The organism is Microcoleus sp. T3_B1, from assembly GCF_036700445.1.
Lineage (GTDB): Bacteria > Cyanobacteriota > Cyanobacteriia > Cyanobacteriales > Microcoleaceae > Microcoleus.
In genome coordinates this window covers 56,674-99,950 of sequence record NZ_JAUBOX010000021.1, presented here as the reverse complement: position 1 = coordinate 99,950, position 43,277 = coordinate 56,674, and the positions used below count along the sequence as shown (strand labels likewise).

Here is a 43,277-nt window from a genome sequence, read left to right as displayed (position 1 = left end):
AGTTTTTATCAGCTATTACTCGTTACCAGGATCTGCCTGGTAACGCAGATCCGGAGGCTCCGCCTCCAATTTGCCCCAGCAAGAGACGGGCGGAAATAGTCGAGCGTTAGTTTTTATCAGCTATTACTCGTTACCAGGATCTGCCTGGTAACGCAGATCCGGAGGCTCCGCCTCCAATTTGCCCCCGCAAGAATCGAGGCTCTTCCTCTGGGTATTGGCTCGCAGGCAGATCCTGGAAGTTAATCGGGTGTGTTTACTATTGACAAATTATTCAGTTTGTGTATTGCCGTTGTTCGATCGCAAATTCGGCTTTTCCGGCTTCCCTCTGCGTCCATCCAAAGAAACCACATCAGCCTCAGAACTCTCTCTAGCCACCCGAATCAGCAACCCTGACAACAACAAACTTGCCAACATCGAAGAACCCCCGTAACTAAAAAACGGCAGCGGCAAACCCGTAGTCGGCAAAACCCCCGTCGCCACCCCAATATTCAGCAGCGACTGTCCCACCATCACCACCATCACCCCAATCGCCACCAACTGACTCTCAATATTCCGGGCCCGCGTCGCCACCCTCAAAGCCACAGTAGAGTAAGCCGCCAACATCAGCAACAGCGAGAAACCTCCCACCAAACCAAACTCCTCAGCAAACACAGCAAAAATAAAATCGCTGTACTGAATCGGCAAATAAAATAACTTTTGCTGCGACATCCCCAAACCCACACCCCAAATGCCCCCTGAACCGACAGCCAGCAGACTTTGAATCAACTGATAGCCGTCTTGCATCGGGTCAGCCCAAGGATTGAGAAAAGACATAATCCGGCGGCGCTGATATTCCCTCAAACTAATACTTAAAACCGCTAAAAGCATTCCCCCCATAGCCGTTGCGCCCAACTGCAAGTAAGGCAAGCCCGCAGCCAAAGCCACCAACCACAAAGTCATCCCGCACAAAGCCGTGGTACTTAAATTCGGCTGCAACAAAATTCCCAAAAGCATTGCACCGAAAATTAACAGCCAAGTTAAGCGAACTTTATTCGTCAACCGGGACCAGTTGCCGAAAATGCGGGCGCTTTGGAGAACAAAAAACGGCTTGATCAACTCAGAAGGTTGAATAATCGGAACCGGGCCCAAAGATATCCAGCGAGTCGCCCCGTTTATAGTGGTTCCCACCCCCGGAACTAAGGTCAGCCACAGCAATCCCAGCAGCAACAAAACGCCTAACTGAGCTGTTTTCAGCAGGTACCGCAGGGGGGAGTATACCATCAAGTTAAAACCTGCCAGCCCGATCGCCACTGCGATTAGCTGTCGTTTAAAATAATAAAGGCCGTCTCCAAATTCATAATTTGCAATGGGATAGGAAGCCGAAAACAATGCTGTCAGCCCGACAAACAGCCACAGAAAAGTCAGCCACCTCAGCCACCGAGCCTCAGCGGCCCATTGAGAGGCGCTGGGGTCAAAAAAGGGAATCAAGCGTCGAATGTCATTAGCCATAGGATTTTAGAATGCTCTCAATAAACTCTAACAAAGATGGCTAAAGTACCAGATTGGTTAATTTACGCATTAATCTGTTCGCTATTATATGGTTTGTGGGGATTTTTTGGCAATTTAGCGACTAAATATATTGACTACAAAACAGCTTTTGTTTATGAAGCAATTGGCGCTATCTTAACTACTTTATTTATTATTATCAAAACTAATAATTTTAGTTTTGAGGGAGATGTTAGGGGAATTTTGTTTGCCATGTTAGTTGGCGTTTGTGGCACTGTGGCCTCATTAGTATTTTTTATAGCCCTTGGCAAAGGTGAAGTTGCCAATGTAGTGAGTGTTACGTCTATCTACCCGCTGATTACTATATTATTATCGTCTTTATTCTTGAAAGAGGCTATTACGTTACCACAAATGCTTGCTGTTTTGTTAGCGATAATCGCAGTTATACTGTCTTCTTATTGAAATATTTGTCAATGATGAGATTAACAACGCTGGACATTCTTCCTTCTACTAGAGGAATCCTAAATGATTCAGATAAATTTGTAGGGGTAGTGCTAAGAGTGCCTACCCCCTATCTATCGGGCAACCACGGGGGATTGCCCCTACAATAATTATGCAAATGATGCGAGGATTGCTATATAACAACAAAAAAGAGGTCATCGCGACCTCTTACCCCTCTACTAATCCAGCTTCGGCTCTTAAAGTAAACCTGTATTAGCTCCGGGCTTACCGGTAGCCAGTTGCACTTTAATAATTCTGCCGCCCATTTTCATAATTCTTTGCTGTTCCCGGAACCAGTTGTCGTAAGGAACGAGCTTAGTAAAATAGGTATTTTGCAATTCGCGCTGAGTGCGGATGCGAGTTTGACTTGGGACGCAAGCAGTCACCTTAAACATTCTCATGGGAAACTAACTCCTGAGTAGGTTTACAGATTATTAGATGGATTTTTTAAAGATTGAAGGCAGGGAGTTAGGAGTCAAAACTAGCTCGTTAAAACTCGTCGGGCTTTCTCGACAAGCCTTTGACGGTCTAGCAATCACTCTCAACTTCCCTGACCTCTTTTCAAAGTCAAAGGTAAAAAGTCCAAAGTAAAAAGTAAAAAGTTAAAAGAGGCAAGAAATAAATCTTCTTCCTTCTTCCGACTTCCATCGGACTGAAATCTGTTACATCCGTTACATCCGTTACATCCGTTACAGAATCCGTTGCCGAACTTCCTTCTTCCTTCTTCCTTCTTCCTGAGTCTTAGCTCAAGCCAGAGCAGATGTAGTCGAAATAGACGCCCATTTCTTTACCAGCGTCAGAACCGACCAAACCGGCGGTGACTTCTTTCATTGCTTGGATTGCTTGTACGGTAGAACCGATGGGCACGCCCAAGGAGTTGTAGGTTTCTTTCAAACCGTTGAGCACGCGCTCATCGAGGATGGAAGGGTCGCCAGCCAACATAGCGTAGGTGGCATAGCGCAGGTAGTAGTCCAAGTCGCGGATGCAAGCTGCATAACGACGAGTGGTGTACATATTGCCGCCGGGACGAGTTACATCAGAGTACAACAGAGACTTAGCAACTGCTTCTTTGACGATTGTGGCTGCATTAGCGCTGATGGCGGTAGCGGCGCGGACGCGCAGTTCGCCAGAAGCAAAGTAGTTCTTGAGCTTGTCTAGAGCGCTGATGTCGAGGTACTTACCTTGAACGTCAGAGGAATTGATAACGGCGGTAATTGCGTCTTGCATGGTTGTCTTGTTTCCTAGAAAGTGGCTGAGTCAGTCCAATTTTGGAGCGAGAATTTGGGATTTGGGATTTGGGATTTGAGATTTTTAAGTAGACGCTTATCTGCAAAAGCTTGTAGCTTGTTACCAGTAACGCCCAATTTTTCAATCTAAAATCGAAAACCTAAAATCGAAATTCCTTACTGCATCGCACCGATAACGTAGTCGAAGTAGGAGGAAGCTTCGGAAGCATCTTCTCCAGACAGCAGCGAGCTTGCTGCATTTTTCATAGCGCGAACGCCTTCGGCGACGGCTTCAATCGGGGTGCCGAGAGATTTGTACATTTCGCGGACGCCGACAATACCGATTTCTTCGATCGGAGTAATGTCGCCAGCTACGATTCCGTAGGTAATCAAACGCAGGTAGTAGTCCATGTCGCGCAAGCAAGTTGCGGTCATTTCTTCGCCGTAAGCGTTGCCGCCGGGAGAAACAATATCAGGGCGTTTTTGGAAAAGTTGGTCGCCTGCTTGTTTGACGATGCGTTCGCGGGATTCGCTCAAAATTTGGGCGATGCGGACGCGGCGTTCACCAGAGGTGACGAAGCTTTTGATCCGATCTAATTCACCTGGGCTCAAGTAGCGAGCTTCGGCGTCTGCGTTGACGATTGATTTGGTGACGATACTCATCTTGTGTGTACCCGCTGGATATTTTGCAATTGCGAACTGCTCCGCGCTGAGCTAGCGACGGCGGGCGCTTGCATCCCTTACCTTTCATGCTCAGGCAGGAGCTTTGACTCCGAAGGTCGGACTTTCCACAGCCAGCAACTGTTGAAGTTGTTGGGGGGCGGCTGCCTTCGGTGTTTGACGGCGCTTGTTCTTCACACCGGTGCGCTTGTGAGTGCCCGCACTAAGCCTGTCGCTTACAATACCATAAATGACTGATGCGATCTTTAATTTATGATAAAGATTGCAGCAGGCCACTTAGTGGCGATCGAGTGACTGTCGGACAGTTAGTAAGGATATTGCTCCTCGGACGCAACTACCTCTCGCAAGTATTTTGAGGCATTATGTTCACATTCTGAGTGTTACTGTAATAGTTTGTAACATTCCTTTTCATATTTGGGCCCTCGCTTGGGTCGGAAAAGTTAAAATTTCCCCGTTAAAAAATTGCTAAAATTATCTTGCAGCAATGGTTACAGGCGATATAGGCCTCGCGAGGGAGTTGTGACGGGCGAGGGCGCGAGGTTCAAAGGCTTGGCCCTGAGATGGAGGGAAGCGGGAGATGGGGGGAGACAGCGCGGAGACAGGGGCCAGATGTGCGATCGTCTCACATCTTGCACCATTCTCAATCAGTCTTGGACGGGCGGGATCTCTTGCCCAAGGCGTGTCAACTTAAGGTAAAACCGATAGTCCGTCAGGGGTTGAAACCCCTGCCTCAAAGCGAAAGTCCTCGCTTCCGAGGACTAATGAATGATTCAGTCCTCTTTTAGAGGACTTTCGCTATTAGACAGGGAATTCATTCCCTGGCGGACTGCCGGGTGAGCGGGAGGACTGGCGGACTAAAAGCTTAAGTTGACACCAATGTTTCCTACCCAACCCCTACTCCCCGCAAGAACACTCACTCTTTGTGTTTGTGGAACAGGCATCTTGCCTGTTCTCGATCGCGATGCCAGATATAAAATTATCGGAAATCATAACTTTCGAGCTTGTAGCTAGATTTGACTCTCACTTTAAATCTGGTGCGCCGTGAAAAGAAATCTATCAGCCCTTAAAAAAGCTTTACAGTTTGGCATTAGCGGTGCAGTCGGCGGTTTCGTCGGCAATCTAATCACCGAACCTTTCATGCAGCGACTCCCTGGTTCGGAATCTTTTTTTGACAGTGCTTTTTTTGACAGTGCTTTTTTTGACAGTGTATTGTCCACAGGTCGCTGGTTTGGGCTCGTAGGCGGTGGTATTGCTACGGCTATCATGTTCGGCTATTATTTCTATATCAAAGGCAAGCCTCAAATTAAACAAGCTTTAAAAAATGGCGGATTGTTTGGTTTAATTGCAGGAGCCATTTCTGGGGCGATCGCCGAAGGTATTTACAGCGGAATTGGCGACGGAAACAACGAATTATTGCGAGTCATTTGCTGGGGAATAGCTGGCAGTTTGTTAGGACTTGGACTTGCACAGCGGATTCCTAATTTGGGGGCGCTTCGCGGCATGGGAGGCGGCGGTGTTGGGGGCGTGTTGGGCGGCTGTTTGTTTATTCTGTTTGCTTACAATTTATCCGGTACCGCGGGTCGTTTAGCTGGCTGTGCTGCGATCGGTTTTTGGATTGGCATCATGTTGGTTGTAGCTGAAACTTTGTTCAACAAAGCTTGGCTGGTAATTAGTTACGATACCGGAGCAAATCGCACTCTCACTCTGGGCTCGGAACCCGTGACTTTTGGCAGTGATGAAAATTTGTCTATTATCTGCATTCCTAATGTTTCGCCCTTGGCGATGCGGTTTGAATTGGAAGCAGGTCAAATTGTTTGCGAGAATGTTGATAGCGGGGCGGTGAGTTATTTGCGATCGGGCGACCAAAAGAAAATCGGCAACTGTACAATTACAGTAGGAAACTCTGACTTGCCAGCCCCAACACCGACAAATCTTCCGCCTACCTTTATATCAGATCAGCCCGCAGTAAATTCTTTTACCAGCGGTCAATTTTCCCTGAAATTAGGAAGTCGAGTTATTCCTCTGACTGCGGGAACTCAACTATTCACCTCTGACATACCGAGTTTAACAGCCGCAGCATCTAACGGTCTTGTAGCTATAGTGACTTCTCGATCGAGAAACGAGCTTTCGTTAGGATTGACCAATTTGTCCGATCGCGCTTGGTGGGCTACAGACATTCAAGGCGATATAAAAATGGTAGAACCTGAAAGTACCCTAACTTTGGCGTTGGGAACTCAAATCGAATTCGGTGAAATTGACGGCGAGATTGTGTAAGTAAGTGAGTACAAACTCATCGAATAAAATCATTTACAATCAGCCTTTCCTGGGCGGGCTCTCCGGCCCAACCCCTACTCCCCACAAGAAAATTTAGTCGGTGTGGAACGGGCATCTTGCCCGTTCTTAACGGGAGCTCCGGCCCAACCCCTACTCCCCACAAGAAAATTTCCTCTTTGTGGAACGGGCATCTTGCCCGTTCTTAACAGGATATCCGGCCCACCGCACAAGAAAATTTCCTCTTTGTGGAACGGGCATCTTGCCCGTTCTTAACAACAATTCAAGCAGAACTTCCGCTAACTCCATTAATTACCGCCGCACCAATCAAATGAGCCAAACGCAAAGCTTCAGGAACTTTACCAGTGTCTGTCAAACGCTGGAGCACCCTCGCTATTACTTCGGGTTGTTCGCCGCACACTTGAAAAAAGAAAGGTTCAAAAGCGTGAATTTTACCAGCGCGGCGCAACAATTCTAAACGGTATTCCGAGTCGGGTAAATGGCGGAGAGCTTTTTCAACAGCAGCTAAATCTGGTTGGCGGCGCATGACAGCAACGCAAGGAATTTGCAGCCGCGATGCTAACTCGGGAAGGTCAATAACATTGAAGCCGCCGAAAGCAATTCCGTCGAGCAAAACCAGATGCAATTGCGGCAGAAATTTGCCTCCGAGCAGTAGCCCAGAAATAGCATCCGTGGCATCTAATCCGTCTGGGAGGACTTGTCCCCACACCATTCCTTCAAATCGAGTTCCCCCGCAGACTATGCCCGCGATCGACACCAGACTGCCGTTTGTACGAGAAAACGGAGCGTCGTCAAAGCCAATAACCTTAATTGTGCGATCGAGCCTCAGCAAATCTGCCAGTTTCAACTTGTGGAGTTCCCTAAGCTAAAGTTTGTGACATTAATTTGACTTCTAGATATAGTATCATATCCCTTAAAGACCTCATTACTAAAAATATTTTAGACAAGTGACCAAAAAATACGTAGCAGCGATCGACCAAGGAACCACCAGCACCAGATTTATCGTATTCGATCGCCAGGGACAGATAATTTGCAGCAACCAACAAGAACACCAGCAAATCTATCCGCAACCAGGATGGGTTGAACACAATCCCGATGAAATTTGGCAGCGCACCCAAAGCGTGATTAAAAATGCCCTCGAAATCGGCAATATCGACCCGAAAGATATTGCTGCACTCGGTATTACCAACCAGCGCGAAACTACAATTATTTGGGACAAAAAAACTGGCAAACCTTACGGTAATGCCATTGTTTGGCAAGATACCCGCACTCGCTTTATTTGCGAGCAATTAGCTGAAGTTGAGGGCAAAGATCGATTTCAAAAACGATGCGGTTTGCCGCTGACAACTTATTTCAGCGGGCCGAAAATTAAGTGGATGCTGGACAATATTCCCGGATTGCGGGAAGCTGCAAATCGAGGGGATGCGATTTTTGGCAATGTCGATACTTTTCTGATTTGGCACCTGACTGGCGGCGCGCACATTACCGATGTTACCAACGCCAGCCGCACGATGCTGATGGATTTGCAAACCCTCGATTGGGATGCCGAAACTTTGGAAATAATGGCAATTCCCCGGCAGATGCTACCAGAAATTCGCCCTTCGAGTCAAGTTTTTGGAACTGCAAAAGGATTGCTTGCAGGTGTTCCGATTGCTGCTGCTTTGGGCGATCAGCAAGCCGCCCTCGTCGGGCAAACTTGTTTCAGTCCGGGGGAGGCGAAAAATACTTACGGTACGGGCTGTTTTATGCTGCTGAATACCGGTGAGGCGATCGTCCCTTCAAAGCAAGGGTTACTAACAACAGTCGCCTACAAGATGGGAGAATCGCCCGCTGTGTATGCTTTAGAAGGCAGTATTGCGCTCGCCGGAGCTTTAGTGCAGTGGCTGCGGGACAATTTGGGTATCATCAACACATCTGCAGAAGTAGAAACATTAGCAAATACAGTCGAAGATAGCGGCGGAGTTTACGTTGTCCCGGCATTTTCTGGACTCTACGCACCCTATTGGAAAGACAGCGCGCGGGGAGTAATTGCAGGTTTAACTCGCTACGTGACTAAGGCACACATTGCCCGCGCAGTATTGGAAGCTACAGCGTGGCAAACGCGAGAAGTATTGGAGGCGATGAATCAGGATTCTGGTGTGCAGCTTTTGTCTTTAAAAGTAGACGGAGGTATGGTGGTAAATCACACGCTGATGCAGTTTCAGAGCGATGTTTTGGGAGTGCCTGTGATGCGGCCTGTGGTAGCAGAAACTACTGCACTCGGTGTGGCTTATGCGGCCGGTTTGGCGGTGGGTTTTTGGAGTCAGCTAGCCGAATTGCGGGACAATTGGGCGGTGGATTGTACTTGGGAGCCGAAAATGCCGATCGCACTTCGCGAGCAAAAATATCGCTTTTGGAAAAAAGCAGTTTCCCGCACATTCGACTGGGAAGAATGAATCGCTGAGTTAACCCCAAAATGCCTATTTAGTGATATCATTAAATCCAGCACTATTTTTCAAATTGCAAATAGATGATTTCGCTAAATAACTTAAAAAAAATTCTCACCGCCTTTCTATTGATACTGACACTGGCATTTGTAGAAATCGCCACTAATTCCCAAATCGCCCTCGCAGATACAGCTACAAATCCCACAACCGCAGCCGAAGTCTTCACCACCAACTGTGCAGGCTGTCACATCAACGGCAGCAACATTATCAGGCGCGGCAAAAACTTGAAACAAAAAGCATTAAAAAAATACGGCATGGATTCCATCGCCAACATTTCCAACTTAGTAACCAACGGCAAAGGTATTATGCCCGCTTACAAAGATCGTTTGTCGGAACAACAAATTATCGATGTTTCAGCTTACGTGCTATCCCAAGCCGAAACCGATTGGAAATAGAACCTCGGTAGATTATTTATAGCTCAATACGCTTGGGTTAAAACTGTTTACTCCGAGGAGATCCCCCTAAATCCCCCTTAAAAAGGGGAGTAGGGGTTGACTTTGAGCAACTTCTTGTCCCCCCCTTTTTAAGGGGGGCTAGGGGGGATCTGGCTTAACTGAACGGTATTAATTTATAGCTTAGGCAATCTTGCCACAGACATCAGATATTTCTTTACCGCAGGTTGAAGCGCGAACAGAGTTTCACTTTCGGCTTGGACTGTTTCAATTAGCGATCGTCTTAAAAGCGATTCCAGCGCCTTCAGCAATTCTGAATCCCGATCTTGCTGAATATCGGAGTACAATTTTTCACAACCAACAGGCTTGACTTCTTTCGCCATGCAGTGTAATAGCTGGATTTCTAATCCTGATAAGCGATTAAACTGCCGAGATAACGTATCGCTATAATCTCCCAGAAACAGCCCATTTCTTAAAAACTTAGCAATGCTGTCCCCAAACATATCATGAATAGTTGTCGTTACTATTTTTAACGCTAAAGGATTGCCGCTGTATGCCTCTATCAATTCTGAGTATTGACCTTCTTCAGACAAACCCTTGTTTTTAAGGATTTCCACAGCCGCTTCTCCCAAGCTACCCAATTTCAATGACCGTACAGATTGATTTTGACCTTCTAACGCCGCAATTTCTTTAGGTTTTTCGCAGCTAGTCAACAGCAAGCAACTTTGATGCTGCGATTTTCCTACTTGTTTCAGAAATTCCCCATACACTTGATATCCTTCTCGATAATTTCCTGTTAACTCCTCAGTGCAGAAAACAGCTTCCCACTCATCTAAGATTATCAAACATCGACGCTTTTGTAAACACTGAATCAGGCGCTGGATACCATCAGCGATGATTGTCGGTTCTATTGCATTTGTCGAAGCAATTAGACTATCCAGGGAAAACTCAATCTGCGATCTCGCAGATTGAAAAAAAATTTTATCCTGAGTAATTAACTGCAATTTATCTAAATCGCTTTGCGGTTTATCAGATAAAAATTCGATTAAATTTACCAGAGTATCTGCCAACACAGGTGCGTGACTGAGGTTGACCCAAATTAAGGACTCAAACTGCTGTTTAATCAGATTTGTTAGCTTAGATGTTAAAGCAGTTTTGCCAATGCCACCCATACCCAATACAGCAACTAAGCGGCAGTCTTCTTGTAAAATCCATTGTTCTAAGTTAGCAAGTTCTGTTGTGCGCCCGTAGAAGATAGACGTATCCACCGCCAGCCCCCATTCAGTTCGATTTTCGATGGGAGTTTGGGTAGTTTGAGTATAATTTCTCAATGTAGGAAGCAATGTTTCGCCACTACCCTTTTGTTGATAACCACGTATTTCTAGCATACTTGGGATTTCTTTCCAGTCTTTCGGTTGTTGCAGCGTCAAAACTTGAATGTAGCGATACAGCCCTCTCGATAAGTCTACTCTAATACCGGCACATTCGCGGTGGAGTGCGGCGGCGATTTCCACCGGACTATAATTGCAAAGCAATCCTCGCAGGTAAGTTTTTTCTAAAGGAGTGAGTCGCTGCTTTCTACTGCAAGTGTAATCTTGCTTGGCCGCTGTCAAGTCTGCATATAACTGTTCGAGATTCCAGCAAGCCGCAGCCTCTATAAACTTTTGTGCTGGTATTTGTAAAGGTTTATTTTGGTAGGTCATTTATACTCACAAGCAGAAGCACAGTCATAATTATTGATAATTTTACCAGCTTAAGAGTCTAACTTTCTGCCTATTTTTACGGGTGTGTGAGGAAAATTTAGGTACAACCTTTTAAATATTACAAGACTTACCAGAAAGAATTAGTTTAAAGCCCCAAGCCCGATCGGGAGAAATTAAAAGAAGACTCTTCATTACTCCAATCCTCTTCCTTCCAGGTAGAGGTCGCTGTCCCAGGTCAACTGTCAACTGTCAACTGAATAATGAAGCGCTCAGACTCCTGGAAGCCGCGTTTTTTACTGAATCTATGGGCCCGCTTGAAGTATTTTCTTAAAAAACCCCGTTTCCGAGCCCCCAGGCGTAAGTCCTATATTAAAAAGATAATTTTTAACCTAGTGTACTCACAAAAATACCTAATAAAAATACTAAGAGCTCTTAGGTAACTTATCGGTATTGAGTGTTTTATAAATGTAGAAGACAGGATTTTATAACACCTGCTATCAGAAAAGTTAAGAGGACAGTTTAAATGGCATCAGTTCAAGTGACAAGTCAGTTAACTACAACTGACAAGGAGATCCAGACTCCTAATCCTAACGATGGTTCTGCAAGAACTCGCGCTAAAGATTACATCTTAGAGGTAGAGTTAGTTAATGAGACTATATTCATTGATCTCTTTAAAGATCGAACCAGTACCTACGACCCTTTCGTGCAACTCTTTCAGATACCCAAAGGCAGCAGGGGTGCGAATGTCGCTGATGGGGCTCTTCTTCTTGCTCAGGATAATAATGGCGGCCTAGCAGAAGACTCAAAAATACCGAATTTTACTACTAACCAATACTTCAATGGTGCTCCCTTCCCGCTTAAAAGTGCGCCTGGTGTGGACTATGTAGTCCGCGTGACTAGCCGTGATACATTAACACAACTTCCTCAGCCTTTCACATTACAGGTTGCAACTGACCGTGGCAGTGTCGCCTTGAAAGACGCTATAACAGGTGCGCTTGTAGATCCAGCAGGCAGTAGTGGCATTCCCGTCGCGCGTTTCTTTGACAAGACGGCAGGAGGGCATTTTTATACTACAGACCAGATAGAGAAAAGTGACCGACTAACCAACTTTGCTCGTTTCCAGAGTGAAGGCGATGAATTTAAGGCTCCAGGCGACGGTAACGCAAAGGTTCAACGCTTCTTAAATACGGCATCAGGAACCTATTTCTTTACTAATAAACCTGGTGAGATACAGTTTGTTCGCACCTTACCCCAGTTCCGCGATCAGGGGGAGGTTTTCAATTCATATAGCACGGCTGTTCCGGGTGCAATACCCGTCTATCGTTTTACCAACCTGGCGAGGGAACGGGAAAATCCGCTAAATATTACACACTTTTTCACAACAAAGGCAGAGGACCGGCGGGCGGTACAGGCGAGGTCAGATTTCCGGGATGAGGGGGTTGCTTTTTATGCTCTTCCCGTCTAAGCAGGCAGTTGGATTCATCTAGGTTTAAAATGAGTAGTAGGGTGCGTGCGACGTACCCTACTTTTTTATCTATTAAACTTTTGGGTAACAAGCGATATTTTGGTCATCCTATGAACAATCTCAGTACAAAACCTTCCCTCTTCAAGGCTTTAACTTTAATTATCTTGTGTTTGTCTCTAATCTTAGCTGTCAACCCGCCCGCTTTCGCCTCGATTCACAAATACCCAGAAACTGCTGAGACAGTAATGTTCCGATCCGTACAAAGCCTGCGTGATACAGACGATAAAGCATGGCAAGTTGTTTTGTACAAGCGAGTCAAGTCGGGAGTAGTAAAGTCTTTAAATCTGAGATTAGTAGGATTTCCCGGAACAGAATTGCAGCATCCTGTTCCGCTGAAAGTTGCGGCGGGCAAGCGGGAAATGGGCAATGCTAATGATATTTGGAACGAGTCGGGTTTGCCAATTAATGTCGGAGAATACGATTTCAAATCAATAATTACACAATTGGAAAGTAATCGACCTTTGCTGTTGAGTTTGCCTGTGAAAAATCTAAAAGAAACAGAATTGCTGGTTCCTCCTTTTGCTGTCAGAGAATGGCGGCTGTTGTTAGAAAGAAACTAAATATATAGCGGTTCTCAAGCATGGTGAGGTATGCCCTATGCCCACGGAGGCCTATGCCCTATGCACGTCGGGTATCTCATGTTACTGAGAAAGGCTATACAAATTTAATCGCACTCTACATTTAAAATCGATACAATTTCCAATGTCACAAATCGTTATGTTTAAATTATGCCTTAAGGTAGATTTAACGTAGTTGAATAATAATGTGGTCGGGAAAAAACTAAATAGATCAATTTAATCGTACTCTACATTTCAAATCGCTAAAGTTTGATGGATGTATTAAAAATAACTTTATTTACTTAGACCTTAAGGTAGATTTAACCTATTTTAAGGGTAATTATGAAACAAACTCAAAGCTGACTTAGTCGGGTGACAAAACTTCAGTGTTTTAACGTAGGTGTATTCAGGGTGAAGCTACTATGACTTTAATCAGTAAAATTGTCCGAAAAGCTTTGGCAACAGGTTACTTAACGGTTGAGGCCGAAGAACAGTTGCGACAGCAGTTGCAGATGACCAAGTATGGTTTAGAAGATTTTGACGCTTTTATTAATTTGCAGAAAGAGGTGATGGAGGGTAGGGTGAAACAGCAAGCTTTGGAATTGTTACGATCGCGCAAATGTTCTGCGACGGCTTGAATCCAGTTCGATCGACCTTTTGGATCAATGGGATAAAAAATTTACAGCATCTTCTATTTTTATCCCTAACAGGGCTTACCCATTAAGACCGAAGAAACCGGGTTTTTTACCTAATCTCTGGCTGAAAACGAAGAATTTTCGTAAAAAACCCGGTTTCTGACCACCCGTGCCTAAGTTTTACCTAATTAGAACTTTCCAGCGCGATCGAACTTGACAAAAATACCAAAATCCGCAATAATAGTAGATTGTCTGTCTAAATCCGGCTCGGATCAGGTTAAGACATTCCAAAAGCTGGAGAGCAGTCAGCAGTCAAAAGTCCACAACGACCAATGACCAAAGACTCATCAGCTACCTGTACGGCAATCTCAACAACCATCCCATGACTTACGCAATCATTGAAACCGGCGGCAAACAATTTCGGGTAGAACCAGGCCGCTTCTACGACATCGAACTGCTTCACGTTGAAGCTGAATCCAAAGTCACCATAGACAAAGTATTTCTGATCCAGCACGAAGGCGAGGTTCATATCGGCCAGCCTTTACTAGAAAATGCCACTGTAGAAGGAACGGTTCTACGGCATTTCCGGGGCCGCAAAGTCCTCGTCTACAAGATGAAGCCGAAAAAGAAAACTCGGAAGAAAAAAGGGCACCGTCAAGAAACAACTCGCTTTATGATTGACTCCATCAGCGTCAACGGTACAGTCTTGGCCGCCAGAGACTTAACTCAAGCAGTTGTTGAAACTCCCCAAACCGCCGAAACTGATTCAGAATAAAAAATAGTAAATACAGTTGAGGATATTATGGCCCACAAGAAAGGTACAGGCAGTACACGTAACGGACGCGACTCTAATTCTCAGCGTCTGGGTGTCAAAAAGTACGGCGGTCAAGTTGTCAAAGCTGGCAACATTTTGATCCGTCAACGCGGCACTAAAGTTCACCCTGGTAATAATGTTGGTATCGGCAGAGATGATACTCTGTTTGCCATGATTGACGGTGTGGTGACTTTTGAGAGAAAAGGCAAAACTCGCAAGAAAGTCAGCATTTATCCTGTTGTAGCAGCACCTGTGGCTGAGCCCGTGGCTGAAGCTGTCGCAGTTTAATTCCTTGTTCCTAGGCTATGCCTGGGAACGCATATCTAGAGGCTATGCCTCCTGATTTTCTATCTCAATATACCCAGATACCCGACTTCTTTAAGAAGTCGGGTATCTAAGGTTTGGTAGACAAGTTTTGTGAGAAATAACCGATGATAAACAGCCTTGAACTCAAGAACTTTGGACCTATCCATCAGTTCAAGTGCGAGAACTTAGGTCACATTAATTTGATTATCGGCGGCAATGGAACAGGTAAAACCATTCTGCTCAAAGCGCTTTACAGTGCTATGCGAACCCTAGAAGAGTATAAACGGGGCAACGAACCACGCAATGCTTCCGAAATACTCGCAGACAAACTGTATTGGACTTTTGAGATAGAGAAAATCGGCGACCTTGTGAGCAAAGGAGCAGATGAACCACTATCTTTCAAGCTCAATTGTGATGGTCAAGATTTTTATTATAGATTTGGTAAAGACACCACGAAAAATATCCAAACTCTAGAAAATCATGTTCCACCTCGAAGTAGTAATTCTATTTTTTTACCTACAAAAGAAGTTCTCTCCCTGCATCATATCATTCTACAATCCCGCGAACAGAGCAAGACCTTCGGTTTCGATGATACCTATCTCGATTTAGCACGAGCACTGCGCCAACCTCCTACAGGTGGCCGAAATTACCAGCAGTTTGCTATGTCCAGAAAGAACCTAAGCGAGATTCTAGAGGGAAAGGTTGAGTATGATGAAAATTTGGGGCGTTGGCAGTTCAAGAAGGGGAATCAAAAGTTCCCTATTGGCGTAACGGCAGAAGGTATTAAGAAGATTTCCATTCTTGACACCTTACTAGGGAACCGTTATCTTGACCAAAAATCGGTAATCTTCATCGATGAGCCAGAATCAGCACTACATCCAGCCGCAATTTCAAAGTTTCTCGATATTATTGCCATGTTAGCTGAGTGTGGAATCCAGTTTTTCATGGCGAGTCACTCCTATTTTGTCATCAAAAAACTGTTTCTCATTGCACAGAAAAAGGATAGACTCTCAATTCCAATAATTTCTGTGAAAGATAATCGTTGGGAGCTCGCAAATCTCAGGGAAGGGTTGCCAGACAACCCAATTATCGACGAATCAATCCATCTCTACAAAGAAGAGGTGGAGCTGGCATTGCAATGACGACTGAGCCAATTAGTGAGTCTGGCATGACATTCGGCCCTTACCCAGAAGGAGATTGCTTCTACATTGAGAAAAGCGAAACTTATCAAAAAATCAACGAAGGCGTGAAGATAGCGGAGTTCTTACTGCTCCATTCCCAAGATGACTCTATAGTATGGATTGTGGAGGCAAAGCAGAGTTCCCCACGTCCTGAAACTCAGCCGAATTTCGATGAATTTCTCCTCGAAATTCAAGAGAAGTTGACCAACGCGCTCACTTTAAGTGTGGCAACTTGCCTAAAGCGCCATTCTACCTATGAAGAATTGCCTAACTCCTTTCAAACCCTTGATCTGAAAAAAGCCAGTTTTCGCTTAATACTGGTGATCAAGGGACATCAAGAGGCATGGCTACCACCCCTACAGGATGCGCTCAAAAAAGCACTCAACCCTACAATCAAAACTTGGAATTTATCTGCGACTTCTGTGGTGGTGCTGAATGACACAATGGCTAGATTACAAGGATTGATTAGCTAATTTGTGGCTAGCCTCCTCCGACAATTGTGACAACTTCTAAGATGTCGCCTTCTTGCATCTGTGTAGTTTCCCAAAATTGTTTGTGCAGAATTTCCCCGTTGTACTCCACAGCCACCAAACGCGGGTTTAATCCCAATTGTTTTAGTAATTTTGGTAACGGTGTGTCGATCGCACAATTGCGGGTTTCTCCGTTAACTTGCAGCGCAATTTTATTTATCATAAGTTATTAGTTATTAGTTATTAGTTATTAGTTATTTGTTATTTGTTAGGTTCCCGACTTTTTCAATAACAGTCCTGGATGCACTTTTACCAGAGAAACCGGGTTTTTACCGAATTTGCGGGCTGTAACGTGTCTTCTCGCAAAAAAACCCGGTTTCTGACTACCGATGTGTAAGTCCTAGCTTACTGAAACCTAGCTTTTTCCGTGCAAAGCTTTCTGAGCTTTTAGATTCTGCATCCGAATCAACTGCGAGATGAAAAACTGCGTGACTAAAGTAGGCTGTTCTGCTTCCATAATCGCGCGTACTATGGCAACCCTTTGAGCTCCGGCATTCAATACTTCATCGAGGTTGTTGATATCAATTCCGCCGATCGCAAACCACGGAATCGGTGACTTAGTAGCAGCATACCGCACATAGTCCAAACCTGCGGCCTGTTTATCAGGTTTAGTAGGAGTGGAGTAGACCGGCCCAACTCCAATATAATCTGCTCCCGCGTCAACCGCTCGCTGCATTTCCTCGCCATTCGTAGTCGAACAACCGATGATCCGTCCCGGGCCGAGCAACTTGCGCGCTTCCGCCACAGGCAAATCTTGCTGTCCTAAGTGTACGCCGTCGGCATCCGCTGCGATCGCAAAATCCACGCGATCGTTCACAATCAGCAAAGCATCATAGCGGTGACAAAGTTCGCAAAGCTTACGCGCGTTGGCCAGCTTTGCGCCGTCGTCTGAGGTTTTGTCGCGGTACTGCACCAAAGTCAGTCCCCCTTGCAAAGCAGCTTCCACGACTCCCAACAAGTTGTCTCTCGGCGAAGTTACAAGGTATAACTGCGATCGAAGTAACTGCTGGTAGCGCCGGTAAGCCAGCAAATCGCTTTCGAGAGTATAAACCCGATAGCGCATCTGCTTAAAAGCCGCGCCCATATTCCGATCGTAAATTTTGCCATACTCTTCGAGTACCCGCAAAGCTTCTTCCACCCGACAGAAATTCGCCTCCAGTAGCTGCTGAATGCTCGAACGCTGCTCTTCCTGCGGGTGAGTCAACTCCGTACCCGGATCGGCCGGCGTATCCCTAGAACTGCGAAGTTCTGCGACGTGCCAAGCCGCCAATTCTTGACGCAGTTCCTTGCACTCGCCAGCTAAATCGGCGCTGTTGAGACCAAACCTGCACCATTCTTCAATAATTCTCAACCCTTCGCGCGATCGATCTAAATTTGCATCTAAAATCCGGCAGAGGGCTGGCTGTGCCGGTAAAGTTCTGTTTTGTTTGTCGGTCATTCAGAACCACCCTAATTATAATTAATCCTACCAGTCAAACCGCTACATTGTCCCACGCCGTCATTCGATTTTAGATTTTAGATTTTGGATTTTGGATTGACTTGCGCGAGATAAATTCGGGGGCTTGAGGATTTTAGATTTGAGATGCTTTCGATTGATTCCACGGAGCGAGACGGGGGCTTGTACCACCTTTGAAATTCTTGGTCAAGATCGTAGCAAAGTGATCGGCCTAATTTTTACCTCCACCGATTTAATTTAGACAAATTTTTAAGTTTTATTGAATTTGAGAAAAACGAAGCATAATAGATCAAACTTGATGAGAGTGAAATCGTTAAGCTGCATACCACACTTGGGAGGAGAGCCGTGAGGTTAGCAGAACAACACAAAAGATTAAGGGAGAACAACCCAAGCAGGCGGGCGTCTTTAAACTTCGATCGCGAAAACCCGACACGAAACACCGGAGGCGAAACTCGGATCACAGATAAGTTGCGTTTTTTTATGCTGATTTACTTACAACAGACCTGGTGCAAAGAAAAGCGATCGCAAAAATCTTATTTGAGTTCTTGCCTTCTACTCGTTTTTGCCACCACCGCCCTTTGCAACCATCAACCGTCAGTTATCGCTGCCGGGATACCGGGAGTGCAGCTACTTTCTCAGACGCTGCAGAGCGAGATTAACATACTGTACGTCAGCTCGATCGGCGGCAGCGACACAGGAGGCAACGGCAGCGATCGAGCTCCGTTTAAAACCCTTACCTACGCATTAAGCGTGGCCCCGCCCAAAACAGCGATTTTGCTAGCGCCCGGTACTTACAGCGAGCAAACCGGCGAAAAATTTCCATTAATGCTCAGGCCCAGCGTGACAGTTCAGGGAAATCCCAACACTCGCGGTCAGAATATTGTCATCAAAGGCGGAGGATACTTTATCAGTCCGACTTCGGCGGGTCAAAATATTGCGATTTTAGGCGCAGATGGGGCGGGACTCAGCGGGGTGACGGTGACGAATACCAACTATCGGGGTTACGCTTTGTGGATCGAATCGAGTTCTCCGACGGTTGTTAACAATACTTTTTCTGGCAGCACTCACGACGGCATTTCGGTAGTGGGTACTTCCAGGCCTACGATTGGCGGGAATGTTTTCTCGAAAAATGGAGCTAACGGCATCACGATTTTTGGCACTTCCCAGCCGGAAGTTCGAGATAATGTGTTTGAAAACACGGGATTTGGGGTGAATGTAGCGCAGAACGCTTCGCCTCTGCTGATTGGCAACAAAATTACTCGCAATAAGGATGGCGTGGTGGTGCAAGCTAATGCTAGACCCGTGCTGCGTAACAATTATATCGAGAGTAATCGGCGGGACGGAATTGTGGCGATATCGAGCTCTCTGCCGGATTTGGGAACTGCTGCCGAACCGGGGGGCAATGTCATTCGCAACAACGGTCAGTACGATGTCAACAATGCGGCCAAAGGTCAAGTAATCCCAGCTTACGGGAATCAATTGTCGAGCAGCCGGACGACGGGATCGGTTGACGTGGCGGGAACTTTTACCCCTGGGCCAATGGGGGGAAGTGCTTTGCAGCGTATAGCCGATCGACCTCCCAACATCGGTGGCCCCGACACTTCTCTCCCTGCTTACACCCCCGGACGGCTAAGCCCCAGAGTTGAAAGAGCGCCACTTCCCCCGCCTGCGCCCGTTTCCAGGCGACCAGTGCAAAATCTATCGGCACCGCCAAGCGCTCAGTTGCAGCAAGAGCTTTCTGGGAGGAATGTCGGTGCTTCATCGGTAGTCCCAGGGACGATCGCAATTCCTGTGCCCGATCCGAATTATCGATCAGTTTCGGAAAGTTCGGTACAGCAACCAATGATTCCTCCCAATTTTGATAGTTCGAGTTCGGTTGCTTCCGAAGGTAGATTGCCGGTTCCGGGCCGCAACATTCCGATCGGAAGGGGCGGCTATGTACCTGCTGCTTTAGGGGGGAATTCTTGGCCCGATGCCGCGGATAATTCGCCGTCGTTCGATCGACCGTCTGCTTTGGGTTTGCGCTATCGAGTTGTGGTGGATGCCAACAGTTGGGGCGATCGACAAAAAATGCAATCCCTCGTTCCCGGTGCTTTTCGCAGTTTTGCCAGCGGGCGACCCGTGATGCAAGCCGGTGCTTTTCGGGAACGCGAAAAAGCTGAGGAATTGCTACAAATGCTCAGCGCTAACGGTTTGAATGCTCGAATTGAAGAAATTAAATGAAATGGTCATTAGTCAGTAGTCATTAGTCAGTAGTCAGTAGTCATTAGACCTCTTTCAAAAATAACTAGGACGGGCAAGATGCCCGTTCCAAAATTTTATTAAAAGGACTTTTGCCAGAGGTCTATCAACTGTCAACTATCAACTGTCAACTATCAACTGTCAACTATCAACTGTCAACTGTCAACTGTCAACTGTCAACTGTCAACTGTCAACTGTCAACTATCAACTGTCAACTGTCAACTGTCAACGATCAAAACTTTTAGGGCCTAGCATATCGGATGCCAGACCCTAAAAAGTTTGTAAATTCAGTTGATTCAAGTGGGTTTTTAGCTCTGCTGAGTTTCAGCCAACTACAACTAAGGTGGACTTTTTTGCTTGCAACTACTCTGCATACGAGCTAGCTATCAGCGGAGTCTATTCAGACTTCTGTGTTTGACTGTTCTGCGATCGCAACTTTTGATTAATCCAATAGCCTCAAGCTATCTAACCAATACGAATCGCAATATCAACCTTTCTGTGCTAATAAGCTACACGGTTCAGGCGTTGCCTGCGAACTAGAGCCGATCGGGACAAATACTCTAATTCCAAATTTTTTATCCAAGTTTTTTGTGCTTCTTGGTTTTGCCCCTCATGTTTTTAAGTTAACACCAACTGCGCGCCTAAAAACACTTTGTTTACCAAACTTGACACTTTTTGATGTGACGAAATACTTCCAAAAGCGATTATTAACAATTTGTACGATCGCCCGATACCGCAACGTGCATAGCCGGCACTATTTGCTTGGTGTCAACGCAGCAGAGCTTCCCAAGTTGCGCGGCCGACAATGCCGTCTGCTGGCAGTTGATATTGTCGCTGAGCCGCCTTGACAGCAGCTTGAGTTTCCGGGCCAAACACGCCGTCAGCACTCACGCGCAAAAATCCCTTGGCCCGCAGCCGTTCTTGCAAATCTCTGACTGCCGGCCCGCGCATTCGTCTTCTTAAAACGGGAAAATTGGTGGGCTGCGCTTCGGGGCTAATCTCTGAGTTGTCGGCAGTTGGGGGAATGTTGGCTGTGGGGTTTTCGACCATCGCGCTCCGATTCGCAGGAAACAGCCGGTTCCAAGTATCTTGACCGACTATGGCGTCGGGAGGCAGGCCTGCTGCTTCCTGGAACTGAGACACAGCTCTAGCGGTGCTTTGTGAGAAAATCCCGTCTACAGTGCCAGTATAAAAGCCCAACAATTGAAGAGCAGCTTGGAGTTCGATGACTTCCGAGCCGCGGCTGCCCAATTTGAGCGTGGGGCGGACGATCGCACCTGTTTGAGCGATCGGGCTATTGCTGTTACTCTGTTCGGAGGTAGGTAGCTGTGCGACAGCAGGAGTAGGGGCGATCGAGCTCATTGCCAATAAACCGCACAAACTCCAGCCGAAGAGCAAACTGGGAACCTCGCGGGCGTCATTCCAGCTTGCTGTCAAGTTTTGGGACATTGGGAATTCGACCTCTGCAAAACTGGTAGCGATCGTACATCAAATCTGGAAAAAATTTACGCATCGGCCAAACAGGGCATGGGGCATGGGGCATGGGGCATGGGGCATTGGGCATTTCTGATTCCCCTCCCTTCCCTTTCCTAAAAATAATTTATCCCCTGAAATAGCTGCAATTGGCAAAAAAACTGCTAGATTGCCCTACAGAAAACATTGAACCGCGTTCATTGGGCCCCAGCAACACCATGTCCGAATCCATAACCGCCAGCCAAATAGACATCGGCAACGTCAACATCGGGAACTTCCAAGTCGGCAGCATCAGCGGCACCAAATACAACGACCTCAACGCCAACGGCCGCCCAGATCCTGGAGAATTCCCCATTCCCAACTGGCAAATCTACCTCGACCTCAACAACAACGGCCAGCCTGAGTTTAACGAACCTTCCACCCTCACAAACCCGCAAGGCAACTACATCTTCGCCAACCTGCCGCCGGGAACTTACCAAGTTAGGGAAGTCCAGCAGCCGAACTTTCGCCAAACTACCCCAAATCCCGCACCCATCACGATTACCAGCGGCACAAATGCTGGCAATATCAATTTTGGCAACAACTTTAACGCAGGGACGATCGCAGGGACAAAATTCAACGACATCAACAACAACAGCAGCCGAGATCCTGGGGAACAAGGGCTAGCTAACTGGCAAATTTACCTCGACCTCAACCGCAACAACAGGCTCGACGGTGGCGAACCGGTTACTTTGACAAACGCTCAGGGCAATTACGCTTTTGTCAATATTCCCGCAGGTACATATTTGGTCAGAGAAGTCCAGCAACCGGGTTTTCGCCAAACCACGCCTGACCCCGGCCCGGTTAACGTTACTTCCAACGCGACTGTCAACAACATCAATTTTGGCAATGTCTTTTTTGTCGGCAGCATCAGCGGTCTCAAATACAACGACCTCAATGCCAACAGCGTCAGAGATGCGACAGACCCGCCTCTGGCTAACTGGCCAATTTACATCGACCTCAACGGCAACGGCAGCTTTGAGCCCGGCGAACCCAACACCATCACAAACCCCCAAGGCAACTACACTTTTGCCAATGTTTCTCCCGGCCGGTATTTGGTGAGGGAAGTCCAGCAACCGGGATGGGTACAGACTACGCCAAATCCAGGCCCGATCGACATAACTGGCAATACCAATGTTGTCGGCGTCAATTTCGGCAACAATTTTCCTACCGGCAGCATCAGCGGCTTCAAGTTCAACGACCTCAACGGTAACGGTATCAACGAACCGACGGAACCGAGAGTTGCCAACTGGCCGATTTACCTTGATTTCAACAACAACGGCGGCCGAGACCCCAACGAACCTTCGACTTTAACAAACCCCCAAGGTAATTTCTCTTTTATCAATTTGCCTCCAGGGACTTATGTGGTGAGGGAAGTCCCGCAGCCCGGTTTTCGACAAACCACGCCTAATCCGACTCCCATTACCGTGGGTAACGGCACAAATGCCACTAATCTCAGCTTTGGTAACGTGTTGGTGACTGGCACGATCAGCGGTGTGAAATTTAACGATTTTAACGCTAACGGCCGCCTAGATCCGGGGGAACCGCCGATCGCCAACACTCAGATTTACATCGACCTCAACAACAACAGCAGTTTAGATCCGGGCGAAGCGAGTACCTTAAGCGACGTTCAGGGCAATTACAGTTTCCGTAACGTTCCTGTAGGTAGTTATGTTGTCCGCGAAGTTCCGCCGCCCGGTTTCATTCCAACGACTCCACCTGCGGTGGTTGTTGTCTCCGCAGATATTCGGGCTAGCAGCATCGATTTGGTGATGCCAGATGCTGAGGGTTGGTCGGCTAAATCCTTGAAGGGCGACCTGCTGACGGATGCCAGCAACTATACCTGGCCCGAAACTGCGGGTAATATGGGGGCGGATAGCTTGCTTTTGAGCGAGGCTCGTGATAGTTATCGAATTAGTGATTTTTTGGTCGATCGACCTGTTGCCAATTTAGGCAATATTCCTAACATTGGGCCACAGAATGTCGGTCTGGATACTTATGCACAAGTCGGTGAATTTGTCAATAAAAATGAATTAATTAAAGGGGCGATCGCTCACTCGTTTGTGCCGATGGGCGCGAGAGATTTCGGGGTTATGTAGGGTGACACATTCGCTCGATCGCCCGGAATCCCAAACCGCAGATAAAAATCAGGAAGAGGTTAAAGGGCGATCGCGTGATACCCTATTGTTGGCAACCTCCAACACTCAAGCCTAAGTTCCGGCAACTCCGAAGCTGGCTTGTATATTGGGTGCAATATTCAGAGGCAGTAGCATCTCTGTCAGTGAGAAACTATCAGGTAATTCCCCCAAACCCGATCGGCGTATTTCCAGGCAAAGCAAGTCATATCAAGTCCGGTAGATCGATCGATGCTGGGATATCTGTCATTGGCAATCCCAGAGGAGGCGATCGCCTAGGACAGCGAACCAGGACGAACAAGAACAATGCAGCCGGACTTGATATCAGGGGGGAGAAGTCAGTCTTAGGCTTTTTAAAGCTCGAAACAGCAAGTATGTACGGACAGAGAAGGCGTGCAAATCCTGAAGATGTTGCCCTCAAATTGCCAGGGTTCTTCAAAACCTGATATACTTGCCAGCGACAAAGCTTGAGGCATTGTTGTGTGAGATGGGAACATTACCTCAAGTGCAGACGTATGTAAAATCGAGTAGCGGTTGTCAGCTATTAGTAAAAACTACTCAGCAAGTTACAACCCATACAGTAGTCTGTAATTTACGTGGATTTAGGTGTGAAGGAGAGAAATCATGACAGAAACTAAGGAAGAGCGGATTGCCCAGCAATTACAGCCAGTTGTGGTTGGGAATGCTGGCCCGGCAATTTTAGGCATCAAGTTCTTTGACCAGAACCGGGATGGCATCAGACAGGCAAATGAACCAGGTCTGGCGAATGTCCCCATTCTCATCCAAACAGCAACAGCAACAGGTAGCACAACAGTATCACCCGGAGTAAATGCCGGGCTACGAACCACGACGGACGCTAACGGCGCGTTCTCATTCATAAATCTTGTCCCCGGCAATTACGTACTCACGGAAACGGCAATACCTCCTGGTTTAACCCCTACTACTCCCAACCCCCTAGCTGTCACCCTTGGCAACAGAAATGTCAACGTTTTCTTTGGCAACGGCCCAGTCGATGTAGGCAGCCGAATCGTTGGATGCAAATATTTAGACATAGATGCCGACGGCTTCCGAGATGGGAATGAACCGGGGATTAAAAATGTCAGGATATATATTGATTCAAATGGCAACGGTCAACGCGATGCAGGGGAACAGAACACCTTAACAGACAAAAATGGTGCATGGTCGTTCAACGTAGCACCCGGAACCTACAAGATTCGGGAAGAACGGATCAGACGACAGATTAGTTCTGTTACCGGACTAGAAGTTAACGATAACCCTCCAAACGCCGAACCCTTAGAAACAAACGATTTTCCCCAAAGCACTCCCCCCGGCAACGTTCCCGTACTGGACGTGACAGTAGCAGCAGGTCAAACATTTGCCTGCGCTCAAGTTGGCGATACTCCGCTCTATCAAATTGAAGTTAACAAGTTTCGAGACCAAGACCGCAACGGCTTGCGAAATCTTGTTAATGGACTCTTGGAACCCCCCATTGCCCGAGTACCGTTTATTTTAGATGTGAACGGGAACGGTCGCTGGGATGGAGCAGGCTCCGAACCGATAGCCATCACAGATGCGAACGGAGTCGTTACCTTCAAGGATTTGCGAGCTGGCAATTACAGAGTCTTGGAAATTTTTCCAGGTGTACTGCCTGCAGAAGTAGGTGGCGGTGCCCCAGGAAACCTCAATGCTCCAGTAGCAACCACTCCAAACCCCGCTCTGGTTTCGGCACCAGGGCCGCAGGCGCGATTCCAGGGTACCATCAGCAAAGAGCAACCGCTCCTAGTAGCAGACTCAACCTACACGCTGAAACCCAACGACCCTAAATTCGTAGACACCAACCGCGACGGCGTTCAACAAGCCGGTGAAAGAGCGATCGCCACCACTGGTGAGCGGCCGATTTTTGCTGCGCCAGTTACAACTTTACCAGCCCCCAACCCCTCACCATCACTTACCTTTTCTCCGGTTGGAGCTACTGAGGGTATTGGCAATAATGCAGGTGTGGGCAACACTCTACCACTCATCAATGTCTTCAAATACAACGACTTGAATGCCAACGGTCGCTACGAACCAAATCAGGGTGAAGCGCCAATTAGGGGTATCAGTGTCTTCCTGGACACCAACAATAACGGCACTCCTGACACTGGAGAACAGCAACTGAGCACAAATGAGCAGGGAAGAGCTGCCTTTACCAACTTGTCACCGGGCAACTATGTCGTCCGAGAAGTGGTACCGCCGAATTTCTCGCCTTCTACTCCCGATCGCGTTGATGTTACCCTGAACACTCAGGACGCCAACGTTACCTTTGCCAACACACGCAACAGCAATATCACCGGGTGCAAGTTTGAGGACTTCAACCTAAACGGTTATCGAGATGGCAATGAACCAGCTATTGCTGGTGTCACCATTGCTATCGATACCAATGGTGACGGTGTGTTGCAAGCAACAGAGCCCACTTCTATTACCGATCAGTTTGGTACCTTTGCATTCACCAATTTGCGCCCTGGCAATTACAGCGTTCGGGAAGTATTACCTTCGGGCTTCTTCAAAACGACTCAACCGCTGGATATTGTTCTCGGTGCGAATCAAACCTTTACTTGTGCTTTGGTGGGTAACTCTCGTCGCTATGACCTCTTGGTTCCTAAATTCCGAGATGACGACCGCAACGGTATACGCAACGGAAACGAACCGCCCCTGGCCGATGTGCCCTTCACTTTGGATTTCAACGGCAACGGTCGCTACGATGCTGCAACAGAACCGCTGGTGAGAACTGATGCTGCTGGTATTGCTCGGTTTAATAATTTGTCTCCAGCCAGCTACTCGGTTTTGGAAGTTTTTAATACTGCGGGCGTTACCAACAATTTCCCCATCCCAACTGGGCCCAACCCGGTTAGCTTTGACGTGCCGGGCCCTAACACAGTGCCTACGACATCTGTGACGACCCCAGACCCATCGGGAATAGTAAGACTAAGTAGCATCCAGGATATGGATAATACCGATCCGGTGACTGGTGAATCTCCGAACCGGGCAACTGGTACCGATCCTCTGCTCGACGGCGGCTCGGTTGCTCCATCTGGTCCCTCTGTTAACAACTCGATCGTACTTGATAATGCTGGTGCGGCTAATGTTGTTAATGGCAAGAAGTGGGAAGAGGGGGCACAGGCTGCGATCCTACCGTTTTTAGAAGCTCAGAAGCGTGATGAATCATTGTTCGTCGTTCCTCCTAAGCCTACTACGAATTCGCTGCTTTAATCTTAAGTTAGGTCTCTAGTTTGAGACTCAGCAATTAGCAACTAGCTTGTTTAAACTGCACGTCAAATCATGTTTTGGCGTGCTTTTTGCTGTTTTGACAATAATTAGAGGCTCGCGGGGCGGGTTTATCGATTTCTTTAATTACCGGAAATATTTTTCGTGAAACCCGCCTCTACAACACATATATCCCGATGCTCCTAGGGGCGGGTTTTACCGACAATCTTTGAGGAAAACTCACAATTTATATAAACCAGCCCGCCACAATCATGAGTTCGGAAGGGGGGTTTATTTATCTCTTTAATTACTGTCTTTAGTGGTAGAGCGCGATCGGCAAAAAGAGCGATTCCCTAGTTACAGAAAACCTTTATTTATAGAGGTAGAAGTTAGAGGAATTTTTTATGCCAACCGAACAGAAGATTAATCCGGCTCAACATCAAGAACAGCAACCCGGTATTGAATCCGAGATGACCCCGCAACCTCAATCCTTCGCGGAGGGATATCGCGGTAGCGACAAATTGCGGGACAAAGTAGCCTTAATTACTGGCGGAGACAGCGGTATCGGGCGTGCAGTGGCGATCGCCTTTGCCAAGGAAGGCGCTAACGTAGTCATCAGCTATCTTAACGAAGATGATGATGCCAAAAAGACCAAAGAGGCGATCGAACAACAAGGCCGACGCTGTATTGCGATCGCCGGCGACATCGGCGATGAAAGCGTCTGTCAAAACCTTGTAGAACAAACAGTGAAAGAATTCGGCCGCCTCGACATCCTCGTCAACAACGCCGCCGAACAACATCCCCAAGAAAGCATTGAAGACATCACCGCCGAACAATTAGAGCGCACCTTCCGTACCAACATTTTCTCAATGTTTTACCTCACAAAAGCCGCTCTCAAACACCTCCAAGAAGGAAGTGCAATTATCAACACTACCTCAGTCACCGCCTACAAAGGCAATCAACAATTGCTAGATTACTCCTCCACAAAAGGAGCAATTGTTGCCTTTACTCGCTCTTTGTCTCAAAGTTTAGCTGAGAAAGGAATTCGCGTCAACGGAGTCGCCCCCGGCCCGATTTGGACGCCTCTAATTCCTGCAACTTTCCCTGAAGAAAAAGTGGAGAAATTTGGTGCAGACACAGCCTTGGGACGCGCCGGTCAACCCGATGAAGTGGCCCCCAGTTACGTGTTTTTAGCTTCCAAAGATTCGTCTTACATGACGGGTCAAATTTTGCATCCCAACGGAGGATCTGTGATTAACGGCTAAAATCTTCTTGCTTCCAATGCTCGTAGGGGCGGGTTTTACCGAAAATCTTTGATGTAATTCATAATCTAAATAAACCCGCCCTCTACAAATCGGGGGGCGGGTTTATTTATATTATGAATTTCCCAAAATACAGCATATTCGGTGGTTCATGAAGTACAGTATCCGCCTTAATTGTTGGTACATTGTTATGTAGGGTGCGTCGCTGCTCATGTTTAATGAAACTTGCAGATTGACTGGTGGCGACGCACCTTACTTACGACAAGATTGTGTGTACCGCATATACATGGAATATGCTGTATCTTTCGTGAAACCCGCCCCTACAAATAAATAATATATTTATTTTTTAAAATTGTCTTTCAAAAAAACAGTAATCCCGCTACGTGGGTAGCGGGATTGATAGGTTGCAGTTTAGCTAGTTTTGAGCTCAGCTAGAGCTACAATTAGCTTGCTGCTGAATTAGCTCAGGTTAGCCATTTCTTGCTGGATAGTGCTTTTGGCTGCTTTGAATTGAGTAGCCATTTGTTCCATTTGTGCTTCGCTCAAGTTGCGGCGAATGTGAGGGAACATATCGTTTTCTTCTTGTCGAATGTGATCTTTAACCGCTGTTTGGAGCTGTTTGATTTGGTCTTTGAAATCAGAAGAACTAGGGTTGAGAGCCTTAATTTGGGCAAGCATCTGCTTCATTTCTGCTTGCTCGCTGTACAGTTCTTGAGTATTGCCGTAGTAGCTGCGAACTGCGGGATAAACAACTTGTTCTTCTGCTTCTGCGTGAACGCTGAGGTCTTTGTAAAGTTGACCGAAGAATTCTTGCAGTTTTTGAGGATCGTCGGTGCTTGCGATTTCCATAAATAGGGTATCGGTTTTGCGGTGATCCATTGAGATGATTTCGGTGATGTTCATCTCATCTTTGCTGCGGGTAACTGCACCGCCGATGATGCCTGTCATGGCTGCCATTGCATCTTGCACGCGAGCCCAAACGCCTTGGTCGGGGTCTTTGCCGGTTAGTTCGCGCACGCCTAAAATTTCGAGAACTCCTTTGAGTTGTTCTTGGTGAGCGCGGTTCTCAAAGTTAACTGTGTTGAGCGGGGTAATGGCAGCTTCGATGTCGGCGCCGACTACTTGAGCAGCTTTGTGAATTAACAAACCGGCCATTGTTTGTTTGTGTTTGAGCAGTTCGTGCTGGGTGACTTTTTCAAACAATGTGAGTTCAGAACCTTGCATGAGTTTCTGAACTTCTTCAATCATTTTGGCGCTGGTTTCTTTGGGCTCGGTTTGAATTCCGTATTGAACGATTACGGTTTCTAATACGCCCAAGTTTTTGCGATCGTCCTCGAGCATATCCCGGAAGCGCTGGGCTAGTTCGGAGTCGTTGCAGGAATTGATGAACAATTGCTCGTTGGCGATCAACAGATTTTGCAGCGCTTTCATGTCTGCTAATTTCATCGCGATCGCTTGGCGCTTGGTATCTTCTAAGGTAGCTACCATCAGTCGTTTCTCCTCTTAAGGTCTTTAGTGTTCTTACATCTCTTAATTTATTGATATATTCTGATAACATCCTCTTTCTCCCGACTGATTCATTAATATCCCGTGCAACCTATTGACTTTTGAGCAAAAAAATGGTAATAAATTAAGGCTCAAGGTTGTTTGAAAAAAAGCAAAAATTACTTCCTGACCACTGCCCACTGCCCACTGCCCACTGCCCACAGTCAACAGTCAACAGTCAACAGTCAACAGTCAACAGTCAACAGTCAACAGTCAACAGTCAACAGTCAACAGACTTTTGTATCAATTAATCCCGATCGCAGAGCTGTAAAGCGCTACCATAGTTGCAGCCGAAGTTAACTAAAGTTTAAGAATAACTAGCTTGTCTCAACTGCTCACTGCTTTAGAGTTCCCAGCAAATGTCTGGAAGCTCAACAACGGGTTAACGGTCATTCACCAGCGGATTTCGGCCACACCGGTGGTCGCGCTAGACGTGTGGGTGAGGGCTGGCGCTACGCTGGAGCCGGATTCTTGGTCGGGAATGGCTCATTTTCTAGAACACATGATATTTAAAGGGACGGATTCGATCGCCCCTGGAGAATTTGACCAAGTAATCGAAAATCGTGGCGGTGTCGCCAACGCAGCTACAAGTCACGACTACGCCCATTTTTTCGTCAACGCTGCGGCGGATTATTTAGCAGAAACAGCGCAGCCACTGGCAGAATTGCTGCTGCGGGCTTCGATTCCGGATCGGGAATTCGATCGCGAGCGAGATGTGGTGCTCGAAGAAATCCGTCAAGCTCAAGACAATCCCGATTGGCTGGGTTTCCAAGCCATGATGGAAACAGTTTACCAGCGACATCCCTACAGGCGATCGGTATTGGGCACGGAAGAACTGCTGATGTCGCGAACTCCCTACGAAATGCGCTGTTTCCACCGATCCCACTATCAGCCGGAAAATATGACTGTGGTGGTAGTCGGGGGAATTGATGAACAACAGGCCAGAGATATTACGGGAAAAGCTTTTGAGCAGTTTTCGGACAGGTGGGATTGTCCCAAATTAACCGCAGAGGCGGAACCGCCACTGATAGAAATTCGCCGTCAGGAACTCTGTCTCCCCCGATTGGAACAAGCGCGCCTGATGATGGCCTGGACGGGCCCGGGAGTTGAACATTTGCAAAGTGCTTGCGGCTTGGATTTGCTGTCGGTGTTGCTCGCAGATGGGCGGACTTCGCGTTTAGTCAGGGAACTGCGGGAAGAATTACAATTAGTAGAGGCGATCGACAGCACTTTCTCGCTGCAACGGGAATCGAGTTTATTTACTATCAGTGCAGTCTTGGACGCGAAGGATGTCGAAGAGGTGGAATCTCGGATTTGCGATCGACTTTGGCAATTGCAGTCTGAGCCTGTTTCCGAGGTAGAATTGCTGCGCTGTAAGCGTTTGCTGTGCAACGATTTTGCTTTCTCGCTCGAAACGCCGGGACAGCTAGCCGGTCTTTACGGATATTACAATACGATCGCCAGTGCCGAATTAGCGCTCAGCTATCCCACCAGGATTAAAGCGTTTGGGCCATTAGACCTCCAGCGCCTAGCTCAACAATATCTCTCTCCTCGACGCTATACAGCCGTGGTACTCAAACCAATCTAATAATAGTTGACTGTTCACTGTTCACTGTTGACTGTTCACTGTTAACAGCAACTAGGTTGGGTTTGAAGCTGTAACGTAATTCCTGGACAGAGTTACCCATTGATGGAATTTTTGGGTAACTCTCTAGCGAGTCTCTCGATAACGTCACTAAGACTGCTTGCGGTAAGCTGAACTCGTTTTTCCTCTAGCCACTTAGTAGCAGTTTCGGTCAGACTTAGGTTGACCTTACGCTTAGGCTCGCTGTAAATCTTTTTTCTAGGCATTTTCTTATTCCGCATTAATTCCGTATACAATAACCGTAAGGCAAAAATGAGGTAAAAGCAAATGTTGCTCAGCTTCAAGACGGAACTAAAACCTAACAATCGGCAGGTAACTAAATTCCGCCAACATTGCGGAGTAGCAAGACACGCTTACAACTGGGCGAATTCAATCATCCTTGAAACTTTGACCGCCAGAGAAACTGACAAGACGGTTAAAATTCCTTCTGCGATTGATCTGCACAAACGCTTAGTAGCCGAGGTCAAACCCCTGCACCCCTGGTATTACGAATCTTCCAAGGCAAGTCCGCAGCAGGCTCTAGCTGAACTGAGGACAGCTTGGGATAGATGCTTTAAAAAAGTATCTAAACAGCCTAGATTCAAGAAAAAAGGTGTGTCCGGTGACTCTTTTTACTTGGAACAAGGAACCAAAGCAAAGCCAGGAATCAATAACGACGGCAAGCGCATCAAGTTACCTAAGATTGGTTGGATTAGGCTGCACGAACCATTGCCCATTACGGCGTTCCACAACTGCGTAATCAGTCGAAAAGCCGACAGATGGTTCATTGCTTTTAAGTACGAAATTGAGCAGCCCGCAACTTCACCTGACCGTCCCATTGTTGGTGTTGATATCGGCATCAAAGAATTAGCTGTTGATTCTAACGGTCAAACCTTTGCCAACCCCAAAGCTTATCGTCGGATGAGCCGTAAAATGAAACGCCTGCAACGGCGTGTCAGTAAACGAGTCAAAGGTTCCAATAACCGCAAGAAAGCAGTCTCAAAACTGGCTAAGCTGCACCTAAAAGTATCACATATCCGAAAAGATGCTATTCACAAGCTAACAACTTATCTCGCCAAAAACCACAGCGAGATCAAGATTGAAGACTTACAGGTTAAAGCATTTTTGAAAAATCACAAATTAGCTGGTGCAATCTCCGACTGTGGAATGTACGAATTTAAGCGTCAACTTGAATATAAAACCCAAAAGTTCAGCTCAAAATTGACCGTTGTAGATCGATTCTTTCCTAGCAGTCAAATCTGCTCAAGCTGCTGCAATCATCGGCATAAGATGCCATTGAAAGTTCGAGTCTTTGAATGTCCTAACTGTGGAAATATTCAAGACCGTGATTTAAACGCCGCGAGAAACATAGAACGTTGGTTTGAAGGAATATTTATCCCTGAACGTTCAGAATTGGCGGTGAGTTCCACCGTGTCAGCCTGCGGAGTAGACAAACCCGATAGCAGCCATGCTATCGCTACTGTGAAACAGGAAGTTAACACCAAAATCACTCATGTCCAGCTAAGTCTAGATTTGGGTAGCTATGGGTAAGTTTTTCCGAACGGTTGAGACATGAAACCCAAGTCTATTAATTGGAAATTTGAGATTTGTCCCTCAATCTAAAATCTCAAATCGCCAATCTCAAATCGGATGATCGGTAACGCTCACGCTCTACCCATCCTACGAATAATCATGACTAACAGCCAACAGTCAACAGCCAACAGTCAACAGTCAACAGTCAACAGTTAACAAAGAATTCAATGAAAAATGAAATCCAGCGCACGGTTTTAGACAACGGTATTGTTGTCTTAGCAGCAGAAAATCCAGCAGCAGATATTATTGCAGCTAGGATATTCCTGCGGGCCGGCAGTCGCTACGTGCAGCCGGAACAAGCAGGATTGTGTCACTTGCTGTCGGCGGTAATGACTAAGGGAACCGATCGGCTGTCTTCGCTGGAAATTGCCGAGCGTGTAGAATCGGTGGGAGCGAGGTTGAGTGCCGACTCTACTACAGACTATTTTTTAGTGAGTTTGAAGACGGTTTCTGCAGATTTTGAGGAGATTTTGGAGTTGGCGGCGCAATTGACCCGATCGCCGAATTTCCCGGAAGCTGAAGTCGAGCTCGAACGCCGCATTGCCATATCGGCAATTCGATCCCAACAAGAACAGCCATTTGCGATCGCCTTCGAGCAATTGCGGCACGCGATGTACCAGGAACATCCCTATGCTTTCTCTCCCTTGGGCACGGAAGCTACTATGTCAAAGCTCACCAGAAACGAGCTCGAACAGTTCCACAAAACCTATTTCCGTCCCGATAATGTAGTTATTTCTGTAGCCGGCAGAATCTCGACTGAAGATGCGATCGCCCTGATTGATCGAACTTTTGGGGACTGGAAAGCGCCTTTAACACCCCTGCCCACTTTAACCGTACCCCCCCTATCACCTTCCCCTCAATCGGTCGTTAAGGCGCAAGATACGCAGCAATCAGTGATTATGCTGGGCTACCTCGCACCCTCTGTCAAAAATCCCGACTATGCAGCGATTAAGTTGCTGAATACTTATTTGGGTAACGGTTTGTCGAGCCGATTGTTTGTGGAATTGCGGGAAAAGCGGGGCTTGGCTTACGACGTTTCCGCGCTCTACGCGACGCGCTTGGACACGGCTCAGTTTGTCGTGTACATGGGTACGGCGCCGGAAAATACAACGACTGCTTTTGAAGGATTGCGTACAGAAGTCGATCGACTCACCAGCATCCAACTAAGCGAGGAAGAATTGCAAGCTTGCAAGAATAAAATGCTCGGTCAATATGCTTTAGGAAAACAAACTAATTCGCAAATTGCCCAAGTTTTAGGCTGGTACGAAATTTTGGGATTGGGAATTAAATTTGACCAGCAATTTCAAGAAGAAATTGCACAGGTGACAGCTTCACAAGCGCGGGATGCTGCTAAGAAATACTTCATCGAACCGTATATTTCTTTGGTGGGCCCGGAGGCGGCGATTACAGAGTTGGGAGTGGCGGCTGTTTGTTAAGTAGGCAATGGGCGATCGAACTTTTCACAAGTTCGATCGATGCGATCTGATATGCGATCGCCCGAACATCATATAAGCTCCAGCAGAATATTTCAATTCGTAGCTGTGGCTATAAATCTCGACAATATTGCCCAATGGGTCTTCGCAATACACCATACAATTGACGATATTAACCTTTTGGTAAATAGGGTATGGTTCCTGCGACATCAGTATCATCGATTACATGGAGCCGGCTGATACTACCAGCCTGCCGAGCTTGACGATATTTTGCATAGGCTGGATCGTTACAAAACCCTTGCACTGCCTCCATAGAAGGAAATTCCACCAAGGCAACCAGCGTTGTTTCTAGTTCCTCGCCTTCAATAGTCGTAATATTGCCACTGCGGGAAAGGTATTTCCCCCCATGATTATGTACGATATCGTGAACATTTGCTGCGTAGTCAGGAATCCAGGCATCATCGGTAACTTTAACGTCTGCGATTAAATATACAGCCATGAGGTTTCTCCTGTAGCTAATTGATTAGTTGACTATATTTGCTGAGAATTCTTTCAATACAATAACTCTAGCAACAAAAGTAATAGATTTCACTTGTTATTAATAACTTTTGTTGCACCTATTTTTTCGGTTTACGGAGCTAAATTCTGATTAGGCGGAAACTTACTGTGATGTCCAGACTACTACCGCTATTCCAGAACCGAGAAAACCGATTCCAAACCAGCGATATTCGCCATAATCAAAACGATCGGAAGAGCTCAATCAGCATTTCACCATCAAACATCGCGGGAACATCGGCAAAATCAATCTGATGTTTACGGATGTTTTCAAGGTTTTTCTCTCTAAAAAAACGAAAAATCAAGATTTAATATCAAATCCGTTAGCATCGGAATAGTAAATTCGAGTTCACTGTTGACGGTTGACGGTTGACTGTTGACGCCGTGAACAGTCAACAGTCAACCGTCAACATCATGTATGAGTGTAACCGGAAATGATATAACGAGAGATCCAAAAACTGAAAATCGCGCTTTGTAGCGGTTTGACAACTGCGCTCAAACCGCTACAAACCCATCATGTTAATGGTTTGGGATTTCTCGGAGATGTCTAAGCTGTGGAGCATTTAAACCAGTAACGAGGCTAGTAGGGTGCGTCATTCGCGAACCCTTACGCTGAAACGGAAAACCTTAGATGCTGACGCACCTTACGCAAGTCCTTTAAATGCCGAACAGCTTATTAGACTTAACCTGTTATGATTCTCCTGGTCAAGTATCTATTTTTGGAAACGACTCAAGAGCCGGTTGACTGTCGCGACGGGGTGTCTGAGCCTCCATACTTGAAAGTGATCTAAGATGGGATGAGTGCCTGAGAGCTTGACCCAATCATCGCATAGAATATCTTCAACCGGGTTTGGCACCCCTGGGCGGCACCAATCTGTCGGGGCTACTACTATCTTCTCTGGGTGTCCGTTCAACCAAGCGCCCCACCAGGAAAACGTTGAATTAGTAATAGCATTAGCTCGACATCGGGTCATTAAATAAAGCTGCTGAGGACCATTCAGGTTATCTACAAAGATAAATTCCTGCCCTTGAAGATCACGAAGAAATTCTCTGGCTAAATCGGGACGATCGGAGAAGACAAGAATGGGACCTTGGGGGTCGATCGCACTTAAGGACTTCTTGTAAAAAGAAAGCGGGTAAAGCGGGAAATATTCTCGGGTATTGCCATAGTCGGTATCGAGGCGGAGCGAAAAGCTGACACAATCCCTTTGCAAAATGTCGCCGTAGAGTTTTTCGACCTCCGTGACAATCTCGTTATTGAACGTGTACCACTCACGTACAAGTCGCTTGTCTGAGTAATATTTTTCAGATTGAAAGAACCCTTGAATTTCAGTGTGGTCTCCGATGGAAAGTGCTTCGGATGTAAAGCCAGCTTGAGGATGGGGGTCGAAATAATGAATAATCCCGGAGGGTTCGCTAGCACGCTCACCTTCGTCATTAAGGTTGAAGATATCATCTCCATCCCACTTAGGGCAAAAAAATTGGGTTCCCAAACGCCGTGCTGTTATTCTAAGGAATGCGTATTGAAATAATTGATTACCGAGTCTTCCGTAGTTCCCGAGCTTAGAGAAAGAAATCATTATAATTTAACTCCTATGGTTTAAGACAGCTTCCAACAGACCTAAATCATTGTTTGATCCGGGAAAGGAAGCAAAGAGCGTGTTATATCCATGCCAAACAAAGTTACAGTTAACGTTGATACTCCCCAGCCCGCTCAGGGACGGGGATTCTTGAAGAGTCCAAATACGAACTTTCAAAGGCGAAATCAAAGCGCATCTACTGACTCTTTTAAGGCATAACCCTAAAGTTGTCGCTACTTTTCGCAAAATATTTCCAGCAGCATTACAATCTGAGTTAATTTTGCTTCCGTCTTTTGAGCGATACAGTCCGCGATTTATGCGCTTTCCTGATTCTTTCCACCCTTCAGTTTTTTCACGCCCACTTAGGTAGTTCATCCGAATCTAAAAAACTCGCCTTACTTGTATAGCTCTCTTCAGTTTCAATGAACTGGATACCATATTGTTCACAAAGCTGGGAAATCCTGTCCTTCAATCGAGCGGTAGGAATTTGCACAAAATTTTGATTGGTTTTGTTACCAAGACTTATTTCTTGGCGCATTCCCTTGTTCCAGCCAAAAACAATTGTACCTATTTGGTTTTCTAGGCAATGATTCAATACTAATCTAGCAGAAGTGTTAACAGCATCTCTCGTTTGTCTGTTTCGTTTTTCCGTGATTTTTGCCAATCGCTTAGACCAAAAGCCTTGATATCTATGCTCTTTGATCGACGCAACCCGCTTGTTATACCATTGGTTTAATGATTTTAGATGCCGTCCATCTACGATAAAACTTGTTCCTACATTGGAAACGCAAGTTAACCAATTATTCAATCCTGGATCGATACCCAGAGCCTTACTAACATCCAGCTCAACTGCTGTTGACTGAAGTTGGTAGACAAACTCGACATAAAATTGTTTATTTCTTGGTAAAATGCGAATCTCTCTAATTGCCTTGTAGTCTAGGTTAGATGGCATTGGCAAATAAAATTCACCAATTCCAAACCAGAGTTTGACCTTACTTCCCAACGGGAATCTCAATTGTCCATTCTTTAGCTTTACGTCTGCCTTTGGGAAGGTTACAAGTTTTAAGCTGTTTTTGCGGTATTTTGGTAGTTTAGGATGTTGCGTTACCGTACCACCCTTGATTCCTTTTAACAGCCCAATGTACGACTTAAAAGATTCCGCAACGCTGGTCAACGTTTGTTGAGCAACATGGGAATATAGTGCTTTAAAGTGAAGATTATCCTTGAACAACTTGTGTAAGTCATACTTGCTAGGAATTCTCCCGGTTTTAAAATATAACTCCAGAGAATAGTAAGTCCCGCAGTTAGCTAACTTGTTCGACTCTTCGCATACAAATTCCAGTACGCTTCTTAGCTCTCGACTTGGACTGATTAGATTTTGCTGGCATCCATAACTAGACATTTTTCTGATTCTCAATGTACTGCTTAATTACTGAAATTGGCGCACCGCCAACAGTTGCAATAAAGTAGCTATTCGTCCATAGAGTTGGCAATCGACTTTTTAGCCAAGGAAATTCTTGGCGAAGATATCGAGAAGAACGCCCCTTCATGTACCGAATCAGCTTGGCAATCCCAAACTGAGGATCGCACTCGATCAAAAGGTGAACGTGATCTGGCATTACTTCCATCTCGATTAATTCACTGTTAAACTCGGTCGCCACCTCTAACAGTATTTCCTTTAATCGGGTATCGACACCCTCAATTAAAACCTTTCGGCGATATTTCGGACACCACACAATATGGTATTTACACGAGTAAACAACATTTTTGTTGGATTTGTAATTAACGCTCATATTATAGTTATACAGCACGAACCTGCATACTACACTAATTTTGCATTAAGATTTGTTAAATGCTGGAGGCGGTTGAAACCGCTGCCGACTTATCCCCGTGTCTAAAGCCAGGGGCCCGGCGGGCTCGTTCTTCGGTCAAGCGATTTTAGATGATTTTAGATGATTTTAGATTTTAGATTAAAGAATTGAAGCATTGACTTGCGCGAGATTAATACGTTCGGCAAGTTTCATCGGATACAGGTTTTTTATTTCTGGACGGATGAATCACGTGGCGGGTATCCTGGATGCTTTCGGTCATGAGACTTTAACAGAGCAGTTTTTTGGGGTCTTAGTCCTGACCGTGTTAGCTGGATGGCTGCTACGGATGATTCTACACTGCAGCGTCAACCTATGGCAAGTAATCCGATATTGACGGCCGGGAAAGTACGATATTTCACACCGACACTTTTTTGCTAACAAATGCTAACAAACATATAAGTTGAGAGAATCTCTCAAAAAAGGCGTGTCAACCAATGCCCGCAGAAAAATCCCGCGAGCACCATTTAGATCCCTATCCATCTTCAATCCGGTGGCTCCGGACTTAATAGTTCTAGCTCCACCTAAATTCTTGACAATTTCACCCGTCCACGACACCGTTTTAGAAGTGTAAGCTTCGTTGCAGTCAATCACGAGTTTTGAATTTTCCCAAGCTTTCCACTTGAGAAAATTTTTAAATTCGTAATGGCTGAGAGTCAACATTTGTCTCACCGTTTTGTTTCTCAACTTACGGCGCGACTTGGACACCATTTGAGAAGTCTCGAACCTAGGCAGCAAGATTACATCAAAATGATCAACTAAAAACTTAGCTACTTTGTGATGCAACTCTCTGACCAAATTCTTAATTTTGCAACGAAGCCTGCTGGCTGCTTTTTTGAATCTTCTTTTTTGCCGACTGGGGGCTTTAGATATTTTCGATACCAACTTGTCTAACCGAAAACACAATTTCTGGATGTACAAATTAGAATCATTGCCGAGCCAGCCATAGGAATCTTCAGAGAAAAACGTCATGAACGTGCGGACACCGGGGTCTAAGGCAACTAGCCGACCTTGTTTATCGGTCTTGGTTTGTTGCACTTCTTCAGAAACAACTAGGTAGTATTCCCCGTAAGCGAGAGTCAACCTTCCATCACTAAAATTTTCAGGCAAAGATTCTGTTAACTGACACTTACCTAAAATGGAATGGTAGACACCGCAGTCTTTTATAGATGCTTTTGGCACATAGATAGACTGTTTTGTGTCTTTTCTACTGCGAAATTTGCATTTGCGGAGTTGGCCATCTTTTTTGAAACCCTGCTTAGCCGCCTTAACTGCTGAGCAAGCATCTTTGATGGCAATCGATTTGATCTGGAAAGGTACAGGTTTTGCCCATTCTGGCAAACTGTTAAGTATTCCAGTTTTGAGCGTCATCCAGTTAGCTTTTGTGCCTGGTTCTTGGAGGTATTTGATGGTCGTGTTGTAGACAAAACGACTCACTCCAAACCACTGCTTGATTAAAGCTTTTTGTTCAGGATTTAGGAATAGACGGATCTTCCTTGATCTTCTTGCTGTAACTTCGCCGGGAGTGCATTCTGCAACTGAAGACGTGAAGGATGGCGAGAATATCGCTTGTGAGTTCGGTTTCCGGGCAGTGAACAGTTCGGTCAAGAACCACGATTTGTCCACCGTTTTGCCCGGCCATGAACTCGAATAGTTCAAATCCGAACCTGCACAATCTGTCGTGACAGGCAACAACAATCGTGAGCTGTTCGCCGCGCATAAATCTGACCAGTAAGGCTTGCAGTCCTTTTCGCTTAAAGTTGAGTCCCGACCCGATATCTTGGATGATTTCGGCGTCGGGGTATTGCTGTCGCAGGTCGTCAACTTGTCGAGCGAGGTCGTCTCGCTGCTTGGGTGAACTGACGCGACATTCGCAAACAACGGTAGTTCTAGCTGCACCGCGCTGGTAGGACTCGACATCGTAGAGTCTTTGCCCTGCTTCATTTTTGATGCTTTTGATTTTCCCGGAGTCTGCATATCTTCTTAGGGTGTGTGGATGCAAGCCCAGAAATTCGACTGATGAGTCTGAGTGGTACATAAGCCCTGTAGCCAATAGTAGCATACATTAGCAAAAGTAACCAAATACTTTACTGTGCCTCAACCGATACTTTTTTGCTAACATTTGCTAACAAATACATAAGTTGAGATCAGATATCAACCAAGGCGTATCAACCGATGCCCGTAGAATTTTCTACAAGCACTTATATTCTTGCCTTCAGCTTGGTTATCGCTTACAGCCCCACGCCAATCTGATTATTTGCTTTGATAATGTAGAGGCAACTTATTTATATAGCGGTTGCGTACTACCAAGGTTTTTCACCTACATCTGAGTGGCTAAATTCATTCTATATGACATGAAGACCAGAAGGCAAATGTAAGTGATTGTTAGCAAATGTCAGAAAAAGTCTTACTGTTAATCAACCTTCTTGAACCAGTAGTGCAGCCTCATTAATGGTAGCTGATGTACTTAATTCTTCAAAATTATCCGAAGATACCTGCGCTACAACCGAAAAAACATAATCAGACTTCAATTGAACCTTTTGTGTTCCCGATCGGTCTAAATTCAAGACAGACCCATCAGGTCTAATTGATATGTACTTCGTAAAGCACTTTCAGATTAAAAAAGAGCTGACTCCGTGGGTTAGCGGACTCCTCGCCGCTTCCCTGCTGGCAGGAGTAGGCTACACAGCTTACAGCCAACTCACAGTCAAATCCAGCCGCGAAACCAGGCGCAAGGAAAAAACCGTTGCTGTAGAAAGGGTGAACCTGCCGATTACAATTTCGGCAAACGGCACAATTGTGCCCGAACGTTCCGTTAACGTCAGCCCCAAAACTTCAGGAATGCTCAAAAGTTTGCTTGTCAAGGAAGGAGATAAAGTTGAAAAAGGGCAGATTCTCGCCTACATGGACGACTCCAACCTCCAAGGGCAACTTACCCAAACTCGCGGACAACTCGCAGCCGCGGAAGCAAACCTGCAAAAATTGCTCAACGGCACTCGATCGCAGGACATTGCTGTGGCTAAGGCAGTGTTAGCAGAACAACAGGCAAGTCTGGAAAAATTGCTCAACGGCAATCGAACCCAAGACATTGCGGTAGCTGAGGCACAACTAGCAGAACAACAGGCAACTTTGCAAAAATTGCTCAACGGCAATCGAAGGCAGGATATTGCCGTAGCCGAGGCACAACTAGCTGAACAACAGGCTAATTTACAAAAATTGCTAAAGGGCAATCGGGCTGAAGACATCGCCCAAGCGATCGCCAAACTCAGAGATGCCGAATACGCCAAAAACCAAGCTGAGGAAGACTTTCAGAGAAATCAGGAACTCTATAATGCCGGAGCCATTGCTTTGCAAATTGTCAACAACTCCCGCACCGAGCGCGATCGAGCTCAAACGCAAGTCAGGCAAGCCGAACAAGCTGTAGCTTTGCTGCAAGCGGGTGCTCGCCCTGAAGAAATCGCTTCTGCGCGGGCTGCTGTGGAGCAAAAACGGCAAGCTTTGACCCTGGCGCGATCGGGCGCACGGCCGGAAGACATCGCAGCAGGGCGGGCTGCTGTGGAGCAAAAACGGCAAGCTTTGGCCCTGGCGCGATCGGGCGCACGCCCGGAAGACATCGCTGCGGGGCGGGCTGCTGTGGAGCAAAAACAGCAAGCTTTGGCGCTGCTAGAAGCCGGTTCTCGCCCCGAAGACATCGCCCAAGCCCGCGCCCAAGTTCTCGCCGCTAGAGGCAGCCTGCAAAGCGTTCAAGCGCTGATCGACGACACTGTGCTGCGGGCTCCTTTCACCGGCACTGTTACCCGCAAGTACGCCGATCCGGGCGCTTTTGTGACTCCCACTACGGCAGGTAGTGCGGTTTCTTCGGCGACTTCTTCTTCGATTTTGTCCTTAGCTTCAAAAAATCAATTAGTAGCAAACGTAGCAGAAACTAATATTTCTCAGATTCAGATGGGCCAGGCTGCGTCTATTCAAGCCGATGCTTTTGCGGGAAAGACTTTTGCAGGTAAAATCACTCAAATTTCGCCTCAGTCGATCGTCCAGCAAAATGTGACAAGTTTTGAGGTAAAAGCGGCAATTATTAATGATGATAAACAAATGCTGCGATCGGGCATGAATGTGAATGTTGAGTTTAAGGCTGGTGAACTCAAAAATGTTTTGGTAGTTCCGACTGCGGCAATTGTCCGCCAACAAAGGGAAACGGGGGTTTATGTTGCGGGTGGAGAAGATGGTAAACCTGCTTTTATGCCGATTAAGACTGGTATGACGGTGGATGATAAGACGGAAGTGCGATCGGGTTTGAAAGGAAATGAAAAAGTGCTGATGAGTTTCCCGCCGGGATTGCGGCCTAGATCCCAAAATCCATCGGGTGGAATTCCGGGTTTGCAACCGGGTGGCGGAAGGCGCTTGCGTTAGGGTTTTGATTTTTTTATTGAACCGCGAAGGCGCGTTACTGCGAATTTAAGGATAGACTTAAGTACATAGAATTTGGGGTCTTAAGTAAGTAGGCGGGATTAAACTGAACAATGTAACTGTATGTAAACATTGCTCAGTCAGCCACGCTTAGGGCTAAGGATACTTTACCATCGTTGACATAGTTGGGCTTTACACCGCCTACCTACTTAATAGATATTGATCTATAGAAGTTACTGCAGGACAGCGACACCTTCGAGCCCCATTCGGAGATCGGCTATCTCTGAATCCCCTGCCGACAGGTGTTCCCGTAACACCTGTCGGCAGGGTTGAAGCGCTGCACCCTTACTTCTTAAAGCTCACTGCTCACAATAATCACTCTTCGTTAGAGGAGGCGGAAGGAGGTATTCGTGGATTTTTTGTCCTTGTTCTTAATGGACTTCGTTAAGCAGTTGCAGTCCCCAACACTCGGGTTTTTGATTGGTGGTATGGTCATTGCCGCCCTTGGT

At 46.5% G+C, this 43,277-nt stretch carries 37 protein-coding genes (1 of these 37 running past the window's edge); 21 read left to right on the top strand and 16 right to left on the bottom strand.

Translation table 11 applies throughout. From position 1 onward, the window contains the following. Nucleotides 1–267 precede the first annotated feature (267 nt). Nucleotides 268–1,488, bottom strand: a complete 1,221-nt coding sequence (locus QT990_RS14190) for an FtsW/RodA/SpoVE family cell cycle protein (RefSeq protein WP_333145169.1) — start codon at nucleotides 1,486–1,488, stop codon at nucleotides 268–270. A gap of 36 nt (nucleotides 1,489–1,524) precedes the next feature. Between QT990_RS14190 and QT990_RS14185 the strand changes: the two genes are divergently transcribed. Further along, nucleotides 1,525–1,947 (top strand): EamA family transporter, encoded by a 423-nt coding sequence (locus tag QT990_RS14185; RefSeq protein ID WP_333145170.1) that lies wholly within the window; start codon nucleotides 1,525–1,527, stop codon nucleotides 1,945–1,947. A 236-nt stretch (nucleotides 1,948–2,183) separates the two neighbouring features. On the opposite strand, the gene QT990_RS14180 is transcribed toward QT990_RS14185, so the two are convergent. From QT990_RS14180 to apcA, 3 genes are all read right to left on the bottom strand, one after another. After that, nucleotides 2,184–2,387, bottom strand: coding sequence for a phycobilisome linker polypeptide (locus QT990_RS14180; RefSeq protein WP_006634929.1), 204 nt, complete (start codon nucleotides 2,385–2,387; stop codon nucleotides 2,184–2,186). A 340-nt stretch (nucleotides 2,388–2,727) separates the two neighbouring features. Then, the gene (apcB, locus tag QT990_RS14175) at nucleotides 2,728–3,213 is read right to left on the bottom strand and encodes an allophycocyanin subunit beta (protein ID WP_006634930.1); all 486 of its coding nucleotides are present in this window, start codon (nucleotides 3,211–3,213) and stop codon (nucleotides 2,728–2,730) included. Between the two features lie 176 nt (nucleotides 3,214–3,389). After that, a complete protein-coding gene (gene apcA, locus QT990_RS14170; protein WP_333036136.1) occupies nucleotides 3,390–3,875 on the bottom strand; it encodes an allophycocyanin subunit alpha in 486 nt (161 codons plus the stop codon). Nucleotides 3,876–4,934: 1,059 nt separating this feature from the next. Here apcA and QT990_RS14165 point away from each other — a divergent pair. Beyond that, the gene (locus QT990_RS14165; RefSeq protein WP_333145172.1) at nucleotides 4,935–6,167 is read left to right on the top strand and encodes a hypothetical protein; all 1,233 of its coding nucleotides are present in this window, start codon (nucleotides 4,935–4,937) and stop codon (nucleotides 6,165–6,167) included. Between the two features lie 280 nt (nucleotides 6,168–6,447). On the opposite strand, the gene QT990_RS14160 is transcribed toward QT990_RS14165, so the two are convergent. Next, nucleotides 6,448–7,032, bottom strand: a complete 585-nt coding sequence (locus tag QT990_RS14160; RefSeq protein WP_333465360.1) for an endonuclease dU — start codon at nucleotides 7,030–7,032, stop codon at nucleotides 6,448–6,450. 100 nt (nucleotides 7,033–7,132) lie between these two features. Between QT990_RS14160 and glpK the strand changes: the two genes are divergently transcribed. After that, nucleotides 7,133–8,620, top strand: coding sequence for a glycerol kinase GlpK (gene glpK, locus QT990_RS14155; RefSeq protein WP_333465359.1), 1,488 nt, complete (start codon nucleotides 7,133–7,135; stop codon nucleotides 8,618–8,620). A 74-nt stretch (nucleotides 8,621–8,694) separates the two neighbouring features. Beyond that, nucleotides 8,695–9,066 (top strand): c-type cytochrome, encoded by a 372-nt coding sequence (locus QT990_RS14150; RefSeq protein ID WP_333465358.1) that lies wholly within the window; start codon nucleotides 8,695–8,697, stop codon nucleotides 9,064–9,066. Between the two features lie 173 nt (nucleotides 9,067–9,239). Here the strand turns inward: QT990_RS14150 and QT990_RS14145 are convergent, their stop codons facing one another. Beyond that, entirely contained in the window at nucleotides 9,240–10,766 is a 1,527-nt protein-coding gene (locus tag QT990_RS14145) for an NB-ARC domain-containing protein (protein WP_333465357.1), read from the bottom strand. Nucleotides 10,767–11,289: 523 nt separating this feature from the next. Here QT990_RS14145 and QT990_RS14140 point away from each other — a divergent pair. The 7 genes from QT990_RS14140 to QT990_RS14110 all read left to right on the top strand — a co-directional run bounded on the left by QT990_RS14140 (nucleotide 11,290) and on the right by QT990_RS14110 (nucleotide 16,257). Continuing rightward, nucleotides 11,290–12,231, top strand: coding sequence for a hypothetical protein (locus QT990_RS14140; protein WP_333465356.1), 942 nt, complete (start codon nucleotides 11,290–11,292; stop codon nucleotides 12,229–12,231). Nucleotides 12,232–12,341: 110 nt separating this feature from the next. Further along, nucleotides 12,342–12,851, top strand: a complete 510-nt coding sequence (locus QT990_RS14135) for a DUF3122 domain-containing protein (protein WP_333465355.1) — start codon at nucleotides 12,342–12,344, stop codon at nucleotides 12,849–12,851. A gap of 419 nt (nucleotides 12,852–13,270) precedes the next feature. Next, complete coding sequence (locus QT990_RS14130; RefSeq protein WP_333145179.1) at nucleotides 13,271–13,486, top strand: hypothetical protein; 216 nt, start codon at nucleotides 13,271–13,273, stop codon at nucleotides 13,484–13,486. A gap of 379 nt (nucleotides 13,487–13,865) precedes the next feature. After that, entirely contained in the window at nucleotides 13,866–14,258 is a 393-nt protein-coding gene (gene rplU, locus QT990_RS14125) for a 50S ribosomal protein L21 (protein WP_333036112.1), read from the top strand. Nucleotides 14,259–14,285: 27 nt separating this feature from the next. Beyond that, a complete protein-coding gene (gene rpmA, locus QT990_RS14120; protein ID WP_190738131.1) occupies nucleotides 14,286–14,585 on the top strand; it encodes a 50S ribosomal protein L27 in 300 nt (99 codons plus the stop codon). A 143-nt stretch (nucleotides 14,586–14,728) separates the two neighbouring features. Beyond that, nucleotides 14,729–15,745 (top strand): AAA family ATPase, encoded by a 1,017-nt coding sequence (locus tag QT990_RS14115; protein WP_333465354.1) that lies wholly within the window; start codon nucleotides 14,729–14,731, stop codon nucleotides 15,743–15,745. Beyond that, nucleotides 15,742–16,257: a hypothetical protein gene (locus QT990_RS14110; protein ID WP_333465353.1), complete on the top strand. Its 516-nt coding sequence runs from the start codon at nucleotides 15,742–15,744 to the stop codon at nucleotides 16,255–16,257. Before QT990_RS14115 ends, QT990_RS14110 begins: the two co-directional genes overlap by 4 nt. A 7-nt stretch (nucleotides 16,258–16,264) precedes the next feature. On the opposite strand, the gene thiS is transcribed toward QT990_RS14110, so the two are convergent. After that, nucleotides 16,265–16,477 (bottom strand): sulfur carrier protein ThiS, encoded by a 213-nt coding sequence (gene thiS / locus QT990_RS14105; RefSeq protein ID WP_333465352.1) that lies wholly within the window; start codon nucleotides 16,475–16,477, stop codon nucleotides 16,265–16,267. Nucleotides 16,478–16,669: 192 nt separating this feature from the next. Then, nucleotides 16,670–17,752 (bottom strand): thiamine phosphate synthase, encoded by a 1,083-nt coding sequence (locus tag QT990_RS14100; RefSeq protein ID WP_333145183.1) that lies wholly within the window; start codon nucleotides 17,750–17,752, stop codon nucleotides 16,670–16,672. Nucleotides 17,753–18,115: 363 nt separating this feature from the next. Here QT990_RS14100 and QT990_RS14095 point away from each other — a divergent pair, with 363 nt between their 5' ends. Next, complete coding sequence (locus QT990_RS14095) at nucleotides 18,116–19,993, top strand: DUF1565 domain-containing protein (RefSeq protein WP_333145185.1); 1,878 nt, start codon at nucleotides 18,116–18,118, stop codon at nucleotides 19,991–19,993. 786 nt (nucleotides 19,994–20,779) lie between these two features. Here QT990_RS14095 and QT990_RS14090 read toward each other — a convergent pair. Next, nucleotides 20,780–21,460 carry a peptidoglycan-binding protein gene (locus tag QT990_RS14090; RefSeq protein ID WP_333465351.1) on the bottom strand — a complete coding sequence of 227 codons (681 nt, stop codon included), beginning with the start codon at nucleotides 21,458–21,460 and terminating at the stop codon, nucleotides 20,780–20,782. 242 nt (nucleotides 21,461–21,702) lie between these two features. On the opposite strand from QT990_RS14090, the gene QT990_RS14085 reads away from it, so the two are divergent. The 4 genes from QT990_RS14085 to QT990_RS14070 all read left to right on the top strand — a co-directional run bounded on the left by QT990_RS14085 (nucleotide 21,703) and on the right by QT990_RS14070 (nucleotide 28,166). Continuing rightward, nucleotides 21,703–23,622, top strand: coding sequence for an SdrD B-like domain-containing protein (locus QT990_RS14085; protein WP_333145189.1), 1,920 nt, complete (start codon nucleotides 21,703–21,705; stop codon nucleotides 23,620–23,622). Nucleotides 23,623–23,771: 149 nt separating this feature from the next. Further along, complete coding sequence (locus QT990_RS14080) at nucleotides 23,772–24,104, top strand: hypothetical protein (RefSeq protein ID WP_333465350.1); 333 nt, start codon at nucleotides 23,772–23,774, stop codon at nucleotides 24,102–24,104. Nucleotides 24,105–24,282: 178 nt separating this feature from the next. After that, nucleotides 24,283–26,907, top strand: a complete 2,625-nt coding sequence (locus tag QT990_RS14075) for an SdrD B-like domain-containing protein (RefSeq protein WP_333145191.1) — start codon at nucleotides 24,283–24,285, stop codon at nucleotides 26,905–26,907. A gap of 398 nt (nucleotides 26,908–27,305) precedes the next feature. Further along, on the top strand, nucleotides 27,306–28,166 hold the full coding sequence (locus QT990_RS14070) for an SDR family oxidoreductase (RefSeq protein WP_333145192.1): 861 nt from the start codon (nucleotides 27,306–27,308) through the stop codon (nucleotides 28,164–28,166). Nucleotides 28,167–28,622: 456 nt separating this feature from the next. On the opposite strand, the gene QT990_RS14065 is transcribed toward QT990_RS14070, so the two are convergent. Further along, nucleotides 28,623–29,651 (bottom strand): hemerythrin domain-containing protein, encoded by a 1,029-nt coding sequence (locus QT990_RS14065; RefSeq protein WP_333145193.1) that lies wholly within the window; start codon nucleotides 29,649–29,651, stop codon nucleotides 28,623–28,625. 379 nt (nucleotides 29,652–30,030) lie between these two features. Here QT990_RS14065 and QT990_RS14060 point away from each other — a divergent pair, with 379 nt between their 5' ends. The 3 genes from QT990_RS14060 to QT990_RS14050 all read left to right on the top strand — a co-directional run bounded on the left by QT990_RS14060 (nucleotide 30,031) and on the right by QT990_RS14050 (nucleotide 34,361). After that, complete coding sequence (locus QT990_RS14060; protein WP_333139385.1) at nucleotides 30,031–31,296, top strand: pitrilysin family protein; 1,266 nt, start codon at nucleotides 30,031–30,033, stop codon at nucleotides 31,294–31,296. Between the two features lie 324 nt (nucleotides 31,297–31,620). Further along, complete coding sequence (locus QT990_RS14055; protein ID WP_333139389.1) at nucleotides 31,621–32,883, top strand: RNA-guided endonuclease TnpB family protein; 1,263 nt, start codon at nucleotides 31,621–31,623, stop codon at nucleotides 32,881–32,883. 209 nt (nucleotides 32,884–33,092) lie between these two features. Beyond that, a complete protein-coding gene (locus QT990_RS14050) occupies nucleotides 33,093–34,361 on the top strand; it encodes a pitrilysin family protein (protein ID WP_333139391.1) in 1,269 nt (422 codons plus the stop codon). Between the two features lie 169 nt (nucleotides 34,362–34,530). On the opposite strand, the gene QT990_RS14045 is transcribed toward QT990_RS14050, so the two are convergent. The 6 genes from QT990_RS14045 to QT990_RS14020 form a co-directional block, all read right to left on the bottom strand. Next, nucleotides 34,531–34,857 (bottom strand): DUF1330 domain-containing protein, encoded by a 327-nt coding sequence (locus tag QT990_RS14045; RefSeq protein ID WP_333139393.1) that lies wholly within the window; start codon nucleotides 34,855–34,857, stop codon nucleotides 34,531–34,533. A 769-nt stretch (nucleotides 34,858–35,626) separates the two neighbouring features. Then, nucleotides 35,627–36,493 carry an alpha-1,2-fucosyltransferase gene (locus QT990_RS14040; RefSeq protein WP_333139395.1) on the bottom strand — a complete coding sequence of 289 codons (867 nt, stop codon included), beginning with the start codon at nucleotides 36,491–36,493 and terminating at the stop codon, nucleotides 35,627–35,629. Between the two features lie 352 nt (nucleotides 36,494–36,845). Continuing rightward, nucleotides 36,846–37,895: a transposase gene (locus QT990_RS14035; protein ID WP_333139397.1), complete on the bottom strand. Its 1,050-nt coding sequence runs from the start codon at nucleotides 37,893–37,895 to the stop codon at nucleotides 36,846–36,848. Continuing rightward, a complete protein-coding gene (gene tnpA / locus QT990_RS14030) occupies nucleotides 37,888–38,286 on the bottom strand; it encodes an IS200/IS605 family transposase (protein WP_333104972.1) in 399 nt (132 codons plus the stop codon). Before tnpA ends, QT990_RS14035 begins: the two co-directional genes overlap by 8 nt. 462 nt (nucleotides 38,287–38,748) lie before the next feature. Next, nucleotides 38,749–39,798, bottom strand: coding sequence for a transposase (locus QT990_RS14025; protein WP_333139399.1), 1,050 nt, complete (start codon nucleotides 39,796–39,798; stop codon nucleotides 38,749–38,751). Between the two features lie 31 nt (nucleotides 39,799–39,829). Beyond that, nucleotides 39,830–40,399, bottom strand: coding sequence for an IS607 family transposase (locus QT990_RS14020; RefSeq protein ID WP_333139401.1), 570 nt, complete (start codon nucleotides 40,397–40,399; stop codon nucleotides 39,830–39,832). 554 nt (nucleotides 40,400–40,953) lie between these two features. On the opposite strand from QT990_RS14020, the gene QT990_RS14015 reads away from it, so the two are divergent. Both QT990_RS14015 and QT990_RS14010 read left to right on the top strand, forming a co-directional pair. Further along, nucleotides 40,954–42,771, top strand: coding sequence for an efflux RND transporter periplasmic adaptor subunit (locus QT990_RS14015; RefSeq protein WP_333465349.1), 1,818 nt, complete (start codon nucleotides 40,954–40,956; stop codon nucleotides 42,769–42,771). A gap of 407 nt (nucleotides 42,772–43,178) precedes the next feature. Continuing rightward, nucleotides 43,179–43,277 carry the beginning of a sodium-dependent bicarbonate transport family permease gene (locus QT990_RS14010; protein WP_333309863.1) on the top strand. Its footprint extends 1,032 nt past the window's final position, so 99 of the gene's 1,131 nt are visible here — the first part of the coding sequence; its start codon is at nucleotides 43,179–43,181; its stop codon lies off the right edge, out of view.

Excerpts from the sequence above, each read along its gene's own strand:
- tnpA (WP_333104972.1), bottom strand. The coding sequence starts at position 38,286 with ATGAGCGTTAATTACAAATCCAACAAAAATGTTGTTTACTCGTGTAAA.
- apcB (WP_006634930.1), bottom strand. The coding sequence starts at position 3,213 with ATGCAAGACGCAATTACCGCCGTTATCAATTCCTCTGACGTTCAAGGT.
- QT990_RS14185 (WP_333145170.1), top strand. The coding sequence starts at position 1,525 with ATGGCTAAAGTACCAGATTGGTTAATTTACGCATTAATCTGTTCGCTA.
- QT990_RS14140 (WP_333465356.1), top strand. The coding sequence starts at position 11,290 with ATGGCATCAGTTCAAGTGACAAGTCAGTTAACTACAACTGACAAGGAG.
- QT990_RS14075 (WP_333145191.1), top strand. The coding sequence starts at position 24,283 with ATGACAGAAACTAAGGAAGAGCGGATTGCCCAGCAATTACAGCCAGTT.
- QT990_RS14110 (WP_333465353.1), top strand. The coding sequence starts at position 15,742 with ATGACGACTGAGCCAATTAGTGAGTCTGGCATGACATTCGGCCCTTAC.
- apcA (WP_333036136.1), bottom strand. The coding sequence starts at position 3,875 with ATGAGTATCGTCACCAAATCAATCGTCAACGCAGACGCCGAAGCTCGC.
- rpmA (WP_190738131.1), top strand. The coding sequence starts at position 14,286 with ATGGCCCACAAGAAAGGTACAGGCAGTACACGTAACGGACGCGACTCT.
- QT990_RS14045 (WP_333139393.1), bottom strand. The coding sequence starts at position 34,857 with ATGGCTGTATATTTAATCGCAGACGTTAAAGTTACCGATGATGCCTGG.
- QT990_RS14090 (WP_333465351.1), bottom strand. The coding sequence starts at position 21,460 with ATGTCCCAAAACTTGACAGCAAGCTGGAATGACGCCCGCGAGGTTCCC.
- QT990_RS14055 (WP_333139389.1), top strand. The coding sequence starts at position 31,621 with ATGTTGCTCAGCTTCAAGACGGAACTAAAACCTAACAATCGGCAGGTA.
- rplU (WP_333036112.1), top strand. The coding sequence starts at position 13,866 with ATGACTTACGCAATCATTGAAACCGGCGGCAAACAATTTCGGGTAGAA.
- QT990_RS14150 (WP_333465358.1), top strand. The coding sequence starts at position 8,695 with ATGATTTCGCTAAATAACTTAAAAAAAATTCTCACCGCCTTTCTATTG.
- QT990_RS14050 (WP_333139391.1), top strand. The coding sequence starts at position 33,093 with ATGAAAAATGAAATCCAGCGCACGGTTTTAGACAACGGTATTGTTGTC.
- QT990_RS14180 (WP_006634929.1), bottom strand. The coding sequence starts at position 2,387 with ATGAGAATGTTTAAGGTGACTGCTTGCGTCCCAAGTCAAACTCGCATC.
- QT990_RS14015 (WP_333465349.1), top strand. The coding sequence starts at position 40,954 with ATGTACTTCGTAAAGCACTTTCAGATTAAAAAAGAGCTGACTCCGTGG.
- QT990_RS14135 (WP_333465355.1), top strand. The coding sequence starts at position 12,342 with ATGAACAATCTCAGTACAAAACCTTCCCTCTTCAAGGCTTTAACTTTA.
- QT990_RS14130 (WP_333145179.1), top strand. The coding sequence starts at position 13,271 with ATGACTTTAATCAGTAAAATTGTCCGAAAAGCTTTGGCAACAGGTTAC.
- QT990_RS14020 (WP_333139401.1), bottom strand. The coding sequence starts at position 40,399 with ATGTACCACTCAGACTCATCAGTCGAATTTCTGGGCTTGCATCCACAC.
- QT990_RS14115 (WP_333465354.1), top strand. The coding sequence starts at position 14,729 with ATGATAAACAGCCTTGAACTCAAGAACTTTGGACCTATCCATCAGTTC.
- QT990_RS14035 (WP_333139397.1), bottom strand. The coding sequence starts at position 37,895 with ATGTCTAGTTATGGATGCCAGCAAAATCTAATCAGTCCAAGTCGAGAG.
- thiS (WP_333465352.1), bottom strand. The coding sequence starts at position 16,477 with ATGATAAATAAAATTGCGCTGCAAGTTAACGGAGAAACCCGCAATTGT.
- QT990_RS14145 (WP_333465357.1), bottom strand. The coding sequence starts at position 10,766 with ATGACCTACCAAAATAAACCTTTACAAATACCAGCACAAAAGTTTATA.
- QT990_RS14085 (WP_333145189.1), top strand. The coding sequence starts at position 21,703 with ATGTCCGAATCCATAACCGCCAGCCAAATAGACATCGGCAACGTCAAC.
- QT990_RS14040 (WP_333139395.1), bottom strand. The coding sequence starts at position 36,493 with ATGATTTCTTTCTCTAAGCTCGGGAACTACGGAAGACTCGGTAATCAA.
- QT990_RS14065 (WP_333145193.1), bottom strand. The coding sequence starts at position 29,651 with ATGGTAGCTACCTTAGAAGATACCAAGCGCCAAGCGATCGCGATGAAA.
- QT990_RS14070 (WP_333145192.1), top strand. The coding sequence starts at position 27,306 with ATGCCAACCGAACAGAAGATTAATCCGGCTCAACATCAAGAACAGCAA.
- QT990_RS14190 (WP_333145169.1), bottom strand. The coding sequence starts at position 1,488 with ATGGCTAATGACATTCGACGCTTGATTCCCTTTTTTGACCCCAGCGCC.
- QT990_RS14100 (WP_333145183.1), bottom strand. The coding sequence starts at position 17,752 with ATGACCGACAAACAAAACAGAACTTTACCGGCACAGCCAGCCCTCTGC.